Origin of the sequence: Xylanibacter ruminicola, from assembly GCF_900107775.1 — a bacterium.
GTDB lineage: Bacteria > Bacteroidota > Bacteroidia > Bacteroidales > Bacteroidaceae > Prevotella > Prevotella ruminicola_C.
Map to the genome: position 1 here is coordinate 173,014 of NZ_FNRF01000006.1, position 43,103 is coordinate 216,116.

At 48.8% G+C, this 43,103-nt stretch carries 37 protein-coding genes, 1 tRNA gene and 2 rRNA genes (1 of these 40 running past the window's edge); 20 read left to right on the forward strand and 20 right to left on the reverse strand.

The genetic code is table 11. From position 1 onward, the window contains the following. The 5 genes from recQ to lptB form a co-directional block, all read right to left on the reverse strand. Positions 1-1,884 carry the 5' portion of a DNA helicase RecQ gene (recQ, locus tag BLU97_RS14545; RefSeq protein ID WP_074762190.1) on the reverse strand. The gene continues 297 nt to the left of window position 1, outside the view, so the window shows 1,884 of its 2,181 coding nt (coding positions 1-1,884); its start codon is at positions 1,882-1,884; the stop codon falls past the left edge of the window. A 13-nt stretch (positions 1,885-1,897) separates the two neighbouring features. After that, positions 1,898-3,142: an ATP-dependent Clp protease ATP-binding subunit ClpX gene (clpX, locus tag BLU97_RS14550; RefSeq protein WP_074762191.1), complete on the reverse strand. Its 1,245-nt coding sequence runs from the start codon at positions 3,140-3,142 to the stop codon at positions 1,898-1,900. Beyond that, positions 3,142-3,810 (reverse strand): ATP-dependent Clp endopeptidase proteolytic subunit ClpP, encoded by a 669-nt coding sequence (clpP, locus tag BLU97_RS14555; protein WP_028907289.1) that lies wholly within the window; start codon positions 3,808-3,810, stop codon positions 3,142-3,144. The genes clpX and clpP overlap by 1 nt, the downstream gene beginning before the upstream one ends. A gap of 130 nt (positions 3,811-3,940) precedes the next feature. Continuing rightward, positions 3,941-5,302 carry a trigger factor gene (tig, locus tag BLU97_RS14560; RefSeq protein ID WP_074762192.1) on the reverse strand — a complete coding sequence of 454 codons (1,362 nt, stop codon included), beginning with the start codon at positions 5,300-5,302 and terminating at the stop codon, positions 3,941-3,943. 89 nt (positions 5,303-5,391) lie between these two features. Further along, positions 5,392-6,189 (reverse strand): LPS export ABC transporter ATP-binding protein, encoded by a 798-nt coding sequence (lptB, locus tag BLU97_RS14565; RefSeq protein WP_013065316.1) that lies wholly within the window; start codon positions 6,187-6,189, stop codon positions 5,392-5,394. A gap of 147 nt (positions 6,190-6,336) precedes the next feature. On the opposite strand from lptB, the gene BLU97_RS14570 reads away from it, so the two are divergent. The 5 genes from BLU97_RS14570 (at position 6,337) to BLU97_RS14590 (ending at position 9,654) form a co-directional block, all read left to right on the forward strand. Beyond that, positions 6,337-7,083 (forward strand): MlaE family ABC transporter permease, encoded by a 747-nt coding sequence (locus BLU97_RS14570; protein WP_028907286.1) that lies wholly within the window; start codon positions 6,337-6,339, stop codon positions 7,081-7,083. Beyond that, positions 7,080-7,853, forward strand: a complete 774-nt coding sequence (locus tag BLU97_RS14575) for an ABC transporter ATP-binding protein (protein ID WP_033151029.1) — start codon at positions 7,080-7,082, stop codon at positions 7,851-7,853. Before BLU97_RS14570 ends, BLU97_RS14575 begins: the two co-directional genes overlap by 4 nt. A gap of 123 nt (positions 7,854-7,976) precedes the next feature. Beyond that, positions 7,977-8,390: an ATP-binding protein gene (locus BLU97_RS14580; protein ID WP_028907284.1), complete on the forward strand. Its 414-nt coding sequence runs from the start codon at positions 7,977-7,979 to the stop codon at positions 8,388-8,390. 28 nt (positions 8,391-8,418) lie between these two features. After that, positions 8,419-8,730: an STAS domain-containing protein gene (locus BLU97_RS14585; protein WP_013064295.1), complete on the forward strand. Its 312-nt coding sequence runs from the start codon at positions 8,419-8,421 to the stop codon at positions 8,728-8,730. Between the two features lie 3 nt (positions 8,731-8,733). Beyond that, positions 8,734-9,654, forward strand: coding sequence for an ATP-binding protein (locus BLU97_RS14590; protein WP_013065553.1), 921 nt, complete (start codon positions 8,734-8,736; stop codon positions 9,652-9,654). Between the two features lie 62 nt (positions 9,655-9,716). Here BLU97_RS14590 and BLU97_RS14595 read toward each other — a convergent pair whose 3' ends face one another. The 4 genes from BLU97_RS14595 to surE form a co-directional block, all read right to left on the reverse strand. Continuing rightward, entirely contained in the window at positions 9,717-10,121 is a 405-nt protein-coding gene (locus tag BLU97_RS14595) for a hypothetical protein (RefSeq protein WP_139209048.1), read from the reverse strand. 164 nt (positions 10,122-10,285) lie between these two features. Then, positions 10,286-10,987, reverse strand: coding sequence for a DUF5020 family protein (locus BLU97_RS14600; RefSeq protein ID WP_074762223.1), 702 nt, complete (start codon positions 10,985-10,987; stop codon positions 10,286-10,288). Positions 10,988-11,014: 27 nt separating this feature from the next. Further along, a complete protein-coding gene (gene lpxB / locus BLU97_RS14605) occupies positions 11,015-12,148 on the reverse strand; it encodes a lipid-A-disaccharide synthase (protein WP_074762194.1) in 1,134 nt (377 codons plus the stop codon). Further along, positions 12,145-12,912, reverse strand: a complete 768-nt coding sequence (gene surE / locus BLU97_RS14610) for a 5'/3'-nucleotidase SurE (protein ID WP_074762195.1) — start codon at positions 12,910-12,912, stop codon at positions 12,145-12,147. Before surE ends, lpxB begins: the two co-directional genes overlap by 4 nt. A 122-nt stretch (positions 12,913-13,034) precedes the next feature. Between surE and BLU97_RS14615 the strand changes: the two genes are divergently transcribed. Genes BLU97_RS14615 through BLU97_RS14645 form a run of 7 tightly spaced genes read left to right on the forward strand, consistent with a single transcriptional unit; the run spans position 13,035 to position 23,403 of the window. Next, positions 13,035-13,802, forward strand: a complete 768-nt coding sequence (locus BLU97_RS14615) for a ParA family protein (RefSeq protein ID WP_013064416.1) — start codon at positions 13,035-13,037, stop codon at positions 13,800-13,802. 2 nt (positions 13,803-13,804) lie between these two features. Continuing rightward, entirely contained in the window at positions 13,805-14,734 is a 930-nt protein-coding gene (locus tag BLU97_RS14620; protein ID WP_074762196.1) for a ParB/RepB/Spo0J family partition protein, read from the forward strand. Positions 14,735-14,776: 42 nt separating this feature from the next. Continuing rightward, positions 14,777-15,427, forward strand: a complete 651-nt coding sequence (locus tag BLU97_RS14625) for a DUF5683 domain-containing protein (RefSeq protein ID WP_139209053.1) — start codon at positions 14,777-14,779, stop codon at positions 15,425-15,427. Positions 15,428-15,433: 6 nt separating this feature from the next. Further along, the gene (locus tag BLU97_RS14630; protein ID WP_074762198.1) at positions 15,434-16,819 is read left to right on the forward strand and encodes a lytic transglycosylase domain-containing protein; all 1,386 of its coding nucleotides are present in this window, start codon (positions 15,434-15,436) and stop codon (positions 16,817-16,819) included. Positions 16,820-16,855: 36 nt separating this feature from the next. Then, positions 16,856-19,123, forward strand: a complete 2,268-nt coding sequence (locus BLU97_RS14635) for a RelA/SpoT family protein (RefSeq protein ID WP_074762199.1) — start codon at positions 16,856-16,858, stop codon at positions 19,121-19,123. Between the two features lie 13 nt (positions 19,124-19,136). Next, positions 19,137-20,111, forward strand: a complete 975-nt coding sequence (locus BLU97_RS14640) for a pectinesterase family protein (protein WP_074762200.1) — start codon at positions 19,137-19,139, stop codon at positions 20,109-20,111. Positions 20,112-20,160: 49 nt separating this feature from the next. Next, positions 20,161-23,403: a S41 family peptidase gene (locus BLU97_RS14645; RefSeq protein WP_074762201.1), complete on the forward strand. Its 3,243-nt coding sequence runs from the start codon at positions 20,161-20,163 to the stop codon at positions 23,401-23,403. Between the two features lie 36 nt (positions 23,404-23,439). Here the strand turns inward: BLU97_RS14645 and BLU97_RS14650 are convergent, their stop codons facing one another. After that, entirely contained in the window at positions 23,440-23,787 is a 348-nt protein-coding gene (locus BLU97_RS14650; RefSeq protein ID WP_013063345.1) for a MerR family transcriptional regulator, read from the reverse strand. Between the two features lie 128 nt (positions 23,788-23,915). Between BLU97_RS14650 and alaS the strand changes: the two genes are divergently transcribed. From alaS to BLU97_RS14690, 8 genes are all read left to right on the forward strand, one after another. Further along, positions 23,916-26,582: an alanine--tRNA ligase gene (alaS, locus tag BLU97_RS14655; RefSeq protein ID WP_074762202.1), complete on the forward strand. Its 2,667-nt coding sequence runs from the start codon at positions 23,916-23,918 to the stop codon at positions 26,580-26,582. A gap of 91 nt (positions 26,583-26,673) precedes the next feature. Then, the gene (locus BLU97_RS14660; RefSeq protein ID WP_074762203.1) at positions 26,674-29,367 is read left to right on the forward strand and encodes a DNA gyrase/topoisomerase IV subunit A; all 2,694 of its coding nucleotides are present in this window, start codon (positions 26,674-26,676) and stop codon (positions 29,365-29,367) included. After that, complete coding sequence (locus BLU97_RS14665; protein WP_074762204.1) at positions 29,351-30,115, forward strand: DUF3316 domain-containing protein; 765 nt, start codon at positions 29,351-29,353, stop codon at positions 30,113-30,115. The genes BLU97_RS14660 and BLU97_RS14665 overlap by 17 nt, the downstream gene beginning before the upstream one ends. Further along, positions 30,112-31,161, forward strand: a complete 1,050-nt coding sequence (locus tag BLU97_RS14670) for a S41 family peptidase (protein WP_139209049.1) — start codon at positions 30,112-30,114, stop codon at positions 31,159-31,161. The genes BLU97_RS14665 and BLU97_RS14670 overlap by 4 nt, the downstream gene beginning before the upstream one ends. A 135-nt stretch (positions 31,162-31,296) precedes the next feature. Then, a tRNA-Leu gene (locus BLU97_RS14675) sits at positions 31,297-31,377 on the forward strand. A 209-nt stretch (positions 31,378-31,586) separates the two neighbouring features. Further along, a complete protein-coding gene (locus BLU97_RS14680; protein WP_074762205.1) occupies positions 31,587-33,470 on the forward strand; it encodes a hypothetical protein in 1,884 nt (627 codons plus the stop codon). A gap of 43 nt (positions 33,471-33,513) precedes the next feature. Further along, positions 33,514-34,647, forward strand: a complete 1,134-nt coding sequence (locus BLU97_RS14685; protein ID WP_317039909.1) for an OmpA family protein — start codon at positions 33,514-33,516, stop codon at positions 34,645-34,647. 78 nt (positions 34,648-34,725) lie between these two features. Continuing rightward, entirely contained in the window at positions 34,726-35,862 is a 1,137-nt protein-coding gene (locus tag BLU97_RS14690) for a hypothetical protein (protein WP_074762207.1), read from the forward strand. A gap of 35 nt (positions 35,863-35,897) precedes the next feature. Here BLU97_RS14690 and BLU97_RS14695 read toward each other — a convergent pair whose 3' ends face one another. The 10 genes from BLU97_RS14695 to BLU97_RS14740 form a co-directional block, all read right to left on the reverse strand. After that, positions 35,898-36,965, reverse strand: coding sequence for a hypothetical protein (locus BLU97_RS14695; protein ID WP_074762208.1), 1,068 nt, complete (start codon positions 36,963-36,965; stop codon positions 35,898-35,900). Positions 36,966-36,996: 31 nt separating this feature from the next. Beyond that, a complete protein-coding gene (locus tag BLU97_RS14700) occupies positions 36,997-37,383 on the reverse strand; it encodes a hypothetical protein (RefSeq protein ID WP_074762209.1) in 387 nt (128 codons plus the stop codon). Further along, the gene (gene der / locus BLU97_RS14705; protein ID WP_028907259.1) at positions 37,383-38,696 is read right to left on the reverse strand and encodes a ribosome biogenesis GTPase Der; all 1,314 of its coding nucleotides are present in this window, start codon (positions 38,694-38,696) and stop codon (positions 37,383-37,385) included. The genes BLU97_RS14700 and der overlap by 1 nt, the downstream gene beginning before the upstream one ends. A gap of 46 nt (positions 38,697-38,742) precedes the next feature. Continuing rightward, entirely contained in the window at positions 38,743-39,630 is an 888-nt protein-coding gene (era, locus tag BLU97_RS14710; RefSeq protein ID WP_074762210.1) for a GTPase Era, read from the reverse strand. Positions 39,631-39,651: 21 nt separating this feature from the next. Further along, positions 39,652-40,659, reverse strand: a complete 1,008-nt coding sequence (locus BLU97_RS14715) for a beta-ketoacyl-ACP synthase III (RefSeq protein ID WP_074762211.1) — start codon at positions 40,657-40,659, stop codon at positions 39,652-39,654. Then, positions 40,659-40,850 carry a 50S ribosomal protein L32 gene (gene rpmF, locus BLU97_RS14720; RefSeq protein WP_013063689.1) on the reverse strand — a complete coding sequence of 64 codons (192 nt, stop codon included), beginning with the start codon at positions 40,848-40,850 and terminating at the stop codon, positions 40,659-40,661. The genes BLU97_RS14715 and rpmF overlap by 1 nt, the downstream gene beginning before the upstream one ends. Positions 40,851-40,873: 23 nt before the next feature. Then, positions 40,874-41,395, reverse strand: coding sequence for a YceD family protein (locus BLU97_RS14725; RefSeq protein WP_013064530.1), 522 nt, complete (start codon positions 41,393-41,395; stop codon positions 40,874-40,876). Positions 41,396-41,541: 146 nt separating this feature from the next. Then, the gene (locus tag BLU97_RS14730) at positions 41,542-42,657 is read right to left on the reverse strand and encodes a sensor histidine kinase (protein ID WP_074762212.1); all 1,116 of its coding nucleotides are present in this window, start codon (positions 42,655-42,657) and stop codon (positions 41,542-41,544) included. Between the two features lie 61 nt (positions 42,658-42,718). Further along, positions 42,719-42,831, reverse strand: a 5S ribosomal RNA gene (rrf, locus tag BLU97_RS14735). 81 nt (positions 42,832-42,912) lie between these two features. Beyond that, positions 42,913-43,103 (reverse strand): 23S ribosomal RNA (locus BLU97_RS14740); the annotation flags it as partial.

The window sequence follows — 43,103 nt, forward strand, 5'->3', positions numbered from 1 at the left end:
CTTAACTTTCAGCATTGACTTTTTAGCAACGGTACGCACGCGCATGTCAACCTGACGTTCAATCTCATTCTCTTCGCAGTAGGCCTTAATCAGGTCTACAAACTCCTGAGCATAAGGCTGCTTAACCTTACCTTCACCCACACCCTGGATACACTTCAACTCCTCAAGGGTGATAGGATAGTCGGTTGCCATCTGGTCGATCGACACATCCTGGAAGATAACGTAAGGCGGACGACCTAACTGTCTCGAAACCTTCTTACGAAGATCAAGCAACATAGCAGTCAGCACGGGATCAAGAGCGCTTAAACCACCCTCCTGATCGGTCGACTCATAGTCGTCGTTAAACTCAGCATCCTTCACGATCATAAACGATTTGGGAGCCTTAATAAACTTCTTACCAGCGGCAGTCAGCTTCAGTAGTCCGTAGTTCTCCACCTCTTTACGCAGGTAGCCGGCTATCAGCGCCTGACGGATTACTGGGTTCCAAATCTTCTCATCGTCATCAGCTCCAGCACCAAACAGTTCCTGCTCGTCATGATGATGAGCTAAGATCTCTTCGGTAGGTTTGCCGATAATAAAGTCAATCACATAGTCCGAGCGGAAGTTTTCCTTGATAACCTGAATTGTCTTCAGTACAATAACCAACTGTTCCTGTGCCTCGATCTTGGTCTTGGGGTGCAGACAGTTATCGCAGTTACCACAGTTGTCCTTCTCATAGGTTTCACCAAAGTAGTGCAACAACATCTTACGACGACAAACCGACGTCTCAGCATAGGCAGCCGTCTCAACCAACAACTGACGACCAATATCCTGCTCGGCCACAGGTTTACCCTCCATAAACTTATCGAGCTTCTGCAAGTCCTTATATGAGTAGAAGGCCAAGCAGATACCCTCGCCACCGTCACGTCCGGCACGACCAGTTTCCTGATAATAGCCTTCCAACGACTTAGGTATGTCATAGTGAATCACAAAGCGTACATCGGGCTTATCGATTCCCATACCAAAGGCGATGGTAGCCACAATCACATCGATATTCTCCATCAGGAACTCATCCTGGGTATTCGAACGTGTATTCGAGTCAAGTCCAGCATGATAGGCAGCAGCCTTAATACCATTCACACGCAGGATCTCGGCCAACTCTTCTACCTTCTTTCTCGACAGGCAGTAGATAATGCCACTCTTTCCTGGGTGCTGCTTAATGAACTTGATGATATCCTTATCTACATTCGCAGTCTTTGGACGTACCTCGTAATAGAGATTCGGACGGTTGAACGAGCTTTTGAATTCAGCAGCATCGACAATACCAAGGTTTTTCTTGATATCAGTACGAACCTTATCGGTAGCAGTAGCCGTAAGCGCAATGATAGGTGCCTTACCTATTTCATTAACGATAGGACGGATTTTGCGATACTCAGGACGGAAATCGTGGCCCCATTCTGAAATACAGTGAGCCTCATCGATGGCATAGAAAGAGATCTTAACCGAACGTAGGAACTCTACGTTCTCCTCTTTTGTCAACGACTCTGGAGCAACATATAACAGTTTGGTTCTACCAGCCATCACATCCGATTTCACCTGATCGATTGCCGCTTTGTTCAGCGACGAGTTCAAGTAGTGGGCAGTGCCCTCGGTTTCGCTCATGCTGGTAATCACATCCACCTGATTCTTCATCAGCGCAATCAGCGGCGAAATCACAATGGCTGTACCCTCCATCAGTAGCGAGGGCAACTGGTAGCACAATGATTTTCCACCGCCCGTTGGCATCAGCACAAAGGTATCGTTACCATCCATTAGGTTCTGGATAATACGCTCCTGATCGCCTTTGAATGTGTCGAATCCAAAGTACTTCTTCAGGGCTGCTGTGAGATTCATCTTTTCGCTCATATATTATAGTTAGTTAGGCTTCCAACTTCTGGAGGTATGATTTATCAAGCTGCTTACTTACGTAATCAGCCGTCACATTGAATTTCTTAGTTTTCTTCGAGGGCAGGTCGTACATAGCGTCCATCATCACACTCTCAACAATAGAACGCAGTCCGCGAGCACCAAGTTTGTACTCTACAGCCTTGTCAACCAGTGTGTCGAGTGCCTCCTGATCGAAGGTCAACGCAACACCATCCATCTCAAACAATTTCTTATACTGACGGATGATAGAATTCTTTGGCTCAGTCAGGATTCTTTCCAATGCCTTACGATCCAACGGATTCAGATGTGTGAGCACTGGCAAACGACCGATAATCTCAGGAATAAGTCCGAACGACTTCAGATCCTGGGGAACGATATACTTCATCAAATCGTTCTTATCAATCTTTCTGACGTTGGTTACTGAGTTATAGCCTACCACATGGGTGTTCATACGCTGCGCAATTTTACGCTCAATACCATCAAAGGCGCCACCGCATATAAACAGGATATTACGGGTATCCACATGGATGTAATCCTGATCAGGGTGCTTACGGCCACCCTTAGGTGGTACATTTACCATGGTACCCTCTAATAATTTCAACAATCCCTGCTGTACACCTTCACCACTAACATCACGGGTGATAGAAGGGTTGTCACTTTTGCGAGCAATCTTATCGATCTCGTCGATAAACACGATACCGCGCTGAGCAGCCTCAACATTATAATCGGCCACCTGCAACAATCGTGACAATATGCTTTCTACGTCCTCACCTACGTAACCAGCCTCGGTAAACACCGTAGCATCCACAATGGTAAAGGGCACATCAAGCAGTTTAGCTATGGTACGAGCCAGTAGGGTTTTACCTGTACCGGTACTTCCTACCATAATAATATTACTCTTCTCGATCTCTACGCCATCATCATCAACGGGCTGCTGCAAACGTTTGTAGTGGTTGTAAACAGCCACAGCCAAGTAGCGCTTGGCATCGTCCTGACCAATAACATACTGGTCGAGATACTCCTTGATTTCCTTGGGTTTGGGTACTTTCAGGGCTTCGGGCTTCTTGGCAGCTTTTTCTTTCTGCTTGGCAACAGGAGCCTCTCGCAGGTTATCACTTACAATCTGATAAGCCTGCTCCACACAGTTCTCGCAAATCTGACCATTCAGGCCCGAGATCAACAGCTTTACCTCGTTTTCGCCTCTACCGCAGAAACTACATACTTTCTTCATCGGCATTATTTCTTCCGTGTCAGCACCTCGTCAATCATTCCGTAAGCCTTTGCTTCCTCAGCCGTCATCCAATAGTTACGGTCAGAGTCGGCATAAACCTTATCGTATGGTGTATGCGAATGTTCCGAGATAATGGTGTATAACTCTTTCTTGAACTTTAAAATCTCCTTGGCCTCGATCTCAATATCCGAAGCCTGCCCCTGCACACCACCCAGAGGCTGGTGAATCATCACACGACTGTGGGGCAGAGCCGAACGCTTTCCCTCGGCACCAGCCACAAGCAGCACGGCACCCATAGATGCAGCCATACCTGTACAGATGGTCGCCACGTCGCTAGTGATAAACTGCATAGTATCATAGATACCCAAACCGGCAGTAACACTACCACCAGGTGAGTTGATATAAATAGAGATATCCTTACCAGGGTCGGTTGAATCCAGGAACAGCAGCTGTGCCTGCAATGTGTTGGCGGTATAATCGTCTATCTGAGTACCAAGGAAAATGATACGGTCCATCATCAGGCGTGAGAACACATCCATCTGAGTCACGTTCAACTGACGCTCCTCTAGGATATAGGGATTCAAGTACTGGTTCTGGGCCTTGATTACATCATCGACCACCAGACCGTTCATTCCTAAATGCTGTACAGCATACTTTCTGAAATCATTATTCATACTATCAATTCCTTTCTTTTAAATATAGAGAAAAGGTTATCGACCTTCCTCATCTTGCGTTTGGGACACAAAGATAATACAAAAAGTCGATAACCCTCGTATTTTAGGGGTTATTTTTTCCTAAAAAAGCTTATTTTTCTGTCATAAGCTTATTAAACTCCTCAAATGTGACCTCTTTTGCATTCAGCTTAACCACATTTTTGAGGGCTTCAGTAAGCTTAACGTCAACAGCACGATCAACGAAGTTGTCGATATTCTCGCGCTTCTTGAGCTGCTCGTTGGCATAGTTCTCCAGAACATCATCGGGCACATTGCTCATACCGTACTGAGCAAACTGAGCACGCATAGCCTCCTTGGCTACGTTCTTAATGTCAGCCTCCTCAACCTTGATATTCTGAGCGGCAACCAGCTGCTCCTTAATCAGGTGCCAAGCCAGCTCCTTGATGCTACCCTCGAAGTTCTTCTCTACGAAGTCAGCACCCTTATCCTGGTTGTTCTGCAACATAACACGCTTCAGCAGAGCCTCTGGGAACTCCAGCTTACCAACCTTCTTCTCCATGTGCTTACGAACATCGAGCATGAACTTATAATCGCTATTCTGCTGCAACTGTGGAGCAATGCTCTCAGCAATCTTAGCACGGAAAGCCTTCTCGTCCTTAACCTCACCCTCACCGAACACACGGTCGAAGAGCTTCTGGTCAACCTCAGCAGGCTGGAAGTGACGAATCTCAGTAATCTGGAAGCTGAAGTCAGCATTCAGGTCCTTTACCTCCTCCTTCTTAACCTTCAGCAGGGCAGCAACCTCAGCATCGTTATCGGGGTAAGCTTTCTTGGGGTTGAAAGTAATGATGTCGCCAGCCTTAGCACCGTCGAACAGCTTCTTCTGGTCGTCGGCCTTGATGTAAGCAGGCATAACCATAGCAGCCTCGGTAGTGATACCACCTTCCTTGGTGTTACCATTCTCGTCAAGCTCGCGCATGTCACCAGTCAGTGTGTCGTTACCGCTGAACACCTCAGCCTTTACGAACTCACCAGCCTGCGATGCATACATCTGTACCTGATCGTCGAGCATCTTATCATCAACCTTGATGGTGTAATAGTCAATCTTATCTCTGCCAGTCAACTCAGCCTTGAACTCGGGAGCAACGGCAATATCGAACACGAATGTCAGATCATCGGCGTTCTCAAAGTCCTGGGGCACCTGCTTCTCCTGATTTGGAAGGGGCTCACCCAGCATCTGGATTTTGTTCTCACGAACATACTCATACAGCTTCTCGCCCAGCAACTTGTTAACCTCGTCAACCTTCACTGCTGTGCCATACTGCTTCTTAATCATTCCCATGGGAACCATACCTGGACGGAATCCAGGAACCTGTACCTTCTTACGATAATTCTTCAGCTGCTTCTCTACTGCATCCTGATAATCTGCCTTCTCAACGGTCATAGTCAACAGACCATTGATCTTGTCGGCGCACTCAAACGAAATTTTCATCTTCTTATGTACTTATTTATAATATATATTCAAATATTGGGGTGCAAAAGTACAAAAAAACGGCGTAACCAACACCGATTTTTCAATTTTTAACTTTTCTCTGCCTGCTCCTTGGCATTACGTTCCATCTCTATCTGTTGGAAATTCTTCTTTCTCAATTCGAACGATTCCGTCAGATATTTTTCTCGCACTATCTGGTTGGCCGCCAGTTCTTCTGGCGTTCCTTGGAACAATATCCTACCCTCAAACAACAGATAAGCACGATCAGTAATTGCCAGCGTCTCATCCACATTATGGTCGGTAATCAGAATACCGATGTTCAGATATTTCAGCTTATATACAATCTGCTGGATATCCTCCACAGCGATAGGGTCGACACCAGCAAAAGGCTCGTCAAGCATGATAAACTTAGGTTCGATAGCCAGACAGCGGGCAATCTCAGTACGTCGACGCTCACCTCCCGACAATCGGTCACCTAAATTCTTACGAACCTTTTCCAGTCGGAACTCCCTAATCAGCTCCTCCAGTTTATTCAACTGATAGTCGCGAGGTTTGCCAGTCATTTCCAGCACCGAGAGGATATTATCCTCTACAGTCATCTTACGGAACACGCTGGCCTCCTGAGCCAGATAGCCAATACCGGCACGGGCACGTTTGTAAACAGGGAATTTGGTAACATCCTCCTCACCCAGATAGATATGGCCACCATTAGGAACGATCAGTCCAGTGGTCATATAGAACGAGGTTGTCTTACCAGCACCGTTAGGCCCCAGCAGTCCCACAATCTCACCCTGCTTCACATCGAAGCTCACATCGTTAACCACCGTGCGCTTACCGTAGCGTTTCACGAGGCCTTCTGTTCGTAGTACAATACGCTCTTCTTCCATAATCGGCTGCAAAGGTACAAAAAATAAGGCACGGATTACACGGATTACACGGATTTTTTCAAATTTTTATTATTAATCTGTGTTAATCCGTGTAATCCGTGCAAAAAAAATAACTACCTTTGCACCCGAATAATTAGTTTGTTTGCAATGTTATTACATAAATGGCTGACCACCTTTGGTCGATATTTGATGCTGATGGGTCGTGTTTTCTCACGCCCTGAGCGTATGAGAATGTTCTTGAAACAGTATATTACCGAGATGACCCAGTTAGGCATCAATTCTATCGGCATCGTACTCATCATCTCATTTTTCATCGGAGCTGTTATCTGTATTCAGATGAAATTGAATATTCAGAGTCCCTGGATGCCACGCTGGGTTGCCGGCTACACTACCCGCGAGATTCTGCTTTTGGAGTTCTCAAGTTCTATCATGTGTTTGATCCTGGCGGGAAAAGTGGGTTCTAACATCGCCTCCGAGCTAGGCACAATGCGTGTTACCCAGCAAATCGACGCACTCGAGATTATGGGTATCAACTCTGCCTGTTACCTCATCCTGCCCAAAATTATCGGTCTGCTCACCATCATGCCATTCCTGGTCATCTTCTCATCGGCCACGGGCATCATTGGTGCATACGGCACGGCCTATTTAGGGCATATCATCGCCCCCGACGACCTGACGGCTGGACTGCAACATGCATTTATCCCTTGGTTCGTATGGATGAGTATCATCAAAAGTCAGTTTTTCGCATTTATCATCTCCAGTGTGCCAGCCTTCTGCGGCTACACGGTCGAGGGTGGTAGCGTAAACGTAGGTAAGGCATCAACCGATGCCGTTGTCACCTCAAGCGTACTCATTCTGTTTTCAGATGTTTTCTTAACCCAGTTACTGTCATGATCGAAGTTAAGCATTTATATAAGAGTTTTGAGGACAGAGAAGTCCTGAAAGATATCAATACCGTATTCGAGGACGGCAAGACCAACCTCATTATCGGACAGAGCGGTTCCGGCAAGACAGTACTAATGAAAAATCTTGTCGGGCTTTTCGAGCCAACCCGCGGCGAGATTCTGTACGATGGTCGTAACTTTGTGAGTATGAGCAAGCACGAGAAAGTGATGATGCGCCGCGAGATGGGCATGATTTTCCAAAGCGCAGCCCTCTTCGACTCAATGACGGTTCTCGAGAACGTCATGTTCCCGCTCGACATGTTCTCATCGATGACTTTACGCGAACGTATCCGCCGTGCCCAGGACTGTCTGGACCGCGTAAACCTGACGGGTGCCGACGAGAAATTCCCAGGCGAGATATCAGGTGGCATGCAAAAGCGCGTAGCCATCGCTCGTGCCATCGCCCTCAATCCCAAATATCTGTTTTGCGACGAGCCAAACTCTGGTCTCGACCCCAAAACATCGCTTGTTATCGATGAACTGTTACACTCCATCACTCAGGAATACAACATGACCACCATCATAAACACCCACGACATGAACTCGGTCATGGGCATCGGCGAAAATATCATTTTTATTTACGAAGGAAATAAGGAATGGCAAGGTGTAAGCAGTCAGGTTATGGGTGCCGAAAATCCCCGATTAACCGACTTTATCTTCGCCAGCGATCTGCTCAAAAATATGCGACGAATCGTTATCGACAACGGACTCTCATTATAATGATTTCAAGAAAAAATACCTTATTATTAAATAAATTTTTCTTAAAAGTTTGTTCGATTCAGATTTTTTACTTACTTTTGCAGCAATAATTCGAATTATAACATCCAATTTTAGCATTTTTATATGAAGAAAGAAATTAAGATTAAGAATCAGGTAGGCGAGTTAGAGAAAGTAAACGCCTTCATCGAAGAGATCGGAGAGGAACTTCAGCTTGATATGGAGCTGCTGATGAACCTGAACCTGGTAATGGAAGAGATGGTATCTAACGTTATCTTCTATGCTTATCCTGAAGGAAAAACTGCCGACATCGAACTGTCTGCTGAATGCGCAGGCCACACGCTCACATTTGTGCTTAGCGACAAGGGCCGCGAGTTTGACCCTACCATGAAGGAGGACATCGACACAGCTACCGATCCTGCTGATCGCGAACTGGGCGGTCTTGGCATCTACATTGTCAAGAACATCATGAACGAGGTTACCTATCAGCGTCTGGAGGGCAAGAACCTGCTCACCATGAAAAAGGATTTAGAGGATTAATTACAAAACAATTAGATAACACATAATTATGACACAGATTATCAAAGAAGGTGGAAAAACCATTATTAAGACCGGTTCACGAATCGACACTATGAACGCCAACCAGTTCGAGCAGGACATCCAGCCCGCCCTTAAGGAGGGAGGTGTTGACCTCGAAATGGACTGCACAGAACTCACCTACATGGCCAGTTCGGGTCTGCGTATCATCCAGAAGACTATGCGCATTGTTACTCAGCTCAAGGGTCAGTTCAAAATCACCAACGTGTCGCCCGAAATTTACAAGATTCTGGCTATGACCGGATTCACCAAATTCATGAAGGTAGAACAGAAAAAAGCATAGCATATGATCTGGTTGGTTGTCTCACTTGTTATTATACTCCTCATCGTCTGCATTATTCTGCAGATGAAGATTAAGCACAGTCGTGAGCAGGAGGCCGAAGGCAAGCAGTTGCTCGAGGACTACCAGAAGCGCGTCAACGAGATGGAGAAGTTGCTCAAGGACTACCGTTCGCTCGAGCAGAACTTCGACAACGTTGGCCAGGGTTACGAAGAGGCCCTGATGGCTTTCGACAAGATGGAAGAGGAGAAGCAGAAAGTGCTGAAGGTAAAAGAGGCCATCGAGAAGCAGTCGAACGAGGTTATGGCTGCTAAGCAGAAGCTTGAGGAGACCATGCTCAAGAAGAAGAACATGATTGAGCAGTATGCCGAGGCCATCAAGCAGAAGTTAGACTACACCCATCCTAATGCTGGTAACATCGCTCTCACAGCCAATCAGATTCTCAATGTTATCGACATCGAGATGGAGCAGCCCTTGCGATGCGAGGATAACGTGATGGCTCAGGATATCGCCGCTATGGCCATCCAGGAGTCAGGTATCCAGAGCTACCAGAAGGCCGAATTCAAGTGTCAGATGGTAGAGGAAGCTCAGGCCACCATGGTATTCACTAACAGCAAGCACGCCGTACGCGCATTAGTGGCACTGCTCGACAATGCCATGAAGTTCACCGCACAAGGCGAGATCCTGCTGCTTATCAACGTAGCAGGCTCTAACCTCGAGTTCTGCGTTGAAGATACTGGCACAGGCGTTCTTTCCGACTACGCCGAGAAGATCTTCGAGCCATACGTTAAGCTCAACGATTTCTTCGAAGGTAATGGTATCGGTCTCACCGTAGCACGCAGCATCGCCCGCCGTCTGGGTGGTGATATTCGTCTCGACACCGATTACCGTGGCGGTTCACGCTTTGTGTTCTCACTGCCCATCTAATCATAAACGTAGATAATAAAAAAAATAGGGAGCTAACCGGTCATCCGTTAGCTCCCATATTTTTATCGTTTTCTAAAGGTTATTTCCTGATATACCCCATGTTGTACCTGTTTACGTAGCAGCATCTGTCGTTGGGTTAACGCAACCACCTCACAAGTGGTACGCCCATCTATATTCAACCGTCGTCCATCAAAGGTGTAGCCAGCAGAGCTGCTGGCAGAAGCATTCATTTGCTGATACTCGGTGATGGTGCGGGCCGTAATCACCCAATAGCCACCAGCAGGACCAGGCTGACTATAACCTTCGTTGTCAACATAGTACTGCTGACTGATGGCATCCCACGTTCCAATCAATTCTACATCGTTTTTTCCGTCGTTACCATCATAATCCACACTACATGCGGTCATACTTAAACTCACGAAACCAGCCATCACGGCCGCCATTACATATAACATACTCTTCGTCATAGGCTAACTTGTCATAGGTTAATAGTAGTACTTCTTGTTGGCAAATATAAGAAAAATACCCTAAACATCCAAGTTTTTAGCCAAAAATTCGTAAAATAGAAATAAAAAAAAAGAGGCAATAACAATATTGCCTCTTTATAAATGATGTAAATCGAGTGTTTATTTTAGAAGTTCCACTTAACTGCCAAGGTTGGGTTAATGAAGAACTTTTTATCGTTATAGGTGTTATAAATGAAGTTGTTGCTAACCTCAACCTCGGTACCTACACTGAAATGCTCGGTGGCATTGTACCACAACTGAGGCTCGGTAAGGAGAACCAGCTGACCGTGACCATCAGCCTTCTCTCCACGCCAGAAATCAATGAAACCAGAGAAGGTACCCTTCTTATTGGCAAAGTTCAAGCCCCACACACCAGTAAGCTGAACCGAATTATAAGCACTGGTATTATCGTAGCTCTTAAAGAAGCGCTTATACATCAACTGCACCGAGTAGGTCTTTGAGAAATCGGCATTGTGACCATTCCACGCAGCACCAATCAATCCGGCCTGCTGGAACGAACCAAAGCGATTCAGACCACCATCATACTCAACATGGGCGGCAAAACCCTTCTTACCAATATTAAACTCACGAGAGATTTCACCATAAGCACCCTCGGTGAACTTACGGCTGAAGTCGATATCTACAAAGTAGAACCACGAACCCCACTGGTCGGCCTTGAACTGCTCGAGGGTCATCGTCACCTTCTGGCGACCTGATTCCTCATCTGAGTAGAAATTACGACCAAAATCATAATGCAACTGCACATTCTGTGCACTAGCGCTCATAGCTGCTACAGCCAGCAACGCAATAGAAAAAAACTTTTTCATAATCATATAATATATAATGTTTAATCTTTAATGTTTCGCTCTAGCTATGCTCGCTTGCCTAAGCAAGAATGTATCCACGATGAGTTGCGCCGCATTCTCGGGAGCTTTCTTATCGCCTAAAGCCTGTTTCACCTCCAGATACCCCTGAAGCATACGTTCACGATCGCTACCAGAGAGAATCTTTTCGAGCTCGCTGCGGATGCTGGCAACCGAGAAATCTTCGAGCAGCTCCTTTACCACTTCGCGACCTGCCACCAGGTTTACAAGCGAAACATATTTTACCTTTAAGAAATGGCGGCGCAAGAAGCCTAAAACAGCAGGCATGGGTATTTTATAGCACACTACCTGGGGCACACCGAACAAGCAAGTCTCAAGCGTTGCCGTACCACTGGTAACCAAGGCTGCATGAGCTTTTGCGAGCAAGGCATACGTCTGCCCGAACACAATCCCAGCCTGCGAACCCTGCATAAACTGCTGATAATACGAAGGCTCGATACCTGGCGCACCAGCCACCACAATTTGGTAATCATTTTCATAAGGTTTTACAGCCTGGAGCATAGCAGGCAAATTATCTTTTATCTCCTGTTTGCGCGATCCGGCCAACAGCGCAATTACAGGCTCTTTCTTTGCCGCCGGCGATGACTGCAAGAACTCTCTCACCTCATCAGCCGTGGGATTACCTACGTAGTGGATGGGATAATGATGTTTATTCTCGAAGAAATCCACCTCGAAGGGAAGAATAGAAAGAAGCTGATCGACATCGCGCTTGATATTCTTAATACGATACTCCTTCCAAGCCCAGATTTTCGGAGAGATGTAATAATATACAGGAATATTTGTATGACTTTTTATATACTCTGCTATCTTGAGATTAAAACCCGGGTAATCAACCAATATCAAACAGTCGGGCTGCCAATCCACCACATCCTGCTTACACATCTTCATATGGCGAAATATGGTACGCAAGTGCAGCAACACAGGTATAAAGCCCATATAAGCCAATTCCTTATAATGACGGACACGGGTACCACCAACGGCTGTCATCAGGTCGCCACCAAAGAAACGGAACTCAGCCTCAGCGTCAATATCTTTCAACGACTGCATCAGATGCGATGCATGCAAATCGCCCGAGGCCTCGCCTACTATCAGATAGTACTTCATAGGTTCCACCCCTTTATTAGATCCATAGCCTGATAGGCGGTGACATCAATCTGAGTTGGCGTAATGGCGATATAGCCATGATGCAGCGCCCAATTGTCGGTATCCTCGGCATCGGGCTCATCATTACGATAGTGACCAATCATCCACCAGTAGTCGTAGCCACGTGAATGATGGTGCATCTCGGTTTCGTTATACCACGTACCAAATGCCATACGACACACTTTAACTCCTTGATAAGCCTCAACCAACGGGAAGTTCACATTCAAGCACACGCCTTTAGGCAATCCCTCAGTGAGCACTCTTCGGGTAATCTCGCGCACATAGGGCCGGAGCGGTTCAAAGTCGGCATCAGCATGCTGATCACAAAGCGAGAAGGCCACCGACGGGATATATTTCAGGCAGCCCTCGATGGTAACACCCATCGTACCGCTGTAGTGCGTATTAACCGAAGCATTATCGCCATGATTAATACCACCAATCACCATGTCGGGTTGACGCTCGCAGATATTTGCCAACGCCATCTTTACACAATCCACGGGGGTACCATTACAACTCCATACCTCTACCCCCTCCTCTTTCCGATGCAGATTCAGGCGCAAAGGGATACCGGCCGAGAAGGCACACGAGTAGCCGCTACGGGCATCATCGGGGGCACACACAATGATATCAGCTATATCCTTCAGCATATCTATCAGGCAGTTAATACCTTTTGCCTGATAGCCGTCATCGTTCGAAATGAGCAATAAAGGTCGTTTAATTTCCATAAAATATCAATGATTTGGCTGCAAAGTTACAAAAATCTCTTAATTCATAACGATTAATTCTTTATTTTTTAGTAACTTTGTGGCCAAATTTCTTATTTTTATCAAGATTAAGTCAAAATCAAATGGGAAAGATTATTGCTTTAGCAAACCAAAAAGGCGGTGTAGGCAAAACCACCACTACCATCAACCTGGCAGCATCGCTGGCCACGCTGGAAAAAACGGTGCTGGTTGTAGATGCTGACCCTCAGGCCAACGCTTCGAGTGGCTTGGGTGTAGACATCAAGGATGTAGAATGCTCGCTATACGAATGCATCATCAACAAGGCCGATGTGCGCGACGCCATCTATACCACCGATATCGACGGACTGGATATCATCCCCAGTCATATCGACCTGGTTGGTGCCGAGATTGAGATGCTGAACCTGAACGATCGTGAGAAGGTGATCAAGAAAATGCTTGAGCCAATTCGTAACGAATACGACTTTATCCTTATCGACTGTTCACCATCACTGGGCCTCATCACCGTCAACTCGCTCACAGCAGCCAACTCGGTGATTATCCCTGTACAGTGCGAGTACTTTGCACTGGAGGGTATCAGCAAACTGCTGAACACCATCAAGATTATCAAGAATAAGCTGAACCCAACCCTCGAGATCGAGGGCTTCCTGCTGACAATGTACGACAGTCGTCTGCGTCTGGCCAACCAGATCTACGACGAGGTAAAGCGCCATTTCCAGGAACTGGTATTCAAGACCGTTATTCAGCGTAACGTTAAATTAAGCGAGGCACCAAGTCATGGTCTGCCCGTAATCCTCTATGATGCCGACTCTACAGGTGCAAAGAACCACCTGGCTTTGGCTCAGGAAATCATCTTCAAGAACAAGAAATAACTATGGCAGTAAGAAAAAAATACGACCACAACGTACTGGGTCGCGGACTCGACAACATCGGCACCGGCAGAGGCATGGGGCTGGATGCACTTATCAACACTAACGATATCAACACCCAAGGTACATCAAACCTGAATGAGATAGCCATCGAGCTGATTGAACCTAACCCAGACCAGCCACGACACGAGTTCGACGAGAACGCACTCAACGAGCTGGCAGCCAGTATCCGTGAGATTGGCATCATCACCCCCATCACTGTTCGTGAGATGCCTTCAGGACACTATCAGATTATTGCCGGTGAGCGCCGTTGGCGTGCATCACAGTTGGCAGGGCTTAAAGCTATACCTGCTTATATTAAGACCACCGACGATAAGCTGACCATGGAGATGGCACTGGTTGAGAATATTCAGCGTGAGGATTTGAATGCCATCGAGATTGCACTGGCCTACCAGCGATTGTCGGAATCTACAGGTATGACTCAGGAGCGCATGTCGGAGCGCCTGGGTAAGAGCCGTACCTCGATCACCAACTATATGCGATTGCTCAAGTTGCCCGCCCAGATACAGATGGCACTGAAGAACCGCGACATCGACATGGGACATGCCCGTGCGCTGCTTTCACTCGAGAGTCCATCAGCACAGCTCAAGCTGTTTAAGGACGTGCACCGTAACGGCTACTCGGTACGTAAGGTAGAGGAGATGGTACAGATGGTGAAGAACGGCGACACACTGCAGAATGCACGCAAGACCGTGGCTCCAAACCAGTTGCCACTGGAGTACAGCATTCTGAGAGACCGTCTGTCGGATTTGTTTAAGGTAAAAGTACAGATGACCTGCTCTGCCCAGTCGAAGGGGCGCATCAGCATTTCCTTTGCCAATGAGGATGAGCTGGAGTATATCATGAATGTCTTCGACAAACTGAAGAAGAAGTAAAACAAGAACATGAAGAAAAGATGTAAGCTGTTGATAACAGGCATGCTGCTGGCCACAGGTTTCGGTACCGTCCGAGCCCAGGAGGAGGTGGTATTGGAGCACGACTCGTTGTCGCAAGCCATCAATAACGAGGTGTCGCTGCTGGTTGATTCGACCCGCATCCCCACCAAGCCTCTCAAGGACATGAGCACCTGGCGCCCAGACCCCAAACGCGCACTATGGCTGGCACTGGTAATACCTGGCGGCGGACAGATTTACAACCGAAAATACTGGAAACTGCCATTGGTTTACGGCGGTTTCATCGGCTGTTTGTACGCCATGAACTGGAATAACACCATGTATAAGGACTACTCGCAGGCCTATATCGACATTATGGACAACGACCCAGGCACGCAGAGTTACAACCAGTTCCTACGCAACGGTGCCACCATCAACGGACAGGAAGAGCGATACAAGAAACTCTTCAAGCAACGCAAGGACCGCTACCGTCGCTGGCGCGATATGAGTTTCTTTGTACTGGTAGGCGTGTATGCCCTTTCAGTGATCGACGCTTATGTTGATGCCGAATTGTCGGTATTCGATATCAGCAAGGATCTGAGTCTGAGCATCGAGCCCACCATCCTGGACACCCACACATCACGAAATCCGCTCGACGCCGGAGCCGTTGGGGTGCAATGTAGTATCAAATTTTAATGGAATATGATAGTAAAGAGTTATATAAAGATTTTAAGTTTTGCGGTACTGCTCTTTAGTAGCGCACCGCTGTCGGCACAGACTATTTTAGACGATCCCGAAGAAGAGGAAGAAGAAGAAGAAGAGGTTGACAGCCTGTTCGTCCCCATCGAGGATGAGATTTCGGTAAGAGACATGCAGGGCAACGAGGAGCTCATCGAGTTTCCCGAGGCCATGACATTCAACCTCGACAGTCTGCTCGAGCTCTACATGACCAAGACTTACCTGAGTAAAGGCGATTGCGAGATGAAGGATGAGAACCCCACCTATACACCAGAGGAGTATATTGAACGACTTCGCCGTATGCCTACTGTCATGGAGATGGCCTACAACGATATCGTACAGCGCTTCATCGACCGTTACATGGGTCGTCTGCGCCACTCGGTTAGTCTGATGCTGGGTGCAGCCAATTTCTACATCCCCATCTTCGAAGAGGCCCTCGAAGCATATCAGGTACCCTTGGAACTGAAGTACCTGCCCGTTATCGAGAGTGCACTGAACCCCAAGGCCGTATCACGTGTAGGTGCCACTGGCTTGTGGCAGTTTATGCTTACAACTGGTAAGCAGTACGGACTGGAGGTAAACTCACTGGTTGACGAGCGCCGCGATCCTGTAAAAGCTTCGTATGCAGCAGCCCGCTATCTGCGCGACCTGTATCGTGTGTTTGGCGACTGGAACCTGGTGATTGCCGCTTACAACTGTGGTCCTGGCAACATCAACAAGGCCATCCACCGTGCCGGTGGCGAGAAGGACTACTGGCAGTTGTATCCCTACCTGCCCGCCGAAACGCGTGGTTATGTACCTGCATTCATCGCAGCCAACTATGCCATGACATACTATTGCGAGCATAACATCTGCCCCATGAACACCCGTCTGCCACTGCAGACCGATACCGTGGTGGTAGATCGCGATGTACACCTGCAGCAGGTGGCCGCCGTGCTCGATCTGGATATTGAGATGATACGTTCGTTAAACCCCGAATATCGCCGCGACATTGTGCCTGGCGCCAACAAGAAGCATGCCATCCGCCTGCCTATGGCAGATGCCATCCGCTTTATCGACCTGCAGGATAGCATCTACAGCTATCGTGCCGACGAGTTGCTCACCAAACGTGCCGTAGCCGAGGTTAACGACGATCAGCCCACCTATCGTAGCAAGAAGAGCAGCCGACGCAGTCGCAGTAGTCGCGCCAGTCGCAATTCACGCCGTGGCGGTTCCAGCGTCACCGTCCGCTCTGGTCAGACACTGGGCGAGATAGCCCGTCGTAATGGCACTACCGTTGCAAAACTGAAAAGACTCAACGGTCTCCGTGGCAATAATATCCGAGCTGGTAAGAAGCTCCGAGTAAGATAAAGCAGATTTGACGTTTATAAATGAAGTAAAAGAGGTATGGCAGAAGAAAAACAATTAACCCAAGAAGAAAAAGATGATCAGATGATCAATGAGGCGTTTCAGCAACTGTTGAACGATTATATTTCGTCACGTCATCGTAAGAAAGTCGACCTCATCACAAAGGCCTTCAACTTTGCACGTCAGGCCCACAAGGGCGTTCGCCGCCTGTCGGGCGAGCCATATATCATGCACCCCATCGCCGTTGCGCAGATTGCCTGCAGCGAGGTGGGCTTAGGCTCAACCAGTATCTGTGCAGCCCTGTTGCACGATGTAGTAGAAGATACCGACTATACCGTAGAGGACATCGAGAATATTTTTGGTGCCAAGATCGCACAGATTGTGGATGGTCTGACCAAGATCAGTGGTGGTATCTTTGGCGAGCAGGCTTCGGCACAGGCCGAGAACTTCAAGAAACTTCTTCTCACCATGAGCGATGATATCCGTGTGATTATCATCAAGATCTGCGACCGTTTGCACAACATGCGCACTCTGGAGAGTCAGCCTGCCAACAAACAGTACAAGATTGCCGGCGAGACCCTCTACATCTATGCGCCTTTAGCCAACCGTCTGGGATTGAACAAGATTAAGAGCGAACTGGAGAACCTGAGCTTTAAGTTTGAGCATCCTGACGAGTATACCAAGATAGAATCGAAACTGAAACTGACCCGTGAGGACCGCGACGAGTTGTTCTCACAGTTCACTTCACCCATCGAGGACGCCCTCAACAGCATGGGTATCAAATACGAGATTAAGGAGCGTGTAAAAACGCCTTACTCTATATGGAACAAGATGCAGAACAAGCACGTGAGCTTCGAGGAGATCTATGATATCCTGGCCGTGCGCATCATTTTTACGCCTAACAACCGCGACGACGAGGTGAACGAGTGCTTCAAGATCTACGTGGCTATCTCAAAGATCTACAAGTCGCACCCCGACCGTTTGCGCGACTGGCTCTCGCAGCCTAAGGCCAACGGCTATCAGGCCTTGCACGTTACACTGATGTCGAAGACCGGTCAGTGGATTGAGGTACAGATACGTTCCGACCGCATGGACGAGATAGCCGAACAAGGCTTTGCGGCTCACTGGAAATACAAGGACGGCGTTGAGGAGGAATATACCGAGGACGAGAACGAGCTGAACGAGTGGCTACGTACCATCAAGGAGATTCTGGACGACCCACAACCCGATGCCATGGACTTCCTCGACACCATCAAACTCAATCTCTTTGCCAGCGAGATATTTGTGTTTACCCCCAAGGGCGAAATCCGCACCCTGCCTGCAGGCTGTACAGCACTCGACTTTGCCTTCTCTATCCACACTTTCTTAGGTAGTCATTGTATCGGTGCCAAGGTAAACCACAAGCTGGTACCTCTGAGTTACAAGCTGCAGAGTGGCGACCAGGTAGAGATTCTTACTTCTAAGTCGCAGCATGTCAATCCTGCATGGATCAATTTTGTATCTACTGCCAAGGCCAAAGCCAAGATCCAGGCCATTCTGCGCCGCGACAACCGCGAGGTGCAGCGCGAGGGCGAGGAGATACTGAATGCCTTCCTGAAGAAAAATGGCTTCGAGCCTACCGTAGCGCTGGCCGACAAGTTGGCCGAATACCACGAGTACAACAAACGTCCTGAGTTCTTCCAGGCCCTGGGCGAAAAAATTGTACTGTTAGGCGAGAAAGATGTTGATGAGCTGAACGGTAAGAACAAGGAGGCCGACAGCAATTCAGGCTGGCGTAAGTTCGTGCCCTTTGTGGGTAAGAAGAAAAAGGAAGAGCACAGCCGTCAGGAACTGTTTGTGGTACCCGAGAAGTTCAACCGCAAAAAGCCGGTATATATCTCTGAGGAGAACTACAGCCAGTTTAAGTTCATGGGCTGCTGCCACCCCATTCCCGGCGACGATGCTTTGGGCTATATCAACAATAAGAACCAGATTGAGATACACAAGCGTGCCTGTCCGGTTGCTGCCAAGCTCAAGACCAGCTACGGCAACCGCATCCTCGACATCAAGTGGGACATGCACAAGAGGCTCTACTTCGATGCAACCATCCGCATCAGCGGTATCGACCGTCTGGGTATGTTGAGCGAGATGACACAGGTTATCTCGTCGGAGATGAATGTGAACATCCACAAGATACTTATCACCTGTGAAGAAGGCATCTTCGAGGGAACCATAGAAATGCGTGTACACGATCGTGACAACGTACGTGCCATCATGGAGAACCTCAAGAAGATTCCCGACCTCAAGGAGATTTCCGAAATTATGTAAACTACTTTATAAAATGAGAAAACTACTGCTATTACTGGCCATCATGGCCTCTTCTCAAGTCAGCCTGGCTGCTGGCAAATACGACAACCCCGATACGATTGTGGTTGCTCGCGATGGTACGGGCCAGTTCCGCACAATAGACGAAGCTATCGAGGTGTGCCGTGCATTTATGGATTACCACAAGGTGATTTTTGTAAAGAACGGCACTTACAAGGAAAAACTGATTATCCCTTCGTGGTTGCAGAACATCGAGATTTGCGGTGAGGATGCCGAGAAAACCATCATCACCTACGATGATCATGCCAACATCGCCCGTCAAGAGACAGGTAAGCCCATGGGCACGTTCCGCACTTACACCCTGAAGATCGAGGGCAATGATATCACCCTGAAGAATATCACCATCGAGAACAACTCAGCCCGTTTAGGTCAGGCAGTGGCTCTGCATACCGAGGGCGACCGACTGGTATTTGTGGGCTGTCGGTTCATTGGTCATCAGGACACAGTCTATACCGGAGTAGCAGGCACACGCCTGTACTTCAAGGACTGTTTTATCTGCGGCACCACCGATTTTATCTTCGGTCCCTCTACAGCCTGGTTCGAGGGTTGCACCATCGAGAGCCGTATCAACTCATACGTCACAGCAGCCTCAACACCACAGGATCAGCCTTACGGCTACATCTTCAACAACTGCCGTCTGATAGCTACCCCTGAGGCTACGCAGGTTTACTTAGGTCGCCCTTGGCGCGACTATGGCTATACGCTCTTTATGAACTGCGAGTTAGGCAGCCACATCCGTCCTGAGGGCTGGCATCACTGGGAGAAGTACCGTGAGCAGACAGCCCGCTATTTAGAGTACAACAACCGTGGTGCCGGTGCCAACACAAGTCAGCGAGTACCCTGGAGCCGCCAGCTCACCAAGAAAGAGGCCGCTAAGATTACACCCCAAACAGTATTCAACAAAAATGATGGTTGGAGCCCTAGGAAATAACCAACACCTAACAACCAACACCCATTCACTAATATAATAAGGTATATATATGAAGAAATTACTAATTACAGTTTTAACCACTACACTGTCACTCGTGGCCATCGCCCAGGAGCGTCCCCTCTGGATGCGTTTCTGCGCCATTTCGCCCGACGGACAGACGATTGCATTTTCGTACAAGGGCGACCTGTTTACAGTGCCCGTTACCGGTGGCACAGCCAAGCAGCTTACCACCAACCCTGCTTACGACTACAATCCTGTTTGGAGCCCCGACGGCAGCAAGATTGCTTTTGCTTCCGACCGCGAGGGGGGCATCAATGTATGGGTGATGCCCAGCAAGGGTGGACAGCCACAGCAGATTACCACCAGTAGTCATTTTAAGAACGTACTGACGTTTACCGACAACGACCACGTGCTGTTCAGCATGGCCGATATGCCCACACGCCAGAGCATCATCCCCAGTCTGGGGAAATTCCCTCAGGTATATGAGGTGAGCGTAAAGGGCGGTCGTCCACGCTTATTCTCCGGACTGATGATGGCCGATATCAACATCAACCGCAAAACGGGCGATGTGCTGTATCACGACATCAAGGGCAGCGAGGATATGTATCGCAAGCACCACCAGTCGGCAATCTGCCGCGACATCTGGATGCTGTCGAAAGGTAAATACACCAAGCTTACCGACTTTGCCGGCGAAGACCGCACACCTGTGTGGACCGCCGATGGTAAGGGTTATTACTACCTGAGCGAGCAGGATGGTACCTTTAATGTTTGGTACCGCAGTCTGGATGGCAAGCAGAACCAGCAGATTACACGTCATAAGACCAATCCTGTACGTTTCCTCACTGCCGCCGACAACGGCACCCTGTGCTATGGCTACGATGGTGAGATCTACACCGTGCGTCAGGGCAGTCAGCCTCAGCGTGTAAACATCAATATTGTTAGCGACAAGACCGACCGCGAACTCATCCGCGAGGTACTTACCAAGGGTGCTACCGAGGTAGTAGCTTCGCCCAGCGGTAAAGAGGTGGCATTCATCGTTCACGGCGAGGTATATGTAACCTCTACCGACTACAGGACCACCCGTCGCATCACCGATACACCAGAGCTGGAGCGCAACCTGAGTTTCTCACCCGATGGTCGTTCGCTGGCCTATGCCTCTGAGCGTAATGGCTGCTGGAACATCTACCAGACAACCATCAAGAACAAGGACGAGAAGCAGTTTGCTTATGCTACCGACTTTACCGAGGAGCAGCTCACCAAGCACAACCACACCTCGTTCTATCCCCGCTATAGTCCCGATGGTAAGGAGCTGGCTTTCTTCGAGGATCGCGGTACCATCCGTATCATCAATTTAGCCACCAAGAAAATCCGTACTGTGATGGACGGCAAGGACCTCTTCTCATACTCTGATGGCGACATCGACTTTGAGTGGAGTCCCGACAGTCGTTGGCTGCTGGCCACCTACTATGGCGACGGAGGCTACCATCACGACGATATCGCCCTGCTCGATGCCTCAGGCAAGCAGAAGCCTTACAACCTCACCAACAGCGCTTATACCGACTTCAACCCACACTGGGTGCTCGGTGGCAAGGCCATGCTGTTCAAGAGCAACCGTCGTGGTTACAAGAACCATGGTGGACACGGCTATCAGACCGATTACTTCATCATGTTCTTCGACATTGATGCTTACGACCGTTTCCTGATGTCGAAGGAGGAGAAGGCGATCTACGACGAGGCTCACAAGCCTGCTAAGAAAGAGACTGCTGCAACCGACAGCAAGGATAAGAAAGCTACTGAAAAGAAGCCTGCCGTTGAGCCTTTGCAGTTCGATCTGGAGAACGCCAAGGACCGTATTGTACGTCTTACCGCCCACTCTACCCGCTTGGGCGATGCCTACCTCACACCAAAGGGCGACACCCTGTACTACCAGGCTGCCTACGAGGATGGCTACGACCTGTGGAAGTACGACCTGCTGGAGGATAAGAGCGAGCTGGTGATTCGTAGCGTAGGCAACGGACGCCTGAGCACCGACAAGAAACAGAAGTACCTGTTCCTGATGAACAAGGGTTCGCTGCGCCGTATCGACATCGCGAAAGGCAGCCGTAAGGCTATTGATTTCGAGGCCGACTTCAATAACCGTCCATTTGCCGAGCGTCAGTATCTGTTCGAGCACATCTGGCGCCAGGTTGACGACAAGTTCTACCGCGACGATCTGCATGGCGTGGATTGGGCTGGCTATAAAAAGATTTACGAGAAATTCCTGCCCTACATCAACAACGTGTACGACTTCCGTGATATGCTGGCCGAGATGTTGGGTGAGTTGAACGCCTCGCATACCGGTGCCCGCTACCAGAATCCCGTTGAGTTCCGCACCGCCTCGTTAGGTTTGTTCTTCGACGACAGCTACAAAGGCGACGGACTGAAGATTGCCGAGATTCCAAAGGGTTCGCCATTGGCCGTACGTAACACCGGTGTCAAGGCTGGCGACATTATCGAGGCCATCGACGGTACACCGATCAGAAAAGGCGACGACTTCTATCCTCTGCTGGCAGGCAAAACAGGAAAAGTGGTACGTCTCACCATCAATGGTCGCAACGTTAACACCAAAGCCATCTCGCTCACCGCTTACAACAATATCCTCTACGATCGTTGGGTAGAGCGAAACCGTAAACTGGTCGACAGTCTGTCGCACGGCCGTCTGGCTTACGTACACATCTCATCGATGAACGGCGCCAAGTTCCGCGAGTTGTACGAGGAGATTCTGAACGAGACCAACCGTGAGCGCGATGCCGTGATTGTAGATGAGCGCCACAATGGTGGCGGCTATCTGCACGACGATCTGTGTCACCTGCTCAACGGCCGTCAGCACTCGCACTTCATGGCCCACGGCAAGTACTTAGGTATCGAGCCATCGGCCCAGTGGAACAAGCCTTCGTGTGTGGTTCTCTGCGAGGACGACTACAGCAACGCCTGCGGATTCCCCCGCCAGTATCAGGATATGAAGATTGGAAAGCTGATTGGTACCCCCGTAGCCGGAACATCTACCAGCGTTTGGTGGGAGACGCTCATCAACGGCGTGGTATTCGGTATTCCACAGGTAGGTCGTATCGATGTACGTGGCGACTATGGTGAGAACACCCCGTTGCTGCCCGACATCGAGGTTTACAACAGCCCCGAGGATTACCTCAACGGTCACGACCGTCAGTTAGAGCGTGCCGTACAGGAGATGCTCAAGGAAGGCGCCGCCTTCAAGGAAAAGACCAAGAATGATTTTGGAGGTCACAAACGATAAACAATAAGCCCCGCCGTTTGGCGGGGCTTATTTATTCTAGAGCGCATCGAGATGACTTTTAAGCACTTGCAAATCTTCGCGCAACGCAATCAGGTTCTGTAAGGCATCGGCTGTTTTCTGCACGCCTTGTCGGTTTTTAGTCAACATCTCACGTGCTGCAGCAATCTTGAATCCACGCACTTTCACCAGGTTGTGTATCAGTCGGATCTGATCCAGATCTTTCTCCTGATACTGACGTATTTTCGCTGTTCCCGAAGTCTTTGGTTTCAGGAATGGGAACTCTGTTTCCCAGTAGCGCAGCGTACTCTCGTTCAGATCGAACATCTCGGCTACCTCCCTAATGGAGTAGTACGTTTTCAGCCTCCTATTCAAATTCAGTGCCATAATTACTACTATTTTGCTGCAAAGGTAAACTTTTTCACCGAAATCTCAAAACTTTTACGAAAAAAATGTGTAACTTTGCACCCAAATTTATAAATGGTAAATCATAAATTGTCAAATAGGAAAATAAGATGATGACAGCAAATGAGATTCGCGACTCATTCAAGAAGTTTTTCGAGTCGAAGCAGCACGCTATCGTACCATCAGCCCCTATGGTGATCAAGGACGATCCCACACTGATGTTTACGAACGCAGGTATGAACCAATGGAAAGATATCATCCTGGGTACTCGCGACCCAGAGCCACGCCGTCGAGCGGATACACAGAAGTGCCTGCGTGTATCAGGAAAGCACAACGACCTTGAAGAGGTTGGACACGATACTTATCACCACACCATGTTCGAGATGCTCGGTAACTGGAGCTTTGGCGACTACTTCAAGGAGGGCGCCATCGATATGGCATGGGAGTATCTGGTTGACGTGCTGAAGCTGAATCCCGAGGATCTCTATGTAACTGTATTCGAGGGTTCGCCCGAGGAGAACATCCCTCGCGACGACGAGGCTGCCAAGTACTGGGCCAAGCACGTTCCCGAGGATCACATCATCAACGGAAATAAGCATGACAACTTCTGGGAGATGGGAGATACAGGTCCCTGCGGTCCTTGCTCTGAGATTCACGTAGATAGCCGTACCTCTGAGCAGAAGGCTGCCAGCGGCAAGACCGGTCGTGAGCTGGTAAACCAGGACGACCCACAGGTGATTGAGATCTGGAACATCGTGTTCATGCAGTTCAACCGCAAGGCCGATGGTTCACTCGAGCCTCTGACCATGAATGTCATCGATACCGGCATGGGCTTCGAGCGTCTGGTCCGCATGATGCAGGGCAAGCACTCTAACTACGACACCGACGTGTTCCAGCCTATCATCAAGGCCGAGCAGCAGATTACCGGACTGAAGTACTTCACCTTCGAGGAGGAGACCGAGAGTCCTATCAGCAAGGAGCAGGACGACATCAACGTGGCAATGCGTGTTTGTGCCGACCACCTGCGTGCTGTTGCCTTCTCGATTGCCGACGGTCAGCTACCTTCTAATGCCAAGGCAGGTTATGTGATTCGTCGCATCCTGCGCCGTGCCGTACGCTATGCTTATACCTTCCTGAACCAGAAGGATGGTTTCCTGTACAAACTCGTTCCAACACTCGTTGCCGAGATGGGCGGTGCCTTCCCCGAGTTGGAGGCTCAGCAGCAGCTTGTAACTAAGGTCATCAAGGAAGAGGAAGAGTCGTTCCTCCGCACCCTCGAAAAGGGTATCGGCATGCTGAACGACGCCATGAACACCCTCAAGGCCGAGGGTAAGACCGAACTGGATGGCGTACAGGCCTTCCGTTTGTTCGACACCTACGGATTCCCTCTCGACCTCACCGAGCTCATCTGTCGTGAGAACGGTTTTACTGTTAACGAGGAGCAGTTCAATGTTGAGATGCAGAAACAGAAGGACCGTGCCCGTAACGCCGCTGCCGTTGAGAACAGCGACTGGGTAGAACTGGCCGCCGGAGAGCAGCAGTTCGTTGGTTACGACTATACCGAATACGAGTGCCATATCATCCGCTACCGTAAGGTAACTCAGAAAAAGAACGAGTTCTACGAGCTGGTACTCGATAACACCCCATTCTATGGTGAGATGGGTGGACAGGTTGGTGATTGCGGTGTACTCGTTAACGAGGCCGAGACTATCAACATCATCGACACCAAGCGTGAGAACGGTCAGAGCGTTCACATCGTGAAGCAGTTGCCTAAGGATCCCGCAGCCCAGTTCATGGCATGCGTTGATACCGACAAGCGTAACGCTTCGGCCGCTAACCATACCGCTACTCACCTGCTCGACTATGCTTTGAAGCAGATTCTGGGCGACCACGTAGAGCAGAAGGGTTCGTTTGTAAGCCCCGACACCCTGCGTTTCGACTTCTCACACTTCGAGAAGGTTACCGACGAGCAGCTGCGCGAGGTTGAGCGTATGGTAAACGATATGATCCGTCAGGACATCCACATCGACGAGCACCGCGACGTGCCTTTCGACGAGGCTAAGAAGCTTGGTGCCATCGCCCTGTTCGGCGAGAAATACGGCGACAAGGTACGTGTGGTTCGCTTCGGTCCAAGCTGCGAGTTCTGTGGTGGTATCCACGCTTCAAGCACCGGTCGTATCGGATTCTTCAAGATTATCTCTGAGAGCAGCGTTGCTGCCGGCATCCGTCGTATCGAGGCCAAGACCGGCCAGGAGTGCGAGGAGTTGCTGTATCAGACCGAGGATATCCTGAAGGCTGTCAAGGCATTCTTCAACAATGCCAAGGACCTGCAGGGCGTTATCAAGAAGTACATCGAGGAGCACGACTCCATGAAGAAGGAGATTGAGGCTTTCCAGGCACAGGCTGTAGAGCGCGCCGCCAAGCAGTTGGTCGACAAGGCTCGCGAGGTAAACGGCATAAAGGTTGTTTCAGCCGTTCTGCCTATGAATCCTGCTGCTGCCAAGGATCTGGCATTTAAGATTCGTGCAGCTGTAGAAGGCTCACTGCTGTGTGTACTGGGTACTCACGACAACAATAAACCACAGCTTAGCATCATGATGAGCGACGATATGGTAAGCGACCACGGACTGAATGCCGGTCAGATGGTTCGCGAGGCCGCTAAGCTCATCCAGGGTGGTGGTGGCGGTCAGCCTCACTTTGCCCAGGCAGGTGGTAAGAACGCCGACGGCTTAAGCGCCGCCGTTGACAAAGTGTTAGAGCTGGCAAAGCTTAACTAACCTGTTTTTGCTAGTACACGTAAGAAATAAAAATACTACGTGTACTAGCAAATTTTTCTACGTGTACTAAAAACCGCAGCATAAAAAAAGAATGGACGACGAGATTAAAGAGATTGAACAGTCGGAACAGCACTCCGACTATAAACCAAGCAACCGCTTTGATGCCGCAGCGGTTCACCATCTTAGCGGCATGTATCAGAACTGGTTTCTGGATTACGCCAGCTACGTAATCCTGGAGCGCGCCGTACCCCATCTGGGCGACGGACTGAAACCCGTACAGCGTAGAATTCTGCACTCTATGAAACGTATGGACGATGGTCGCTACAACAAGGTAGCCAACATCGTAGGTCATACCATGCAGTTCCACCCCCACGGCGACGCCTCTATCGGCGACGCCTTAGTGCAGTTGGGACAGAAGGATCTGCTCATCGACACGCAGGGTAACTGGGGAAACATCCTCACTGGCTCATCGGCTGCTGCCCCACGATATATCGAGGCACGCCTGAGCAAGTTCGCCCTCGACACGGTGTTTAATCCCAAAACCACCGAGTGGAAGATGTCGTACGACGGTCGTAACAAGGAGCCTATCACGCTCCCTGTTAAATTCCCATTGCTGTTGGCACAGGGTGCCGAGGGTATCGCCGTAGGACTAAGTTCTAAAATCCTGCCACACAACTTCTGCGAAATCTGCGATGCAGCCATCAGCTACCTGCACCAGCAGCCATTCGCACTCTACCCCGACTTCCCCACCAGCGGTAGTATCGACGTATCGAAATATAACGACGGTCAGCGTGGCGGCGTAGTGAAGGTACGCGCCAAGATCGAGAAGATAGATCAGAAAACACTGGTCATCCGCGAGATACCATTCTCAAAAACCTCCGAGACCCTGCAGGACTCTATCGTAAAGGCCATCGAGAAGGGAAAGATCAAAGCCCGTAAGGTTGAAGACCTTACAGCTGCTGAGGTTGAAATCCAGGTACACCTGGCACCAGGGGTATCAAGCGATAAGACCATCGACGCCCTCTATGCCTTTACCGATTGCGAGGTAAGCATCTCGCCTAACTGCTGCGTGATCGAGGACAACAAGCCACAGTTCCTCACCGTGAGCGATGTGCTGCGTCATTCGGTTGAACGCACCAAGGACCTCATCCGCCAGGAGCTGGAAATCCGCAAGGGCGAGCTGTTAGAACAGCTGCACTTCCAGAGCTTGGAACGTATCTTCATCGAAGAGCGTATCTATAAAGACAAGAAATTTGAACAGGCACCTAACGTAGATGCCGTTTGCGAACATATCGACGAGCGACTCACACCTTACTACCCGCAGTTTATCCGCGAGGTAACCAAGGATGATATCCTGAAGCTGCTGGAGATAAAAATGCAGCGCATCCTGAAATTCAACAAGGACAAGGCCGACGAGCTCATGGCACGTCTGAAGGCGGAGATCGAGGAGATCGACCGCGACCTGGCTAACCTGGTAGAGGTAACAGCCAACTGGTTCCAGTTCCTGAAGGACAAGTATGGTAAAGACCATCCACGTCTGACCGAGATTCGCAATTTCGACACCATCGACTCAGCCAAGGTGGCCGAGGCCAACCAGAAGTTGTACATCAACCGCAGCGATGGCTTTATCGGTACCGGTCTGAAGAAGGACGAGTTTGTTTGCAACTGCTCCGACCTCGACGATGTCATCATTTTTTACAAGGATGGAAAGTACAAGATTGTACGCGTAGCCGAGAAATTGTTCGTTGGCAAAAACATCCTGTATGTCAACGTGTTCAAGAAGAACGATCAGCGCACCATCTATAACGCTGTATATCGTGATGGTAAGAAGGGTGCCTGCTATATCAAGCGTTTTAACGTTACCAGCATGACCCGCGACAAGGAGTACGACCTGACACAGGGCACCGACGGCAGTCGCGTGATGTACTTCACCGCCAACCCCAACGGCGAGGCCGAGGTAATCAAGGTAACACTCGACCCCTCGCAGAACATCAAACGTGTGTTCTTAGTCAAAGATTTTTCAGAGATTATGATCAAGGGCCGTGCCTCGAAGGGTAACCTGCTCACCAAGTATCAGGTAACCCGTATCGGACTGAAGAGTCACGGACACTCTACACTGGGCGGTCGCAAGGTATGGTTCGACCCCGACGTGAACCGTTTGAACTACGACGACCACGGCAAGATGCTGGGCGAGTTCTACGACGACGACCAGATATTGGTCATCCTCTCGAACGGCGACTACTATCTGAGCAACTTTGATTTGGCCAACCACTACGAGTCGAACATCCTGCGTATTGAGAAATACGATGCCGACAAGGTATGGACAGCCGTACTCTACGATGCCGACAACCAGGGTTATCCATATCTGAAGCGATTCCAGATGGATGCCACTAAGAAAAAACAGAACTGGCTCTCGGACAATCCTGCATCACAGCTGTTGCTGCTCACCGACACGGCTTATCCCCGCCTGCAGGTAACCTACGGCGGAGCTGATGCCTTCCGTGGCAGCGAGGAGATTGATGCCGAGCAGTTCATCGCCGTTAAGGGTTACAAGGCCAAGGGTAAGCGCCTCACCACCTATGCTCTCGAGAGCATCGAGGAGTTGGAGCCCCAGCTAGACCCTAGAAATTCTAGCCTGACTAGCTCGGCTAGTGACCCTCGCCCCTCGGCCGAATCGGCCGAGGAACTAGAGGACCTCGATCCCGATGCCGGCAAAAGCGAGCAGCAGATACGCGACGAGCTCACCGGCCAGCTAAATCTTTTTGATAATGAAGATTTTAAATAGCATATTGTGCGTTTTGTGCTTTGCTGCAACTGCAGCAAATGCACAAAACAAATCACACATGATAGGCCTTGGCCCAAGCAAAGTTCTCGACACTTACCTAACCCCCGAGAATTTTAGCGGCACGGGCATTACCTACATGTATATCAAAGAGCAGCGCGACACCACCCGCCATTGGAGCAACACCTATGAGCACGAGGTCGACCTCTCGAACACCCACGACCGTAGCCATAACATCAACGATCTGGAAATCACTTACAACCTCTACTGGGCACGCTATTACAATTTCCGTCCCATACTCAACGGACTGAAACTGCAGGCTGGTGTAGCCGCCAACCTCTGCGCTGGCGCCATCTACAACATGACTAGCAGCAACAACCCTGCCCAGGCCCGTGCAGCACTCAACATCATGCCGAGTGCAACAGCCACGTACGACTTCCACATCAGCAGGCATCTTTTTACCGCTCGCTACGAACTCAACCTACCACTGGTAGGCGTGATGTTCAGTCCTAACTACGGACAGAGCTACTACGAAATATTTTCGCGGGGCAACTACGATCATAACATCGTACCCACCACTTTTGTTTCAGCCCCCACCTTCCGCCAACTCGCCTCGGTGGATTGGCACTGCACCAGGAAATGGGCACTGCGCCTGGCCTACCTCGGTAACTACCAGCAAGCCCAAGTAAACAATCTCAAGCAGCACACCTATACCCATCGTATCCTGCTTGGCATCACCCGTAGCCTATGAAAAAAGATATCCTAGTAAGGCTGGCGAATTCGCCAGCCAAGCTTGCAAAGCAAGCCAAACTAGCACTTCTAGCGCTTCTAGCCTTTCTAGTAACCTCCTGCGTCTCGCAGGAGGAACGCCCCAACACCCCGCAGGGCAATTTCGAGGCCTTGTGGCATATCATAGATGAGCACTATTGCTTTTTCGACTACAAAGATATTGATTGGAACCAGATTTACCAAACCTATAAGGTGCGTGTAAACGACAATATGAACCACGAGCAACTGTTCGAGGTGCTCACCGATATGCTCTCCGAACTGCGCGACGGTCATGTAAACCTCTACACCGCTTTCGACAACGGTCGTTACTGGAACTGGCACGAGGACTACCCCACCAACTTCAGCGACACCCTACAGCGACGCTACTTAGGCACCGACTACCGTATTGCCGGCGGCCTGCGCTACCGCATCCTCGACGATAACATCGGCTATGTATATTACGGCAGCTTTTCGAGTGGCGTAGGCGAAGGAAATCTCGACGAGGTGATACAGCACCTGATATTCTGTCAGGGTATGATACTCGATATTCGTAGTAACGGCGGCGGCGACCTGACCAATGCCGAGAAACTGGCGGCCCGATTCTGCAACGAAAAAACACTGGTTGGCTACATGCAGCATAAAACCGGTAAAGGGCATAACGACTTCTCGGCCATGGAACCACAGTATATCGAGCCCAGCAGCAACCTGCGCTGGCAGAAAAAGGTGATACTGCTTACCAACCGCGGTGTGTATAGTGCCGCCAACGAGTTTACCACCTACATGAAGCGCATGCCACAGTGCACGGTGGTGGGCGACCGTACCGGTGGCGGTAGTGGTCTACCTTTCACAGCCAGTCTGCCCAATGGGTGGACAGTGCGCTTCTCGGCCTGTCCCACCTACGATGCCAACCACAACCAGACCGAGTTTGGTATCGAGCCCGACTACAACGTGGCTTTGACCGATGAGGATTTTAACAAAGGTAAAGATACAATAATAGAACACGCGCGTACATTACTTAATAGTAATTAAAAAAAAACGAAAAATCCTTGCTCAAAACAAAAAAAAGCATTACCTTTGTCCCCGCAATCGACTTAAAATTCCCCTTAAAAGGGAATTGACTGCGTCGATTCTGATTCAAGAATCGAATTGACTAACGTCGATTCTGCGCCTGTGGCGGAATTGGTAGACGCGCTAGACTTAGGATCTAGTGTTTACGACGTGCAGGTTCGAGTCCTGTCAGGCGCACATCACTTAAAATAACATAAAATGGAACTATAAATGGAAAAAACTACCATATTGCAGGTATTTCGACAGAAATTTGCGGTTTTTTATAAAAAAAACCTAATATTTCTTGCAAGTTTCAATTATATTTCCTACTTTTGTCAGCGATTTATATAAATTAACTATCGATATTATTGTTTTATTTATTTGTTTAATTATAATTTTTAAGTTCAATGAAAAAGAAATTTATCAATGGTATTCTGATGGTAGCACTCGTTGCTGCTACCTCAACATCATTCGTTTCTTGTAAGGACAACGACACTGATGTAGACCTCATTGGTCAGATTGGTAATGTACGTAGCGACCTGCAGACCAAGATTAATGATCTGAACACCCGCTTAGGTGATTTGGACACTCAGCTGGGTAAGCTCGATGGTAAAGTTGATCAGGAGATTACGGATCGTAAGAATGCTGTAACCGCTCTCGACACTCGACTGCAGACTGCAGAGGGTCAGTTGACAACTCTGACAACTGAGACTCTTCCTCAGCTTCAGGATGAGGTTGATGCAATCGATACAGCTGTTGGCGAGCAGGAGGATTGGATTGCTGGCGTACTCAACAACCTCGTTACTAGCATCGAGAACGTAGCTACTTACAGCCCACTGATGGGTCAGGTAGTTCTGCCAGGTGCTACTCCTAACATCCTCGCTGCTTACTTTGGTGAGGCTGCTGTTAAGGGTTCATTCCCTGCTTCAGACATCAACATTACAGAGGTTGCTCCTGTTAAGTGGAGTGCTGGTGCTACTCTTGGTGAGGGTGAGAAGGGCTATGCAGGTACTGTATACCTGACCATCAACAAGTACTTCAACAGCATCGAGGGTATCAACTTCGCTCTCGTTAACACCGCTGGTGAGGAAGCTCCTGTTGAGCTGAATGTTGAGGCTTCTGACAAGGTTATCTACGCTGGTTACACACGTGCCGCTGAGAACAACTTCTACGAGGCTAACGCTACTATTAGCAGCATCGATGACGTTAAGGTTAACCTGAACCTGCCTACTCTGAAGGCTGACATCAAGCAGATCTGGAACGATCGCAACCGCAAGACCGGTACAAGCGCTACCGCTCTGGCTCAGCTCGCTGCTGATCTCTATGCTACACAGCTCGGTAAGTTCCCCGTTTACGGTGTTCGTGCTAGCTGGCAGGATGTTAAGAAGACTACCACTAAGGACGCTGAGGGTAAGGCTACAACAACTGAGGAGAAGAGCAACCACTTTGTAACTTCTAAGCCTGAGATCGTTGTTGCTGCTGTTAAGCCTCTGTCATACTCTTTCGATCTGAACCAGCTCCCTGGCCAGACCTATAAGACTGAGGGTATCGAGGCTATCGAGAAGCTGTACAACAAGATCATCGACAAGGTTGTTGCAAAGTTCCCAACTGTAACAGTTAATCCTATCAGTATTGTTATTGACGACAATAAGGGTGCAGGTACATATAGTATTACAATTCCTACTACATCTCCAATCAATGCAACAGGTTCACCTGTAGTTATTGATATCACTGATGCTATTAATAGCGTAATGAGCGACCTGAATGGTGACCTTGCTCTTACAACAGCAGACATCAACGCTATGCTTGATCAGGTTGAACAGCTCAACAACCTGAAGGCTCAGGTTGCTGGTACAAAGGAGACTTTCGCAAGCTACCTGAATCGCGTTGTTAACAAGTTCGAGAAGTTGTTCACCAACAACCTCAATCGTGCTCTGCAGCCCACTCTGCTTGCTATCCAGAGCGACAACACTATCAACCGTGTTTCTGGTATCAAGACCAACCCATTGGTTTGCGGTGCTAACACTGAGCTCTTCCCAACTTCTTACAGCGTAGAGTACTTCGCTCCTGCATACAAGAAGTTCGTAGTAGTTACAGAGATTGATGGTAAGAAGGCTACAGCTGCCGACAACAAGACTCTGGGTGAGAACCTGGGAGTAATCCTCGAGAGCGGCAACAACCAGAAGGTTACCATTTCTCCTGCTGCTGGCAAGACCTACACTGTAGTTTACTCTGCAGTTGACTACCAGGGTGTAGTTCGCACCAACACCTACTATGTAACAGGTAAGTAATTAACATTAGTGAATTAAAATAATTAGTAAACAGAATATGAAAATGAAGAAAACAATATTGTCTTGCCTGATGCTGTTGGCTGGTCTTTCAGCATCTGCCCAGGAGCAGAAGGGCACGACTGAATACGTCTTCGAGCCACACTGGTATGTACAGGTGCAGCCTGTTGGCGCACAGTACACTCTGGGTGAGGTTGATTTCAAGGACCTCCTGTCATACAATGTTCAGGCTGCTGTAGGCCGTCAGTTCACTAAGCTGTGGGGTGCTCGCCTGGCTGTTAACGCATGGCAGAGCAAGGCTGGTAGCAAGTACGAGTATGCTGGTAAGGAGTACAAGTGGAACTGGAAGTACATTGCTCCATCTATCGACGGAACTCTGAACCTCTCTAACGCTCTTTGCGGTTACAATCCTAACCGTGTATTCAACCTGAGCGCATTCGCTGGTATCGGTCTGAACATCGGCTTCTCTAACGACAAGGCTGCCGACGCTAAGACTGCCATCAAGAATGAGGTACTTGCTAACGACAACACTGGTTTCGATCCCCTGCCTTATCTGTGGGACGGCACAAAGGTTCGTCTGTTCGGTCAGGCTGGTTTGATTGCCGACTTCAAGATCAACGACAACTGGAGCATCAACGCTGAGGTTGCCGCTAACACCTTGAGCGACAAGTACAACTCAAAGAAGGCTAAGAACTGGGACTGGTACTTCAACGCTCTGCTGGGTGTTAAGTACAACTTCGGTAAGACCTACTCTACACGTTTCATCCCTGCTCCAGAGCCAGAGATCCGCTACGTAGAGAAGATCGTCGAGAAGATTGTTGAGGTTCCTGCTAAGGCTGAGGAGCCAGAGGCAAAGGCTGAGCCACTCCGTCGTGATATCTTCTTCGCTATCGGTAAGACTGTTATCCGCAAGAGCGAGCAGCAGAAGGTTGACGAGGTAGTTGCTTACCTGAACGCTAACCCCGAGGCTAAGGTTAACATCACTGGTTACGCTGACGCTGGTACAGGTAACGATCGCATCAACGATCGCCTGGCTGCTGGTCGTGCCGACGTTGTTGTTAAGGCTCTGAAGAAGGCTGGCATCGCTGCAAGCCGCATCAGCTACGACAGCAAGGGTGCTCGTGTACAGCCATTCGCTGACAACGACAGCAACCGTGTATCTATCGTAATCGCAGAGTAATCTACAGATTAAGATAATAAGCAATGAGCCCAGTCCCATTTGGGGCTGGGCTTTTTCTTGAAAACAAAACAAAAGATTATGAAGAGATTCGCAATCAAACTGGCACTCTTAACCCTGATGCTTCCCGTAAGCACCTATGCTCAGGAGAGTGGATACTATCGTTTGAAGAACCGTGATACCGAGCGCTATCTGTCGATTGTAGATTATCACGTCGACAAGAGTAACATAGATCGTACCACCGAACTGTACATCTATGCACTGCGTACCATCAAGGGCTTTGATAAGATAGCGAATGATCCAGGCTCTGTCCTCTACATCGAGAAAACCAGTAATGGCTATATTCTTAAAGGTCAAGGTTTCGACACCTATTCAGGTACAGGCATCTATCTCAATCTCACTGAAAAGAATGGCGGCTATACGATATGGGGAACAGCCACAAAGAGCGGCGTTACAGCTACAAAATATCTGCGTGATGCCGACGACGAATGGTATGCTGGAGTAGGTTATATCACCACCGATTCCAATAAAAGTACTCACTGGGTATGGGATCTGATTCCTGTATCGGATGCCGAAGGTGCCTACCTAGGCTTGAAAGGAGATGTAAATGCTAACGGCAAATACTATACCACCTTCTATGCCTCGTTCCCCATCAGAGTTGGTTCGGGCATGAAAGCCTATAAGATTACAGAAACTAACGAGGGTGCAGCCAAACTCGTAAACATTGGCAGCGAAGTACCTGCCCAGACAGGCGTAGTGATTGAGTGTGCAGGAGCCGACGCGTCGGCCAACAAGGTAACACCTATCACATCAACAAGTGCAGATGCCAGCGGCAACCAGCTAGCAGGTTTATACTTCTGCAACATTACACTTGATGAAAACGACAAGGAAAATCCGAGCGACCTGAATTGGAACGCCACATCATTTAATAAAGAGAACATGCGTCTGCTGGGCGCAAACAGCGACGGTAAACTGGTATTTACCTCACAAACAGATACAAGGTATCTGCCAGCTAATAAGGCCTACCTGCCCGTAAGCAGCAGCACAGCCGCCAATCTATTGGTATTAGGTGAAAGCGACTACACAGGCATTAGAAACGTAAACGCCAATAAGAAGGCCGATGATACCATTTACACGCTCACCGGCAGTCGTGCTAACAGCAAAACCCTCCGACCAGGCATTTATATCCAAAATGGTCAAAAGGTTGTGATTAAATAAAAAAAGGTTCCCAATCGGGAACCTTTTTTATATCCTTAGAAAATAGTCTTGGTGAAACGAACTGAGAGCACTGGATAAACCTTAAAGCCACCTAACAGATCAACCCAATCGCCTACTTTACCCGAGATATTCTCAACATCCTTAGTAAGGTTAGTACCATCGTGAGTAATCAAGCTTGGTGTGCCGCCCCAGAACATCATACCGGCATCAAAAGACACCTGCCAATCGTCGCGACTCTTCAGCAGCTTACCACCATAACCGAAGCCCAGATAAGGCTTAAAGCTATTGCTCTTGGCACGAACAGTTACCATACCATTCTCGTCGGGCTCCATCAGGTAAGGCTCGCCAGTATCCTTACGATCGCCTACACGGAAACCCATGCGACCATTCTTCAGAATGGTTTCCTGTTGGTCGGGATTCAACTCCAGATTGAATGGCTGTCCACCGATAGTAAGACTCATCACAGGCTCACCAGTCTCACTCTCATTGAGTACTCTTTCATAGAAGCTATTATAGATACCAACTCCTAAAAGCGAGGTCATAGCCTCGGTAGAATTAACAGCCGAAGCAAACTGCGAAGGTCCCCAGTAGAAACCACCAGTTACATGCCAGTGCTTATTCTTAAAAGGGAACACATCAACCAAGAACTTAAGATTATTCATGGTAGGCTTGCCAATCATCTCTATCTCTGTATCTACACTATAACCAGTAAAGGTCGTGAGCATTTTTGACAGGCGATCGAACTTTGACTCGATACGATTACCATTAGCATCGTAGAGCTCAGCAGGCTCGCCACCCACCTCTACAGGAAAGTAGATGCTCTTCTTGAAACGAGGCATATACTCGTAACCCAGACGCAGCTGTACGTCCTCGTGAACACGCGAAGCCACATCGATACCGATACCCGTGGTACCTGCGGTTACAGATACATCAAGATTCTGGAACACCCCCTTATCCTTCATCCAATCGGTAACGGTAGAGAGCGTGAACTTCTTGCTTTCGGTAGCAAACACGTTCTTCTTGCTACTGGCATCGGTGTTGTTCTGGGCATAAGCCAGGTTAACAGCCAAAGCAGCGGTTATTGCTAAAACAATCTTCTTCATTTCTAACTTTTATATTTTTGTTATTCTTAAGTTACTTCATCATCCAGCGGCCGTCGCGTTCCACCATCGGCACCACCACCTCTTCAGTAGTACTATCGCCGTAGCAGAGCATCAGCAGCACATTGGTATAACCAGCCAGACTGTCGGTATAAGCACGCGACACGGATACCTCTTGTATGCCTTTACGGGCTTCTAACTGCTGGGCAACGAACTGCTTATAGCCTTCGATCAGCTGCGAGCGGTAATCGTCGGGCAGCGAATCGGCCATAAAACGGCCCTCAACAAACTGTTCGTACTCGCCCTGAACTAAATGAGTATAGTAGCCTTTAGCTGCCAAGGCCGCTTGTTCTTCGCGACTGACACCAGTGTTACAGGCTACTACAACAACTATCAATATCAAATAGACGAGCTTACGCATCACTTCTGACGGATAAACACATTGATGGGGCTACCAGTAAGCTCCCAGTTCTCACGAATCTTATTCTCCAGGAAGCGCTTGTAAGGCTCCTTCACGTACTGTGGCAAGTTGGCATAGAACACGAAAGTAGGAATCTGCGTGTCGGGCACCTGAGCCACATACTTAATCTTAATGTACTTACCCTTAACCGATGGTGGTGGGAAGGCCTCGATGAGAGGCAGCATCACCTCGTTAAGCTTCGAGGTACCAATCTTGGCCTTACGGTTCAAATAAACCTGCTTGGCAGTCTCGAGCACCTTATAGATACGCTGCTTGGTAAGTGCCGAAGCGAAGATGATGGGGAAGTCGACAAACGGTGCCATACGCTTACGGATGGCATTCTCGAAAGTCTTGATTACCTCCTGCGACTTATCCTCAACCAGATCCCACTTGTTGACTACTACAACCAGCGACTTATTATTCTTCTGAATGAGCTGGAAGATGTTCATATCCTGAGCCTCGATACCACGGGTGGCGTCGAGCATCAGCACACACACATCGCTATTCTCGATGGCACGGATAGAGCGCATCACCGAATAGAACTCCAGATCCTCGGTTACCTTATTCTTACGACGGATACCTGCAGTATCTACCAGATAGAAGTCGAAACCAAACTTATCGTAACGGGTATAGATACTATCGCGGGTGGTACCGGCGATATCGGTTACAATGTTACGATCCTCGCCGATAAAGGCGTTGATGATGCTCGACTTACCAGCGTTAGGACGACCTACCACCGCAAAACGGGGAATACCATCCTCGAGCTCATCCTTGGGTTTCTCGGGCAAAATCTCGAGCACCTTGTCGAGCAGATCGCCTGTACCGCTACCAGTGGCAGCAGAGATAGGATACGGATCGCCAAGCCCAAGCTTATAGAACTCGTACTGGTCGTACAGGTCCTTACCATCGTCGGCTTTGTTGGCCACCAGGATAACGGGCAGTTTGGCACGGCGCAGAATCTGCGCTACGTCCATATCCCAACCAGTGACACCATTATTAATATCGCAGAGGAAGAGTACGAGATCGGCCTCTTCGGTGGCAATAATCACCTGCTTGCGGATCTCCTCTTCGAATACATCGTCGCTGTTGACGACCCAGCCGCCGGTATCGACAACTGAGAACTCGCGACCGTTCCATTCGCACTTGCCATACTGGCGGTCGCGAGTGGTACCAGCCTCGTCGCTGACAATCGCATGGCGCGTTTTTGTCAGTCGGTTGAACAGTGTAGACTTACCCACATTAGGGCGTCCTACGATTGCTACTAAATTTCCCATACTTTATTTATTTTGGCACGGATTACACGGATTAATACGGAAGAACCTACTCGGGGTTGTACCCGAAGTGATTGAGTTCCTTCTCTGATGAACGCCAGTCCTTATCTACTTTCACGAAAATCTCGAGGAAGATAGGCTTGGCAAAGAACTTTTCGAGCGATTTGCGGGCCTCGGTGCTCACCTTTTTGAGGGCTACGCCCTGGTGACCGATGATGATACCCTTCTGCGAGTCGCGCTCCACATAAATGATGGCATTGATGTGGATGTGCTTGTCGTCCTCCTTGAATCGCTCTACAGCAACCTCTACACTGTAAGGTATCTCCTTATCGTAGTAGAGGAGTATCTTTTCACGGATAATCTCCGACACGAAGAATCGTGCGGGCTTATCGGTTAACTGATCTTTATCGAAATAAGCGGGGCTCTCGGGCAGAAGCTCCTGGATACGCTTCAGCAACATATCCACACCGAACTTATTCTTGGCCGAAATAGGCAGAATCTCTGCCTTTGGCAGCAGGGCATGCCATTTCTCAACAATGGTAGCCAATTGTGCATTACCACCAGTAAGCTCATCAATCTTGTTGATGAGCAGCAATACCGGCATATCCAGTCTCTGCACTTTTGCAAGGAAGTCCATATTCTTTTCGGGGTTCTCTACCACGTCGGTCACGTAGAGCAGCACATCCGCATCCTGGAGGGCCGACTCAGAGAACGCCAACATTGACTCCTGTAGTTTATAATTAGGCTTGAGCACACCTGGGGTATCCGAGAACACAATCTGCATCTCGGGTGTATTCACGATACCCATGATACGATGACGGGTGGTCTGGGCCTTAAATGTGGCAATAGAAATACGCTCACCAACCAGCTGGTTCATGAGCGTACTTTTGCCTACGTTGGGATTTCCAACAATATTTACGAATCCTGCTTTATGCATTTATTTATTCGCTATGCTCTTTCATTTTGCACTGCCATCATAGGCCCACTTGTAATAAGAAGCTCCGTGAACGAATCCAGCACCAAAGGCGGTGAGGATCAGATTGTCGCCCTTCTTCAACTTATTCTCGTATTCCCAGATAGCCAGCGGTATCGTAGCGGCACTCGTATTTCCGTAGCGTTCGATGTTTACCATCACCTGCTCCATTGGCAACTCCAAGCGCTTAGCCACAGCCTCGATGATACGCATGTTAGCCTGATGAGGAACCACCCACTGGATGTTGTCCTTGTTCAGACCGTTGCGCTCGGCGATGATGGCGCAGTCGTTGCTCATGTTCGTCACTGCATAACGGAACACAGTGCGACCCTCCTGATAGAGGTAGTGCAGACGATGATCAACAGTGAAATGCGACGGTGGGCAGACTGAACCTCCAGCCTTCAGGTGCAGGAACGGAAGTCCCTTACCATCTGTGCGGAAATAAGAGTCCATCACGCCGATATTCTGTTCCTCGGTAGCCTCGAGCAGAACAGCAGCTGCACCATCTCCGAAGAGAGGACAGGTCTGACGATCCTTATAGTCAACAACCGACGACATCTTATCGGCACCGATGACGATGATTTTCTTGTAGCGTCCGCTCTGAATCATCGTAGCTGCCACATCGAGTGTGTAGAGGAATCCACAGCAAGCGCCCCAGAAATCGAATGCAAAAGCATTCTTCAATCCGAGTTTGCCTAATACGATAGAGGCTGTGGAAGGGAACTTATAATCAGCTGTTGAGGTGGTTACGATGACGGCATCGATAGAGTCGGGATCGACTCCGGTCTTCTGCATCAGCTGCTTGGCAGCCTTACGCGCCATGTAGCTGGTGCCGAGACCTTCCTCCGTAAGTATGTGACGCTCCTTGATACCAACGCGCGTCATAATCCACTCATCGTTAGTGTCGACCATACGCGACAACTCATCGTTGTTCAGAATATAGTCGGGCACATAACCGCCTACACCAGTGATTATCGCATTGATTCTATCCATTACTCAGCTACGCTTTCCTCGATCTTGATAGCTACCTTACCACGATAGTAACCACAGGTGGGGCATACAGTGTGATAAACATAATATGCACCACAGTTAGGACATACTGCCAGTGTTGGAGCTACTGCCTTGTCATGAGTACGACGCTTGAGTGTACGAGTCTTTGACTGTCTTCTTTTAGGATGTGCCATAATTCTATAATACTTTTAAATGTTTAAACTTTTAAATTCTTTAATTTTTCCCAGCGGGGGTCGATGGGCTGGTCGGACTCCTCATCGCTGCTTCGGTCAGCTGACAGCTCTTCCAGAGCTTTCGTCATGGCAGGGTTGCACTTGCCAGGTGCATGCACATGCCTGATGGGTATTACCAGGGCCACAAACTCATAGATGATCCACGAAGTGTCGAGTATTCCTTCGTCCTCAGGCACTACGATGATATCATCTTCCTCTGAGTATTCGCTACCGAGCTTGACAATCAAACGGTTGTCGGTTTCTACCGGCTGTTCCATATCGTCTAAGCAGCGGTCGCACTGTACAATAACGGTGCCTTCGGTATGGAACAGGAGTTCGAAAAAGCCGGTTGCCTTGCGTATAGACACCGACACGTGCAAAGAGCCCCTCTTCACTTCAGCACCATCCAAAGCCTCGAAGTAAGTATCGTTCAAGTCGAAAGCCAAGGATGTTTCCTCGCTTACCAAACTCTTCAGATCTATCTTCAACGACTCCAGACTATTCATTATTATACACTTTTAAACGCAATAATGCGCTATACGGGCTGCAAAGTTACAACTTTTTTTTCAATGAAAGCACGCTTATTTTATTTTTTTATCATTTTAGTGCAAATTCCTTAGTTATCAGGCCCTTATATTACACAAAACGAGGGTTATTTGTGCAATTCTACGCGAAAAGTGGTGCCTTTTCCGACTTCGGATGACTTCACAAAAATCTTACCTTTATGATAATCTTCAACAATACGTCGAGCCAACGAAAGACCTAATCCCCAACCACGCTGCTTGGTGGTAAAACCTGGGGTAAACACATGGTTAATATCCTTTTTGCGGATCCCCTTACCGGTATCAGAAACTTCGATAGCTACCCGATGTTCATCGTCTATCAACTGGATAGCAATTTTTCCGGAACCTTCCATCGCATCTACTGCATTCTTACAGAGGTTCTCAATCACCCACTCAAAAAGCGAAGCATTCATATTAACAATCACGTCGTAATCCGGCAATTGGGTAGAAATCTCAACCTTATTAGAAGTACGTCTACGCATATAATCCACCACATGCGCAATAACCTCGTTCATCGAGCCAGGTGTAGGCTCAGGCAATGAACCAATCTTCGAGAATCGTTCGGCTATACGTTCCAAACGTTTCACGTCCTTATCCATCTCGGGTATCAGGTCATCATCTGGATGATTCTCTTTCAGGATTTCAACCCATGCCATCAAACTGGAGATAGGCGTACCTAACTGATGAGCTGTTTCTTTAGAAAGACCTACCCAAACCTTGTTCTGTTCTGCCTTCTTGGAAGATAGTAGGGCAAAGATGGCAACCACTACAAATATCATCACTACGCCCAACTGCCAATAGGGATACCGTGACAAACGTTTAAGCAGTACCGACTCATCGTAACACACAATCTGACTACCTACAACAATTGTATCACCAGCCTTCAGCATACGCTGGGCTATTTGATCCAGATGCAGCGTATCCTGGATATTACGGTAATCATCAATTCCACCTTTCTCATTCAATACAATCACAGGAATGGTAGTGTTACCTTGCATCACGTCGAGTACTAATGAAAGATCGGTATTCTCATCGGCATGGTTCAAAGCATGAAGTGCCTGCGCCCATACTTCCATCTTCTTACGCTCTTCGTTAGAGAGGTCTTTTACCAGAAAATGCGATATCAGCAAAGAGGTAACAGCTATTATCACAGCTGCTATTACAAGGAGTATTTTGGTTTGTCTAATTCTGTCTGTCCATTGCATACATATATATAAACGAAAAAGCCCCGAGAATATTGTATTCTCGAGGCTCTTCTTTTAAAAAAGACGGCGGCTTCCTACTCTCCCGCATTGCATTGCAGTACCATCGGCGTAGGTGGGCTTAACTTCTCTGTTCGGAATGGGAAGAGGTGGGACCCCACTGCAATAACCACCTAATATAGGTTATTGACATTGTCGACACAAGAAACGTAGTTAAAGATTGCTCTTGGAAACAACTACATCTGATAATATCAGCATGAAGCGAAAGAGTTCGGGCAATTAGTAGTGCTCGGCTTTGACGTCACCGTCTTTACACCTGCACCCTATCAACGTCATCGTCTATGACGACCCTCAATGGAGTCCTCATCTTGCGGCTGGCTTCGCACTTAGATGCTTTCAGCGCTTATCCAATCCAGACTCGGATACCCGGCGGTGCACCTGGCGGTACA

Bases quoted from the DNA above. Each gene is read 5' to 3' on its own strand.
- clpX (WP_074762191.1), bottom strand. From the start codon at position 3,142: ATGCCGATGAAGAAAGTATGTAGTTTCTGCGGTAGAGGCGAAAACGAG.
- clpP (WP_028907289.1), bottom strand. From the start codon at position 3,810: ATGAATAATGATTTCAGAAAGTATGCTGTACAGCATTTAGGAATGAAC.
- tig (WP_074762192.1), bottom strand. From the start codon at position 5,302: ATGAAAATTTCGTTTGAGTGCGCCGACAAGATCAATGGTCTGTTGACT.
- lptB (WP_013065316.1), bottom strand. From the start codon at position 6,189: ATGGAAGAAGAGCGTATTGTACTACGAACAGAAGGCCTCGTGAAACGC.
- BLU97_RS14570 (WP_028907286.1), top strand. From the start codon at position 6,337: ATGTTATTACATAAATGGCTGACCACCTTTGGTCGATATTTGATGCTG.
- BLU97_RS14575 (WP_033151029.1), top strand. From the start codon at position 7,080: ATGATCGAAGTTAAGCATTTATATAAGAGTTTTGAGGACAGAGAAGTC.
- BLU97_RS14580 (WP_028907284.1), top strand. From the start codon at position 7,977: ATGAAGAAAGAAATTAAGATTAAGAATCAGGTAGGCGAGTTAGAGAAA.
- BLU97_RS14585 (WP_013064295.1), top strand. From the start codon at position 8,419: ATGACACAGATTATCAAAGAAGGTGGAAAAACCATTATTAAGACCGGT.
- BLU97_RS14590 (WP_013065553.1), top strand. From the start codon at position 8,734: ATGATCTGGTTGGTTGTCTCACTTGTTATTATACTCCTCATCGTCTGC.
- BLU97_RS14595 (WP_139209048.1), bottom strand. From the start codon at position 10,121: ATGACGAAGAGTATGTTATATGTAATGGCGGCCGTGATGGCTGGTTTC.
- BLU97_RS14600 (WP_074762223.1), bottom strand. From the start codon at position 10,987: ATGAAAAAGTTTTTTTCTATTGCGTTGCTGGCTGTAGCAGCTATGAGC.
- lpxB (WP_074762194.1), bottom strand. From the start codon at position 12,148: ATGAAGTACTATCTGATAGTAGGCGAGGCCTCGGGCGATTTGCATGCA.
- surE (WP_074762195.1), bottom strand. From the start codon at position 12,912: ATGGAAATTAAACGACCTTTATTGCTCATTTCGAACGATGACGGCTAT.
- BLU97_RS14615 (WP_013064416.1), top strand. From the start codon at position 13,035: ATGGGAAAGATTATTGCTTTAGCAAACCAAAAAGGCGGTGTAGGCAAA.
- BLU97_RS14620 (WP_074762196.1), top strand. From the start codon at position 13,805: ATGGCAGTAAGAAAAAAATACGACCACAACGTACTGGGTCGCGGACTC.
- BLU97_RS14625 (WP_139209053.1), top strand. From the start codon at position 14,777: ATGCTGCTGGCCACAGGTTTCGGTACCGTCCGAGCCCAGGAGGAGGTG.
- BLU97_RS14630 (WP_074762198.1), top strand. From the start codon at position 15,434: ATGATAGTAAAGAGTTATATAAAGATTTTAAGTTTTGCGGTACTGCTC.
- BLU97_RS14635 (WP_074762199.1), top strand. From the start codon at position 16,856: ATGGCAGAAGAAAAACAATTAACCCAAGAAGAAAAAGATGATCAGATG.
- BLU97_RS14640 (WP_074762200.1), top strand. From the start codon at position 19,137: ATGAGAAAACTACTGCTATTACTGGCCATCATGGCCTCTTCTCAAGTC.
- BLU97_RS14645 (WP_074762201.1), top strand. From the start codon at position 20,161: ATGAAGAAATTACTAATTACAGTTTTAACCACTACACTGTCACTCGTG.
- BLU97_RS14650 (WP_013063345.1), bottom strand. From the start codon at position 23,787: ATGGCACTGAATTTGAATAGGAGGCTGAAAACGTACTACTCCATTAGG.
- alaS (WP_074762202.1), top strand. From the start codon at position 23,916: ATGATGACAGCAAATGAGATTCGCGACTCATTCAAGAAGTTTTTCGAG.
- BLU97_RS14660 (WP_074762203.1), top strand. From the start codon at position 26,674: ATGGACGACGAGATTAAAGAGATTGAACAGTCGGAACAGCACTCCGAC.
- BLU97_RS14665 (WP_074762204.1), top strand. From the start codon at position 29,351: ATGAAGATTTTAAATAGCATATTGTGCGTTTTGTGCTTTGCTGCAACT.
- BLU97_RS14670 (WP_139209049.1), top strand. From the start codon at position 30,112: ATGAAAAAAGATATCCTAGTAAGGCTGGCGAATTCGCCAGCCAAGCTT.
- BLU97_RS14680 (WP_074762205.1), top strand. From the start codon at position 31,587: ATGAAAAAGAAATTTATCAATGGTATTCTGATGGTAGCACTCGTTGCT.
- BLU97_RS14685 (WP_317039909.1), top strand. From the start codon at position 33,514: ATGAAGAAAACAATATTGTCTTGCCTGATGCTGTTGGCTGGTCTTTCA.
- BLU97_RS14690 (WP_074762207.1), top strand. From the start codon at position 34,726: ATGAAGAGATTCGCAATCAAACTGGCACTCTTAACCCTGATGCTTCCC.
- BLU97_RS14695 (WP_074762208.1), bottom strand. From the start codon at position 36,965: ATGAAGAAGATTGTTTTAGCAATAACCGCTGCTTTGGCTGTTAACCTG.
- BLU97_RS14700 (WP_074762209.1), bottom strand. From the start codon at position 37,383: ATGCGTAAGCTCGTCTATTTGATATTGATAGTTGTTGTAGTAGCCTGT.
- der (WP_028907259.1), bottom strand. From the start codon at position 38,696: ATGGGAAATTTAGTAGCAATCGTAGGACGCCCTAATGTGGGTAAGTCT.
- era (WP_074762210.1), bottom strand. From the start codon at position 39,630: ATGCATAAAGCAGGATTCGTAAATATTGTTGGAAATCCCAACGTAGGC.
- BLU97_RS14715 (WP_074762211.1), bottom strand. From the start codon at position 40,659: ATGGATAGAATCAATGCGATAATCACTGGTGTAGGCGGTTATGTGCCC.
- rpmF (WP_013063689.1), bottom strand. From the start codon at position 40,850: ATGGCACATCCTAAAAGAAGACAGTCAAAGACTCGTACACTCAAGCGT.
- BLU97_RS14725 (WP_013064530.1), bottom strand. From the start codon at position 41,395: ATGAATAGTCTGGAGTCGTTGAAGATAGATCTGAAGAGTTTGGTAAGC.
- BLU97_RS14730 (WP_074762212.1), bottom strand. From the start codon at position 42,657: ATGCAATGGACAGACAGAATTAGACAAACCAAAATACTCCTTGTAATA.